The following is a 57,671-nucleotide window of genomic DNA, read 5'->3' on the forward strand; positions in this document are numbered from 1 at the left end:
GAAGCTTCTTATTTTGATCGCTCAAAAGGGCAGCAATGCCAAGTCAAACATCAGACAGGGTTTAGCGGTCCCGTGCGGCGTCTTCGCAGTTGTTATCCATGTCAAGAGGAAGCTTTATCTGCCGCTGCTTCCGAGTCGGATCGCTTATGTCGTGCTGTAGGCAGTGGTTCTTTGACCCTTGAGGGGCGTCCCGAAATCATGGCGGATCAACCTCTTTTATTGCAAGGGTTTCGTGGGCAAATCAATGGTCCATGGAAAGCTTCCACTGTCACCCACTGCTATGAAAAACAAAGTGGATACACCACAGAAATTACACTTGAAGCACCAAACAAGGGAAAAGAAAGCAATGAGAACACTGAACATGCTAAAAACAGAAAATCCAAGAGATAACTTTGCTTCTTCTTTTCGTCAACTTCCCCATAATATTGAAGCGGAGCAGGCATTACTTGGAGCAATCCTGATTAATAATAATGCACTCGATCGCGTTTCAGACTTTCTCAAAGCAGAACATTTTTTTGAAAGGCTACATCAAAAGATCTTTGAGATTGTCTTACAAATTATTCAAAATGGTCATCTTGCCAACCCCATTACAATCAAGCCCTATATCCAAATGGAAGAAAAAGTTGGAGATATTACTGTATACCAGTATGTTGTTCGCTTAACCACAGAGGCAGTCACTATTATTAACACTGAAGATTATGGACGCGTCATTTACGATCTTTTTATCCGCCGGTCTTTGATTAATCTTGGCAATGAAGTTGCCAATACAGCCTTTGATGCGCCTGTAGAACTCACGCCTACCCAACAAATTGAAACGATTGAAAATCAGTTATTTGAGCTCGCCGAAAAAGGAAAATATGGAGGTGGGTTTGAAAACTTTGATACAGCCATTGCAAAAGCACTTAACATGGCAAGCGCTGCAAAAAAGCGTTCTTCAAAGCTCTCAGGGATCGCTACCCATATCAAAACCCTTGATGAGAAAATGGGGGGGCTACAGCCATCCGATTTGATTATCATAGCTGGACGCCCTGGAATGGGGAAAACCTCTCTGGCGACCAATATTGCTTTTAATATTGCCAATGCTTGTAAGCGTGATAACAGCCAAGAAAATGAAGGGGGCGTTGTAGGCTTCTTCTCACTTGAGATGTCATCCGAACAGCTTGCAACTCGTATTATCTCAGAACAAATAAAGGTTTCTTCTTCTGATATGCGTCGTGGTAATATCTCAGAGGAGCAATTTACCAACATCATTTACGCAATGCGTTCCTTACAAACAATCCCTCTTTATATTGATCAAACGGGTGGTGTATTCCNGTCCTGAATAATGTACTTAGGATACAGAAAAATCATCAGTCAATTTATGCTAAAAGAAGTCATACCATTTTATGCACACTGCTTCTCAAATAATACGATTCCAACTCAATGATTGATCATCAAAAATTGCGATTTTGAGCAGAAAAAAAAAGAGGCTTTAAATACCCTTTAGATAAGGTCTTTGAAGACCCTTTGAGAACACCTTTAAAACTCTTTGAAAAAAAATAAATTGGTACAAAACCTAGTGGCAAAATATACAAAACCCGCTGGCAAGCTACATCAGTAAAAACAATAGGTTACATATAACAAAGAAGAGTATGGTGCCCAGACGCGGATTCGAACCACGGACACGCGGATTTTCAGTCCGCTGCTCTACCAACTGAGCTATCTGGGCATGCTTCATAAAAAATATAAAGCGTTTGCGGTTATAACATTAAAATTTTCTCTGTCCAGTCATCAAAAGAAAAATAATTGATTTTTTAATAAGTTTATCTCCCTATTCTAGAGCGTTATCAATGAATCTTTATCATAAAATAAATTTGATAGGTATATTGGATAGTTTAGTGTATTGTTATTAGAATGCTGTCTTATTGTGGTGATGATACGAAAAAAAATTAAAAGAATCAATCGAGAGGCATGATTAAGAAAGATTTTTTATAAAGTTTCCGTGAATTTTAAGCATACGCAATAATAGACAATATTTTTGACTTTTTTCTAAAAAGATTATTGATTATTCTTTATAATAATTTGTTTTTCTTTATAAAGAAAGAAAAACATCTAAAAGGGGAGAAATAATGATAATGTTACAAAAACCAAGTAATCGTCCCAATAATACTAATTTTTCTTCAGGTCCTTGTAGCAAACGGCCTGGTTGGACTCTTGATGTTCTTAAAAATGCATTAGTTGGGCGTTCACATAGATCTAGAGAAGCAGAATTAAAACTTGCTGAAGTTGTTAATTTAACCCGTGAGATTCTTGAGGTTCCTTCTGATCATCGTATAGGAATTATGCCAGGATCAGATACCGGTGCTGTTGAGGCTGCTCTATGGTCTCTATTAGGTGAGCGTGGCATTGATATGGCAGCGTGGGAAAGTTTTGGGTTTGGGTGGAATAAAGATGTTGTCGAGCAATTAAAGCTTTCTGATGTGCGTCGTTTTGAAGCTCCTTATGGTGAAATACCAGATTTAACACAACTTGACTTTGATCGGGATGTTGTTTTTACATGGAATGGGACAACTTCTGGTGTGCGTATTCCTAATGCAGATTTCATTCCGCATAAGCGGGCTGGATTGACCATTTGTGATGCAACATCGGCAGCTTTTGCGCAATATCTTGATTTTTCAAAATTAGATGTTGTTACTTTTTCATGGCAGAAAGTTTTGGGAGGCGAGGCTGCACATGGTATGGTGATTTTAAGTCCTCGTGCTGTTGAGAGGCTTGAGAATCATGTTCCAGCTTGGCCTATGCCCCAACTTTTCTATATGACAAAAAATGGAAAATTGAACGAAGATATTTTTAAAGGAAAGATCATCAATACACCTTCTATGCTTTGTGTTGAGGATTTCCTTGATGGGTTGAAGTGGGCAAAATCTCTAGGAGGTGCAGCGGCATTAAGAGCACGGGTTGAGAAAAATTTTTCTGTACTTGATGCTTTTGTTCGCAAAACGCCATGGTTAGAATATTTGGCAAAAGATCCTGAAGTGCGTTCTAACACCGCTATTTGTTTAGATATTGTGGATCCAGTGATTACTGCTTTGGATACGGAAAAGCGAGTATCTTTTATAAAAGCGGTTGTGAAGCGTCTTGATGAGGAAGGGGTTGCTTATGATATCGGTTCGTATCGCGATGCTCCTCCTGGTCTTCGAATTTGGGCGGGTATAACAATTGAGGCTTCCGATCTTGAAATTTTAACACAATGGCTTGAGTGGGCGTTCCAAGTTGAAAAAGCACAGCTTTAAATAATTACTGGTGATTTTCACAGGGTGTTTTTAAACAGAAAAAGGATACGAGAGATTATGATGATCTTTCGTATTCTTGTATCAGACAAACAGCCTCTAAATATTACATGAATTGTAAAAGATTAAGAGGAGGAATAAATGCTCTGTCAGGTGTTGGATACGCACAAATTGAAATCTCTATTTTTTTACTTTTTGTAGCAAAAATGACAGATTTAAAATATTTTGGTATTTGCTTATCTTTATTATCATAAATTTGAAAATTTAATCACTTGAAGATTGAGAAAAATCTGAAATGAAGAGTCGCACTTGCTCTAAGGTTTCGTTATAAAGAAGTGTTTGTTTTTGAATGCTGGTTTTTTTGACTAAACACGACGGAGAAAGTTATGGCCAATGTAGTTGTTGTCGGTACACAATGGGGTGATGAAGGCAAAGGTAAAATTGTAGATTGGTTGTCTGAGCGAGCAGATATCGTGGTGAGATATCAGGGGGGGCATAATGCTGGCCACACATTGGTTGTTGATGGAGTCAGTTATAAATTATCACTTTTACCGTCTGGTTTAGTGCGTGGCAAGTTATCAATTATTGGTAATGGTGTTGTTGTTGACCCTCATCATTTTGTTGCAGAAGTAAAAAAACTATGTAATCAGGGTGTAAAAATCACACCAGAAATTTTGCGTATTGCTGAAAATGCTCCTTTGATTCTTTCGTTGCATCGTGATCTTGATGCAATTCGAGAAAGCGGTTTATCTGGTTTAAAGATTGGTACAACAAAGCGCGGTATTGGACCGGCTTATGAAGATAAGGTGGGACGTCGTGCTATCCGAGTGATGGATTTAGCAGAAAAAGATACACTTATGGCTAAGATTGAGCGGCTTTTGAGGCATCATAATGCTTTGCGTCGTGGGATGGGTGTTGCAGAGATTGATTCTCAAGCGCTTTATGATGAATTGATGCAAGTTGCGGATAAAATTTTGCCCTTTATGGATTGTACGTGGCGTCTTTTAGATGAAGGTTATCGAGGAGGTAAACACATTCTTTTTGAAGGTGCGCAAGGTGCTTTATTAGATAATGATTTTGGAACTTATCCTTATGTAACGTCATCTAATACAGTTGCTGGGCAAGCATGTACAGGTTCGGGGATGGGACCTGATGCAATCCATTATGTTTTGGGTATTGCAAAAGCTTATACTACACGCGTTGGAGAAGGGCCGTTCCCGACAGAGCAGATAAATGATATTGGTGAATTTCTGGGAGTGCGTGGACATGAATTTGGTGTTGTAACGGGTCGAAAGCGTCGATGTGGTTGGTTTGATGCTGTCTTAGTACGTCAGATGGTAACAATTTGCGGTGTTCAAGGTATAGCATTGACAAAACTTGATGTTTTAGATGGTTTGGATGAAATAAAAATTTGTATTGGTTATGAGCTTGATGGTAAAAGGATTGATTATTTACCTTCTTCCATGGGAGCTCAGGATCGGGTGAAGCCTATTTATGCAACATTAGAAGGTTGGAAGAAAGAAACAGCACATGCATTGAGGTGGGAAGATTTACCAGTGCAGGCTATTAAATATATACGCTATATTGAAGAACTGATTAATACAAAAGTGGCTTTATTATCCACAAGTCCAGAGCGTGAAGATACTATTCTTATTACGGATCCCTTTGTTAATTGATTATTGTTTTTAGATTTCTATATATGTTCTCTGTTCATTTTTGTATCTTTTTACAAAAAAAGTTTTTAAGAGCACGTAAGAGAAAGGTGCAAAATAGCATTGTTTATTTTTCATATTCATTTTACATTATGTTGTACCAATATTAAATGGCAACCAATTTAGAAGGCTAAAATAAAGTTTTTTGGCTTTACTATTGATTTTTTCTCAGTTTAAGAGAGATTATAGAGGAAATGGTAGATTTCGTTGGAATCTTAAAAAAGACAATTAATGCACAAAATAATATTACACCACAAGTGCGTAAGCGGATTTATAAGCGGGCTACCGAAACACTAGAACATCAATTTGTAACAGCAAAAATACCACAAGCAATAGCGGATGAACAAAGAAAGATTCTTCAAAGTTCTATTGCAACTGTTGAAGGAGAATATTTAGCAGTTGAAAAGAAACGGCTTTCTTCAGTTATTGGGTGGAATCCCACAAATATAAATGAAGATAAGAAAGTTACAAAAAAAACTATATTACCAAAGAATAATGAATTGTCAGAGGTAAACATAAAAAGAAAGCAGGATTTTGTTACACGTTCAAAGGATAACAAGGTATTTGTTGAGCTTTGTGTATCAGATATACCAGATGCAGAGCCTGTTAATATGGAGGCTGATGTGCCTTCTCAGCATGTTAATAGCAGTGTGTTAAAGATTTCTCCTTCGCAGGAAGATAATCCGCATATTGTTTCGCACATTTTTTCTCAGGCTTTACGTCGTGCTAATAAATCGTTAGTGCAAAGGCGTATTGTGATAAGTGCTGTTTTTGTTGTTAGTTTTGTTGTTTTAATTGTTGGTATTTTTTTTGTTGGTGAGCGTGTATTTGTATCAAATGATTATCAGTTTTTAGAAGAAAATCTTCAAGCTTCTCACAGAGTACCAAAGGCATTTCCAATTAAGAGAAAGTTAACACAACGCTTATTAGAGGATGGAAGTGAAATTGATGTTGGTTTAAAACAAGCGATAGATTCTTCGGATGAAGAAGTACTCTCAACAGTTGTTGATAGCAATTTGCAATCGCTTGAAAAATCAGGTGAAGCTGTTTTCTATCAAGCACGTACAAATTATGATGCAGAAAAGATAGCAACGGGAAGTGCTCGCTGGACGCTTATAAAAGAGTCTCAAGTGAAGGGGTCTCCAGAAGAAACAACTATACAAGGTGATATAACAATTCCTGATGAAGGGATATCATTGCGGTTAATTTTACGTCGTAATACCGATCAGTCATTTCCTGCTTCATATATTATGGACCTTATTTTTATTCTTTCGGATAAATTTTCAGGTAAAGCTATAAGCAATGTTCAAGCATTAACCTTTAAAGCAAGTGAACAATCCATTGGACAGGCTTTAACAAGAACCATTGCTGCAAAGATTAACGATGACTTTTTTCTTGTCGCATTGAGTGGTAATCATCCATTTCTTGATCGAAATTTACAATTGATGCGAGAATTAGATTGGATGCGTTTGGTGTTAACGGATAAAAATGGGCGTATAAGTGAATTAACCTTTGCAAAAGGACCAACAGGTAAGTCTATTTTTAATGAAGTTATTGGACAATGGCTTGCACAACAAGATAAGTTAACAGTTCTTGGTCAAAAAAATAAAACATAGATGCAAAAAAATAAACGGCTGTGAAGAATTTTCCACGACCGTCTTTATCAATTATATACCAAATACACTCACTAAATCTTTACATATCAATAACGTAAAGAATTCGATAGACTAATTTACAAGTATAAAGCCAAGGCATGCTTTTTTTCATTTTCACATTTAAAGAATGTGCAAACCATTGGCTTTATACTTAACTCTAGGTTTTACACTTGACTTTGAGATAAAGTAGAATCTTTGATAGAGTTTTGTACTTTTTCAAATGCACGCATTTCAATTTGTCTTACTCGTTCTCGACTAATATTAAATTCACCAGAGAGTTCTTCTAGGGTTAGTGGTACATCATTTAAACGACGCGCTTTGAATATACGTTTTTCGCGTTCATTGAGATTGTCCATGGCATTTATGAGCATGGAACGGCGATTTTCTAATTCACTTTTTTCAATTAAAATTTGTTCTTGATCGTTAGATTCATCCACCAACCAATCTTGTAACTCGCTGTTTTCTCCTTCTTTTGTCCGAATTGGTGCGTTGAGTGAAGTGTCACCACCAAGCCTACGATTCATTGATACAACTTCATCTTCTGTGACATTCAACTGGGTTGCAATTTCTTTCACTTGTTCTGCATTGAGATCGCCACTATCAAGTGCTTGAAGTTTACTTTTTAACTTACGAAGGTTGAAAAACAAGCGCTTTTGATTAGCTGTTGTCCCCATTTTCACCAAACTCCAAGAGCGCAATACATATTCTTGGATTGACGCTTTAATCCACCATATTGCATAGGTTGCAAGACGAAAACCCCGCTCTGGTTCGAAACGTTTAACAGCTTGCATGAGTCCAACATTGCCTTCTGAAATGACTTCCCCAATGGGAAGTCCGTAGCCCCGATATCCCATCGCGATTTTAGCTACGAGACGCAAATGGCTGGTTACTAGCCTATGCGCAGCTTTTAGATCATTATGCTCACGGTAACGCTGAGCTAACATATATTCTTCTTTTGGCTCAAGCATTGGAAAACGACGCACTTCTTCCAAGTAACGGTTTAAACCACCATCACCTGTCATTACTGATAATAAATTCATATGGGCCATATAGCACCCTCCTTTCATCTGAATTCCCTGATAAGGCAAATTCTATGTTTTAGATAGCTAACTATCCTCATAACCTCACTCTAGCATATTTTTCAATTTTGTTCAAAAAAAGATATTTTATTGTGAAATCTTGAGAAGGGGAAAAGTTTCAATTCATTTTTTTAAAAAGCTTAATAAGTTTAGCCATATCTTGAGGCAGTGGTGCGGAAAACGACATAACTTTACCGGTAGAAGGATGTTCAAAAGTAAGACTTGAAGCATGGAGTGCATGTCGGTTGAATTGATCGATTGCATTTCTAATAGTGGGGTTGAATGTGTTTGATTTTGTTTTAAAAGCGTTTCCATAAACTGTATCGCCTATGAGTGGATGCCCCATATGAGTCATATGAACACGGATTTGATGGGTGCGTCCAGTTTCTAAGCGACATTCCAGAAGGCTAGCAAAAGATGTTGAGTCTGCATGAGAGCCATATTTTTCAAGCAGAGAAACATGTGTAACAGCATGACGAGCATAAGGGTTTTGGTTATGGATGACAGCTTGCTTTGTCCGGTTATGGGGCGAACGGCCAAGTGATGCATCAATTGTCCAGACATTGCGCTGAGGTGTTCCCCAAATCAAGGCATGGTAGCGTCGATCTAATGCGCAGGTACGTCCATGATCAGAAAATTGAGCACTGAGACTTTTATGAGCTAGATCATTTTTTGCAACAACCATAATACCGCTTGTATTTTTATCAAGACGATGGACAATGCCAGGGCGTTTAACACCACCTATACCAGATAAACTATTCCCACAGTGGTAAATAAGGGCATTAACCAATGTACCGGTCCAATTTCCATTCCCAGGATGAACAACAAGACCAGCTGGTTTGTTAATAACAATGATATGATCATCTTCAAAAAGAATGTCCAATGCAATGGCTTCAGCGCTAGGTTCTGCATCACGAAGGTCCGGCATTTCCAATTCAATTATTTGGTTAGGTTTTAATTTTGTTTTTGGTTCCTTTATGAATTGACCATCAATTTTAAGACAGCCTTCACGGATGAGGGTTTGCAAACGCGAACGTGAGAGCACGTCATGATATTGTTTTGCGAGCCACTGATCAAGACGTTGCCCAAGAGCACCTTCATCCGTTATTTTCTGTATTACCATACGATTCCTATTAAGTTTTTAATAAGATTTTACCAGTACGAAATTGCTTTACTATCGAGAAATTCTTTAATTCCCCAATGTCCTCCTTCACGAGCGCGCCCAGAAAATTTTACACCTCCAAAGTAGCTTCCACTGGGTAATCCATGTCCATTAACTTCTACCATACCAGAGCGTACTTGTGCCGCAATACGACGACATTTGTTGCGATCTTGCGATTGAATATAGTTTGTAAGACCATACTCAGTCTCATTCGCTAAAGCGACGGCTTCTTCTTCTGTACTAAAAGAAAGAATCGAGAGAACTGGACCAAAGATTTCTTCTTTAAAAATACGCATATGAGGTTTTACATCAGCAAAGACTGTTGGACGGACATAATAACCGCGTTCCATTCCGTTTGGTAAACCAGTCCCGCCTGCAACAAGAGTTGCACCTTCATCAATTCCCGATTGGATAAGATCTTGAATTTTATCATATTGTTTTTTTGAAACAATGGGCCCAATATGATTTCCTTCTTGGCAGTTTGGTCCTACTTTTGTTGTTTCTGCAATATCTTTGGCTATTTTCACGGCTTTGTCATAGATGCTCTGTTCCACAAGCATACGAGTTGGTGCATTACAACTTTGTCCACTATTATAAAAGCAATGTCGTGCACCACGTTGAACAGCATCTGAGTCGGCATCAGCAAAGATAATATTCGCTCCTTTTCCCCCAAGTTCCAGACAGACTCTTTTTAAAGTAGCGCTGGCATTTTTAGAAATATCTTTTCCTGCTCTAGTTGAACCAGTAAAGCTGATCATTTCTAAATCTGGATGTGCAGAGAGGTAAGAGCCGACAGTTGCACCATCACCATTGATTAAATTAAAAACACCGGCTGGAAGTGCGGCTTCATCTAAAAATTCAGCAAAAAGCATAGCAGAAAGAGGCGCAATTTCAGAGGGCTTTAACACCATGGTACAGCCAGCCAAGAGAGCAGGAATAACTTTAAGAGTTACTTGATTCATGGGCCAATTCCATGGCGTAATTAATCCTACGACGCCGATAGGATCGTAGTGAAGGATTGCTTGCTCATTTCCCTTTATTAAAGTTTTTTGGAACGAAAACTCTTTATAAGCTTCGATAAAATTGCGAATATGGGAACTGCCAGTTGCAGTTTGCGCATTAAGCGCCATATCAATTGGTGCCCCCATTTCCATTGAAATGGTTTTTGCCATGTCTTTGGAACGTTTTTCGTAGATCTCTAGAATTTTCTCAACAAATCCAAGACGCTCATTTGGTGATGTTGTTTTCCATTTTTGAAAGGCTTCTTTAGCCGCATTAATTGCTTTATCGGCATCTTTTGTACTTCCAAGGCTAATGACAGCACAAGTCTCCTCTGTTGATGGATTAATGACGTCAAAATCGTGAGGAGTGCTTGGCTCATCCCATAGACCATTGATATAAAATTTCCGTTTATTAAACATAATTCACTCCCTTTTTTCTATTTGTATTTATGTAATTATGATTGTCTTAGTCTAAGCCTTTTTAAACGAGGATAACAAGGGTAATCTTATAAAAACGCGAGAAATTAGATTATATTGTGATAATTGATCATGGAGAATTCAATAGAGCAATGCTTATTGTATTATTGAAACTAGTTTCTTTTATGAAAAGGGAGAGAAAGAGAGGCATAGACAATTTTCTTGAAGCTTTTTTATCATGAAGTTTTCTTCAAAACAAATGAAATACGAGCTCTATGACACCATAAACTAGGCAATTTATATCGTAAATATGCAAAAGGCAGATTATGAATATGCATTATGGCACTATTTTTTTCATTTAAAAGTAACCATCAGCAAAAGGTTATTAACCTTCGTATGATAGTTTCTACGAATTCTTTTTGAAAAGGTTATTTTTCTCATTGCTATAAATTTGTTGGGTGCCATGCATAATTCGAAAACAAAATCTATTTCTACGTCTTCTTTTTCTGATGATGGTACAAAAGGTGCATCAAGAGAAGATTTATCTGTTAAGATTACTGAGATATTTCCTTATCCGGAAGTGTGGAAAAAGGCATTTGCCCTCGGAAAAAACGTCCGTTTCACGAGAACCCCAGAAGTTGAGATTTTGCGTCGTCGTATAGAAACAGATCCAGTTTTTGCAAAACAGTTTAAAATTTTTACGAAGCAAGATCAAAAAAAAATTACAGATACAGGTATTGTACGTTGTAACAAGAAAACAACAAATATTCTTTCGACAAAAAAAGTCATTAATCCTCAATCAATAGAGAATAAAACATCAGTTTGTCATTCAACGGTTTTGAAGCAGTTATCACGACAAGCTATTCATATGCCGTCAGAAAATATTCCACTTGAGGAGGATAAACAAGAACATAAATTACAAGTGGAAAATGTGCTACAAAAAATAAAACCTGCGTTGCATCTTTCCGATGATGCTTTTTTTGAGTGTGAATCTTTGATATTTGAACATGTGGAGACTCAAACTTCAAAAGAGGATGGAACATCAATTGATACGACAAATGAACTCATACCTGATATCCCCACAGCCTTTGATGAGTCAATAACTGCTCTTTACCGTGTTCTTGAATACCGCTTTCCACAACTCTATGATTCAATTACATCAGAATCTCCAGCGGAAAGAATGCGAGGTGTTGAGAAAATTTCTGATTTAATGCATACAAATAAAGAGTGTCATTCTAAGCTTTCTGTTGAAGATTCTGCTCATACGTTAAGTAATACAGGGGCGTTAAGTGATGCAGGGGTTAGTATAGAGACTGAAAATACCAATAATATTGTCGCCAATAATACTGTTGATTGTATAAACAAAGCCGTCACAAAGAATTCAAAAGATTTTTCTGTGATGCAAGCAAACAGTAAAACTAAAACATTGCAATCTACTCGTATGCCATTAGGTAATTATGATTCTGCTTTTATGCAAAATATTCAATCTATTGACTGTGATGTTTATGAATTTCCTCCGATCAACTTATTACAGGAACCTGTTTTTCACGAAGGTACGATGATTCCTCAAGAAACATTGGAACGTGGTGCTGGACTTTTGGAAAGTGTTTTGGAAGATTTTGGCATTAAGGGTGAAGTTATCCATGTTCATCCAGGGCCAGTGGTAACAATGTATGAATTTGAACCCGCTGCGGGTGTAAAGTCATCGCGCGTTATTAATCTTTCTGATGATATTGCGCGTTCTATGTCTGCTATTTCTACACGCGTTGCTGTAATTCCTGGACGTAATGTTATCGGGATTGAGTTACCCAATGCGGTTCGTGAAACTGTTTATTTACGGGAATTAATCCAAACACGTTCTTTTCGTGAAAGTGAATTTAAACTTGCTCTTGCTTTGGGGAAAGGGATTAATGGTGAACCTGTCATTGCAGAATTAGCAAAAATGCCTCATTTATTGGTTGCAGGAACAACAGGATCAGGCAAGTCTGTTGCAATTAATACAATGATTTTGTCGATTCTTTATCGTATGACACCAAAGCAGTGTCGTTTGATCATGGTTGATCCTAAAATGTTAGAGCTCTCTGTTTATGATGGCATTCCACATCTTTTAACACCCGTTGTCACAGATCCCAAAAAAGCAGTAACAGCTTTAAAATGGGCGGTTCGTGAAATGGAAGAGCGTTATCGCAAAATGGCTAAGTTGGGTGTGCGTAATATTGATGGTTTTAATGCACGCGTTGCACTTGCAGCTCAAAAAGGCGAAACGATCATGTGTACTGTTCAGTCGGGTTTTGATAAGGAAACAGGGGAAATGCTTTATCATGAAGAAGCCATGGATCTCACGCAGCTTCCTTATATTGTTGTGATTGTTGATGAGATGGCTGATCTTATGATGGTGGCAGGGAAAGAGATAGAGAATGCCATTCAGCGCTTAGCGCAAATGGCGCGTGCGGCAGGTATTCATCTTATTATGGCAACGCAACGTCCTTCTGTTGATGTTATCACAGGTACAATTAAAGCGAACTTTCCTACCCGCATTTCTTTTCAAGTAACATCAAAAATTGATAGTCGTACGATCTTGGGTGAACAAGGTGCTGAAACACTTTTAGGTCAGGGGGATATGCTTCATATGGCAGGTGGTGGACGCATTGTGCGCGTTCATGGACCTTTTGTTTCTGATGAAGAAGTTGAATCCATCGTTGCACATCTAAAAATGCAAGGTAAACCTGATTATTTAGCAACGGTAACAGATAATGAAGACGATAACAAAGAGGATAATTCTGCTGATTCAGCTGCTGGAATTTCTGAGGAAGAAAATTTTGATGAAGAGGGTGAGGAACTTTATAACCAAGCTGTAAAAATTGTTATGCGTGATAAAAAATGTTCAACATCTTATATTCAGCGCCGACTTTCAATCGGCTATAATAAAGCAGCTTCTCTCGTCGAGCGGATGGAAGAAAAAGGCATTGTTGGAGCCGCTAATCATGTTGGAAAACGTGAAATTTTACTCAATGAAGTAAAATAAACAAACACATTTAAAAATATGCAATTTTTTAAATATTTGACAGTCATTATTTAAATGTGCTTGTTTTATTTTTTTATATAATATTAAAAATTTAAATGGAGAGTAATAAAGAAAAAGCGATCTTTTGTATTAAGACTTCTGACGAGGTAAACAAGCTGATATCAAAGGAGATTATGAGATATTTTTAACATTTCTAAATGATATGGAATATAAAGAAATTAAACAAATCTTTATATGAGGACATATGATTTGTGTTCTCTTTTCTACAGAGAATTTTTTAATAAAATAGTGCGGTGGCATATTTTTTTTCTTTTGTAGCGATTCTAATGAAAGAAAGATCTTTGGAAGATTATTGAGAGCATCATAAAAAAATGCCCAATATGCAAGTTCTGTTGCATGGGGTACTTTAAAGCGCTACGCTGAATTTATTATCATTTGATATTATTGGCTCAAGAAAGGTGTTCTTACGAGAAGCTTTATTTGAAAAAGAGATTTTTATAATGCAGTATATTGATTGATAGTAATTTATCATTATTCACAGTGAATAAAAGTCTCAAACATTGTAAGATTTTCTCATTTCAAATCTGTTTCTGTTGAAACAATTAAAACCATTTCCTTGCGTATCATAATAATGTAGGAGTAAAAAAGTTAAAAATGCTGCTTATGAATGCCTTCAAATGCTAAGAACTATTGGTGACATTAGGGGCTGAAATTAGTATAATGATGGTGCTAACCAGCTCTTTTATAAGCATAAAAATGGTAATGCACAATGCCTTGATATCCTCTATAGGGACCTTTACATTACACCATTTACGGATGCTGTCGTAAAATAAGCTTGGGGATCTTGGGAGTTATTTTTTCAAAACAGGCGCATGAATGCGTAAAATAAGTGTATTCTTTTTGAGTACTATTTATGCGAGGGAGATGTTATCATTATTGTAACAAGATTTATTACAATAATGGGTGAATGAGCAACCAGAGCTGGAAGCTTCTTTTTATTCTTGTTTTGTTGATGAAACAGTCAAAATTTTGCTACAGACAATTGATATGAGATATCAAGTTATTATAACCAGAACAGATAATTGTAAACAAATTAGCATTATTCATTTGAGAGTAAATCCAACACTTTTTAGTTTTAGTTATGCCATTAAAAGCAGATGAGTTAAAGTTAAATACAAATGAATTAAAATGTCAGCAAGAAGCTTTTCGTTTTACACCAGAGCTTTTGCCACGGCCTTTTACGTGGGAAATCGATCACAATGGTTTGTTTTGTGAAGTCTCAAAAGAGCTAGCTGAAGTTGTTGGTCCTCTCTCTTCTTCTATTTTAGGGTGTAGTTTTCATGAGCTTGCTCATCAATTTAATGATGATCGATATCTGGTTCTCAGTCATTTTATTGAAGCGGCTATGCCTTGGAGTAAAGAGATTGTTCAATGGCCTGTTGATGGTTGCTTACAATGGCTTGATGTTGAATTGTCGGCTTTGCCAATTTTTGATGTTACAAAGCAGCTTAAGGGGTTTCGTGGCTTTGGTGTTTTAAAAATACAAAAAAAAGTCCAAGAAAAAAGAAATGAAAAGCTAGAAACAGAAATGCTATGTCTTACGGAGATAGAACGCTCAGCTTTTCGTGAAATTGCAGAGCAATTGCGTGATGAATTGAATTCATCGGTAAAAGAAGAAAATTTAGTTGAAGAAACAGCTATTCAGTTACCATATGCACAAACATTGTCGGTAAATGCTATAGAACAAGCTCTCGTAAAAGAGCCCGCTGCAGTTTTATCATTGTTGGATACAGCAACAGATGGTGTTTTATGGTTGGATGAAGAGGGCTTTATTCAATCAGCGAGTAGGGCAGCCTTAGCATTAATGGGTTATGAAATAAATGAACTACGAGGACAGCTATTCTCTTCATTATTTACTTTGCAAAGCCGACTTTTGGTTGAAAAATATTTTAAATCAATCCGTATGGAGGGAAAAAATCAGGTTTTAAATCGCAGTGAAACCGCTGATTTAATGACAAAAAATCATAAAAATATAACCGTTTTGATAACGATTGTATTTTTGGCAAAGCAAGGCAATTATGCTGTTATGTTGCGTGATAGGACACAAACAGTTCCATCAGGAGAAAAAAAAGCAGAAGAGGATAAAATCGTTGGAGTTGTTCATGAAATACGAACACCTTTGAATGCTCTTATTGGTTTTGCAGAAATTATGAGAGAAGGCCGTTTTGGTTCGATAGAAAATGAGCGCTATCATGGATATTTACGCGATATTATTTCCTCTGGAAAACATATATTATTGCTGATTAATCAATTACTAGAGTGCTCGAAGATAAATTATTCTGGTTCCGATAATCAGATTGATTCTTCCCTTACTTATGAAACATTTGATGTAATATCTTGTTTACGTGCAACGATAGCTTTTCTTGAAACTCAAGCCAATCAGAACGGCATTATCATGCGTATTGTTGCTCCACCTCACGTTCCATTTATTCCTGTATCACAACAAGTGTTTCGCCAGATTATATGGAATCTTCTTTCCAATGCTATTCGTTTTACACCTTTGGGTGGACAGATTATTGTTCACGTTTCTTATAGAAAAGAACGTGTAAAAATTTCAGTGAGTGATAATGGTATAGGGATGAACGAAGAAGAAATTATACAGGCACTGCAACCGTATGGTCAAGTAGAGCGCAAAGATGGCCGATCTGGTGATAGCGCTTTTATGGGAACAGGTTTAGGCCTTCCAATGTGTAAAGCAATGGTGGAAGAAAGAGGGGGACAATTTTTACTGTTCTCAAAACCCAATCATGGAACAACTGTGGAAATGTTTTTTCCTCGTGTTCCATGATGTAAATCTTGCATAAAATTATTTTTTCTTAGCCAAAAGATCTCTAATTTCTGTTAAAAGTTGTTCTTCTGAAGACGTTTTTTTGGGGCTTTCTTCTTCTTTTCTACGAATTTTATTCATAGCTTTAACGAATAAAAAAAGAACCCAAGAAATAATGAGAAAATTGATAAGTAAAGTAATAAAGTGTCCATAGCTAATGGTTGCTCCAGCTGCTTTGGCGGCACTCAATGTTGCTTGTTTTTCGCCAGCAAGTTGAATAAACATATTAGAAAAATCAATTCCACCCGTAATCAGCCCAATGATTGGCATAAAAATATCATTGACAATTGAGTTGACCAAGCTACCAAAAGCACCCCCTATAATCACACCGATAGCAAGATCAATCATATTACCTTTTAGGGCAAATTCTTTGAATTCTTTAAGCATTGCGTTTTCCCCTTTATATAAGCGATATACGGTAATTTACTTACCGCTTTTGATGAAAAAGGAAAGGGCAGATTTTATTTTTAGGATTATATTACGATATTAATATTATTTTCAAAGAACTTTATAAGGTTTAATAAAGAGCTTTAGGGCTCTATTTGAATGTACATAGAATATTTCCTAGAAAAAAGCTTTTTTGATAAAAACTATATCTGCTTTTTCAACAGAAAGTAGAAAACTGTAGCTTAATTTATATAATTGCCTCAAGATTTTTATTTTAACATTAAAAAGAGAGATTTTTACACAATACCACAAAATGGGCAGTGTTGAAAGCTGAGCTATCAGAAAGCTTCTCAAATGAAGTGCATATATTGGCATAACATTTTATTATAAAAAGAAAATTTAGGAATAAAAAATATATTTCAGCGCTGATAGAAGAAATAGATAAATGAGACAGAAGTAAAACTTATAATTTAATTCCTCTTAATTCAGTAAGCGATAATAGCAATTAGGAGGGCATTATGGCTTATCTAAAAGCTATTTGTATTGGGTTGCATGAGCTAAAATGGCGATAATTCCGATGGAAGAAACACATTTCATCTGCTGGAAGATTGTATCAGTTTATAAATAGCAGAGCTATAGGGTTTGCAAGATCATTTTGGTTTGAAGTCGTTGGTATGATGTGTGAGTTCAATGATCAACTGTCATTACTTGAAACATATGTTAGACAGAGCACTTAATAGATGCAGAATTGTATTTAACGCATCAGAAATGGCAAAGGAAACAACGCAGATTCCTCAAAATTTTATCAATAGAGTACAAATTGATTGAACATTCTGTTACTAATAAATGGTGCAACAATAGTATGAATTTAGATGACTTTATGAACCATGTATTCTATAAATGCTAGGAAAAAATAGCTTTATAAAGCAAACTCTGTTTCTATTGGAAACGATATTACACAAAGGAACTTTGGGAATAGAGATAATTTGCCTGCATTTTTAAGAGAATTATGAGCTTGCTTTCATGAGACGTTACAAAACCATGACTATGGTGAAGAGCCTTTGATGTTTCAATTCATGCTGCATTTTATAATATTAGGATTCATATTTTAATCTTTAAAAAATGTCGAAAAAGAGAAACATTTTTTAAGAATAAAAAATTCTTTACATAGTATAACCAATATAAACATGTATGGCTATTATGTGATGAGTTTTCTTCTAGAAGGGGAATATTATTTGGATAATATGCTCTCTTTGATTGGTAATCTTTTATGTTAAAAGGTAGAGGTGAGGTGCGATGGATCATTTTTATGTTGTGGAGAAGAATTGATGAGTTTTTTTCGTTGTATTGGCCGTTCTGCCTTATTTATGTTGGATCCAGAGCAAGCACACGGTTTAGCGATTCTCGGGCTGAAAAGTGGATTAAATGGTTGTCAAAAGGTTGTCGATAAACGATTGTGTGTAACTATTGCAGGACTTGAGTTTGAAAATTTTATTGGTCTCGCAGCGGGGTTTGATAAAAATGCAGAGGTTGTAGATGGTATTTTTCGGTTAGGATTTGGTTTTACTGAAATTGGGACAGTGACACCAAAGCCTCAGATTGGAAATCCTAAACCACGGCTTTTTCGTTTAAAAGAAGATGAAGCGATTATTAATAGAATGGGTTTTAATAATGATGGACATCAAGTTGTTTACAACAGATTGCGTGCGCGTAAAAAAACTGGTGTTGTAGGAGTCAACATTGGAGCCAATAAGGATACGGTCGATAAGATTGATGATTATACTGTTGGTATTGCTCATTTTTATGATGTTGCTGATTATTTTACGGTTAATATTTCTTCTCCTAATACACCAGGTTTACGTGATTTACAGGTCCGTGACAGTTTGCATCTTTTGTTGAGTGCAGTTTCGCAAGCGCGAAATGAGCAAGAGAAAAAGCATGGATTTTCCATTCCCATTTTTTTAAAGATTGCTTCCGATTTATCAGAGAAAGAATTGGATGATATTGCTGAAGAAATAAAACTTTCTGATTTTGATGGACTCATTGTTTCCAATACGACTCTTTCACGCCAAGGTCTTAACAATAGTCACCTCAGCAATGAAAAGGGAGGGCTTTCTGGACGTCCACTTTTTGAACGTTCTACTATTGTGCTTGCAAAAATGCGTCAAAAGTTAGGGAAGGAGATTGCAATTATCGGCGTTGGCGGTGTAAAGGATGCTGAAACCGCTTTGGAAAAAGTAAAAGCTGGTGCAGATTTGATTCAATTATACAGTGGGATGATTTATGAAGGTCCAAATCTTGCCATAACTATTCTGAAAGAGATTTTGCAAATGATGCACCAAGATGGTGTTGATAACATAAAAAACTATCGTGATCATAGTCTTGAGCATTGGGCAAAATTTCCTTTGTAAAAAACACTTTTTTCTTCACAAAAAATTGCGAGTTTTGTTTAAAGGGGCTTGCAAACTTTGTTGATCTTCCTTATGTCACATAAGCAAAGGATAAATGTTTACGAAATCGTGAGCAGTTATAATGCGTTTGTTTTTTGTGCGGTTGTAGCTCAGTTGGTTAGAGCGCTGGTTTGTGGCACCAGAGGTCGTAGGTTCAAATCCCACCAACCGTACCATTTGTCTTGTTACAACTTTTCTAATTCTTATTTTTGGCGTTTTGTGAGGCGGTTAAAAGCCGCGCTTGGCGAGCTTTTTTGCGTGTGAGCCGTCACGGAGCAGAGACCTTGCACGGATGATTTTTTTCAAATTTTGCCCAAAACGGAATGATACGATCAATAATCGCTTGAAATATAAATGGGTCAACTGAATCTATGATTCTGATTGCAATTGCAACAATAAATATCTCTATCAGTATATTTATATATTTTTAGTATATTTTGTAAACCAAGAGCATCTTATTTGACTTTCATTATTATTGCTCATAATATAAACCATTAAGTTTAAACACATAAAATAAGTAAGCATAAATTTACTAAAATATGCCATATTTTTGACACAATACTCTTGGTTTTGTCAACTATATATTATAAACATGAACTTGCATGAAAGTGCATTCATATCTCTAGGGGGTGTTTCGGTGGTTGATTATGGGTAAGCCATTCTGGCGCGGGAACATAAGTAACCTTGGGGGATTTATTTATACACTAAATTGGAGAAAATAAATGGGAAGTTCAAGTAGTTCGCACGATTATTGCAGTGCCGATAATTTTAGTAGCAAATATAACTCTGGTAGTGCGTTTGGTGACAAGTATGGTGGTCACGTTGGCATTGCGAGTGGTGTTGTCGTAGGATTGGCAGCGCGTAATCCTATGGTTGGCATGACCGTAGGAAGCTTTGCGCAAGGTGTAGGCGATAAGTTCGGAGGCATCATAGGCGGTTATACTGGTTATGCTGTGGCTGCTGCTCAGTGTGGCACACAGTTGTTGGGTCAATCTATTGCTAATTCAGGTCGTGGGATGTTGATGCGCTTTTGATGTAGTTCTTTGGGTTATCCTAAAGCCTAGAACGGTGGTACTGTAAAAGGTGCCACCTTTATGTTTGGAATATTGCACAGGAGGAGCTATGGGCGCGTTTGGTTTAGTGCTCGTTTATTTTTGTCTGTGGTTTGGCATATTGTATCTATTCCTCAAAACTATTGCTATTAATGGAAAAAGCATGTTAGGCAGGGAAAACATGGTTGCATTCATAGTGGCGGCATTGGTTGTTCCTCCTCTCATGTATGCCTTTGAGTATATAGTCGGTGTGCCGATAACATCTCCTCATGTTATTATAATTATGTTCTTTCTTTCTTTTTGCATTGAATTTATACCCAATATAGTAAACAATATAAAGTGCTTTAGTTTGGCCATTATCGCAAGTTGCCCCATTTTTTTCATCGCAGCTGGTTTTATGGTTATGAGTGATGACCTTCTGTTAGATTTTTTTGATCTGCAGCTTTCGAGCTATATTTATCTGCTTTTCATTATTCCGTTGATGATAGAGGGGGCTCGCTATGTCCTAATTGCTAAAGCTTTGAAGGAAAAATCTATGTCCGTGCTAGATTTAAGCATTTGCATTGGTTGTGGGTTTGCCATAGGCATCTTTTTTGTGTCATCACTGCTTTTATCAGACCTTCGAGAAATCTATCAACAGATAGGTTTTGCAAACAGGGAGACAGTGAAAAAAATGTTTGATTATGCGGTGCTTGGTTTTGCTATTCTAATGGGCCAGGTTTTTTTGACATTTTTGATGGTTCTCTTTGTTACTACAAAGAAATATTATTGGTTGGTCCTTGATGTTCTTGCAGAGCTGTTTTTTAGCCTCTTTGTTTCTTATTCTATAGCGTTTGTTCATACAGACGATAACTATGTAATGGTTATAAAGTGGCTTTGTTTGCTGTCTGCTGTTTATTATATGTACGTGCGTTACATTAAATCAAAGAGTGTCAAGCTTAGCGTGATTAACCCGTTTAAAAAGAAAACTGAGTGAGAAGACAGAAGGCTATAGTTCTTTGGGTTATCCTAAAGCCTAGAGCAGCCAACCCAGGAGGGGCAGTTTCTGGAGCAATAGTAGGCAGGGTCCCGTGGCGCAGCCGCGGGTATTGCTAAAGCTGGTTGGGATTGTGCTCGCTCTAAGTGGTGAAATTATTGTTTGACCTGGCTTTTTTAACAAGGTAAAGGCCTTGCTAAGGGGTACACTATCAGCCTCTTAGCAGGGAGTTTTTCTCCCGCAATAATATCTTGGTATGCTTGGGAGGGCAAGGCGCTTTAAGGAAATTATATGTCTGACTTAATTTTTGGAATGCTGCTTAGTTTTGGGATAAGTTTCAGCCCTCGTCTCCTTAAAAACAATGGCTTGTTGGGCGAGCGCATCATTTTGGGGGGGCTAGCTGGCCTTTCCTGCGCTATCATCTTCGCTTATCCACATAGTGAAAGTGGGCTTACAGACTTATCTTTGCTTTTGGTATGTTATCTTGGCATGCTTTTAATTCTGTACGAGCACTACTTATATAAATATTTAGTTCTTGGATTCTGTGGTGCAGTTGCTGCCTTGTGTATTGGGGCAGGTTTTGTATATTTGAGCTCTTTGTTGCCATTGCCTGCTTTGTCTGCTGCTAATAATAGCCAGCAGCAGGTGGTGCATTACATGAGTGGGGTTGCTGCAAACTATCCCTTTTTTATCCTTTTGATATCAGTTTTAACTGCGGAGCTTTTGCGTTTGTGGTTGCTTCGCGTATATAAGCCAGAATTAGCTGCGCGTGAGGTCCTTTATTTCGGGCTGGGCTGGGGTGTTCTAGACTTATGCTATAAGACCCTCCCAGCTCTTTTTCTTTACTTGAATTACCGTGTTGATAGGGCGCCACAAATGGCGGGCTATGTCGCATTTGAATCTTGTCCACAAGCGATCAGCTATCTTATTGCCGCGGGCATGATTGTATTGATGCATGTTGTAAATACGCGCTTTATGTATCTTGGTTTCCAAGATAAGCGCAAGGTCTATTCCTATCTGCCTTTTGTAATTCATTTTGCGGTTGGTCTTTTGTTTATGTTTGACATTTCTTCAGACTACGCAATATTAATAAATTCTATTTCTGAGGCTTGCAATAATGCTTGACAAATTGACATTATCTGTTATCGGCGCTGTTTTTTGTCTGGTGCTGATTATTTTTCCTTTGATGAAGAAAAAAACATTGGTTGAACATTTGGTTTTCTTGCTCGTTGTTTTGTGTCTTGTTTTTCTTTATGTTTATGGCGCTGTGAGTTATTTTCCTTATTATGTTTTGGTGCTTTCGCTTATATTGGGGTACCGCTGGTTACTCTCTTTGGTTAAAGCGTTTAAAGGCACGAAGGCGATTATTGGGGCAAGCGCTGGTTGTTATGTGCTTTTGATTTTTTTTCTATACGGCTTTATGCGTATGATAGGTAGTTTAATTTTTGATTTTTCTGCTTATAGTACGCCTAATATTGTTTTTGCTGTTGGTCTATTCCCTATAGGCATGGCGATTATGCAGTTTTTTTTGCTCTCTCATTGGGTGGCAGAAGATAATGGCAATGGTGTAGAGGCAGCACTGGGCGTGGGAATGGGGATTTGGGGGGCTGCTATAGGGCTTGCACTGCTTACATCTCTACCAGAAACTGTGAAAATCCTAAAAGGAGCCTTTAGTCTTGATAGGGACGCCTTACTTTCTTTACTTGAGACGGTAATATATTATACGTTTATTATAGGTCTGAATCTTTTATCAACTTTTTTAATGCTTGTGGTTTGCCTTGACAAGAAATGGCGTTTTTTTGTTCTTATCCTGCTTTTACAATGCTTGGCGGCTTGGGCGCGCTTTTCATGGCGGGCCGCTGAGCCAGAACTTCTTGCAATTGGGCATTATACAATCGCTACTATTCTTATGTTTGCTCTTATGCGGCAAATTTATGATTTTGTGCAAGACAGATTATCCATGAAGAAAAATAGCAGTTACGCTGTAGTAAATGAGGGGGCATAATAATGTTGGTTTTATTTATTACTTCGCTTCTCGCGGGACTTATTTATGGCGCTGTCATTTATAATTTTTTTCGCTCTACATTTAGTTGGATAAATGTTCTGTTGAGCGGCATAGTTTTTGGGGTGATTGTTCTGTTAGTATGGCGTTACTCGGAAACAGAACATAAACTTGATGCCTTACGTTTGCTGCAAGTGCTTGGCGTTGTTTTTCTTCTATGTGTGTTTCATCATTTTCTGAAGTTCAAATTGGTTGTCGCTGGTGCTGTGGGATGGTTTGTTGCTAGCTGCATTGCTTTCGGGTTTATTGCTTTTTGGGAGCAATCTGTAATAAAAACGCTTTATATGATGAGTATTGTTGAAACCAAGAGTCGTGCAGAGCAGGGGCTGGCGCTTGTTTTTTTATTTTTAACATTTTCGGTTTTTTTTGTTGTAGCAGAAGAAGCTATGCGTCGTTGGTTAGTTACTAAGTTTTATCGGTGCTCGCCTAGTTTGTTGTGGCGTTTGCCGCTGAATATTGGCATAGGCTGGGGTTTATGCGAATTAGCTTATAAGGCGCTAGGGCCTTTCCTTGTTTATAATGGCTGGCCTATTCGATCTAGGTTATTAGCCAGTGAATATGTAATTTTTTATTCCTGGACGCAAGCGAGTATTTTTTTGTGTGCTTTAATGAGCGTCATACTCATGCATATTTTCAATACATGCTTGGCGTATCGTGGGGTTGTTACGCGCTCTAAATTTTATGCGTGTGCGCCTTTTTTTGTCCACGCTATTGTTAACTGTTTCGGTGGAACAGCGCTGGTTACAGACAAGGTTTGGTTTAATGTTGGAGGCAGCTTGTTTATTCTACTTTGTGTGATGTTGTTCGTATATTTTGAAAGCAAAAATCCTTTAATACAAAACATAAAATTGCGCGCTTAAGGTGTTGTAGAGTGATGAATAATTTTGCGTACTCTAAGTATGGCTAGAGAGCCTGATACGCGCTTTCTGTTCTGCAAAAAAATAGAGAAGGTTAGCACCGACGTAACGCGTCCAGTACCAAGAGCGACGTCATTTCTGCACTAATTGAGGGGAGGGTGTGCCACTGTCCACGTGCATATGGGAGTTTGCAAATATGCTATCATGTAACTTTCTAGTGTTTTCCTTTCTATTATCCTCCATGAGATTGAAGATGGGAATCTTGAGGCGGCGATATGAGACTTAAATTTAAACAACAAGAATTTCAAAATGATGCGGTTAAAAGCGTCATTGATTTGTTTAAAGGCCAGCCACAACGGAATTCTTCTTTTTCTTTGCATTCAGAACAAGGACAATTAGCGTTAAATGAATTTGGTTATGGTAATCAATTATTGATCAGTGATGAAAGCATATTAGCAAATTTACGAGAGGTGCAACAGAACAATAAACTCTTGGCGAGTTAGACGCTAGAGCAAAAGCAGTTTTCTATTGAGATGGAAACGGGAACAGGCAAAATTTATGTCTATAGCAAGACGATTTTTGAGTTAAATCAACGCTATGGCTTTACCAAATTTATTATTGTCGTACCAAGTGTTGCTATTCGCGAAGGGGTATATAAATCACTTCAGGTAACAAGGGAGCATTTTCAAGCAGAGTTTGATAATCTGCCCTATCGTTATTTTATTTATAATTCAAAAGATCTTTCGCAAATTCGCCAATTTGCAAGCTCTAGCAATATTGAAATTATGATTATCAATATTGATGCATTTAAAAAGCAGAAAATATTATCAACCTTCCGCAAGATAGACTGAATGGCGAAAGCGCTATGCGCTATATCCAAGACACAAAACCGATTGTGATCATAGATGAACCGCAATCGGTGGATAATACAGCAAAAGCGAAGGAGGCTATTGCGAGCCTTAACCCGCTTTGTGTTTTCCGCTATAGTGCCACGCATAAAGATGAGATTAATCTTTTATATCGTTTAACACCTGTTGATGCTTATCAAAAAGGACTGGTAAAGCAAATTTGTGTTTCTTCTAATCAGATAGAGCAAGATTTTAACCGTTCCTATATTGCCTTGAAATCCGTATCACACAAACATGGCTTTAAGGCGCGCTTAGAGTTGGATATTGCGGGAAAGAATGGCACGGTGAGCCGCAAAACAGTTACAGTGAGACGGAGATGATCTGTATCGCGTTACGGGCGGACGTGAGCTTTATAAGGGCTATATTGTTTCGGGTATCAATTGCATGGCGGGGGATGAAGCTGTTGAGTTTTCTGATACTGAAATTGTCAAATTTGGCCACGCACTTGGTGATGTGAATACAATAGAGCTTAAACGCGCACAAATTTATCGCACTATAGAAACACATTTAGATAAGGAATTGCGGCTTGTGCCTTTAGGGATTAAAGTTTTATCACTTTTTTTTATTGATGAGGTGGCTAAATATCGTAGCTCTGATGAAGAGCCAGCACTTTATGAGCGTATGTTTGAAGAATGTTATGAAGAGCTGTTGGCGAAAAAGAAATATGCCTCCTTGCGAACTAAGTTTGCGCAAAATATTCGAAACGTGCACGGCGGTTATTTCTCGCAAGACAAGAAAGGCGTGTATAAGGATACAAAGGGCGACAGCCAAGCTGATGATGACACTTATAACACGATTATGCGCGATAAGGAGTGGTTATTATCTTTTGCATGCCCCTTGCGTTTTATCTTTTCGCATTCGTCCTTGAGAGAAGGCTGGGATAATCCGAATGTGTTTCAAGTGTGTATGTTGATTGAACAAAAATCGAATTTTACCGCACGGCAAAAGATTGGTCGCGGTTTGCGCTTATGCGTAAACCAACAAGGTGAACCGGTAGAAAATAAAGATATAAATGTGCTGCATGTCATGGTGAATGAAAGCTTTGCTGAGTTTGTGAGTACATTGCAAAAAGAATTAGAGGCGGATATTGGTTATAAACTTGGTACATTGCAGATGGAGCATTTGGTTGTCCGTATTTATGAAGATGTAAAATATGTGGCTGCTAAAGTGGAAGTATCGCAAGCACAAAAAATTGTTAAAATACTTGTTGCAAAAGATTTTATTGATGAGGCGGGTGTCGTTAAAGTAGATCAAAATTTAGTAGCGAGCGAATTTGATGCTATAGGCGCGGAGGAAATGCCACGCGAATTGCGTCAAGAAATTGTGAAAAAAACTGATGCGGGCGCGCTTATTAATGTTGAGATACTGCAAGATCTGATTTATATGACAGCTGTGACGGAAGCAAAGATTCTGTCTTCGCAAGAGGCTGCTGATATATTGGTTGAGTTGCGTGAAAAAGCCTTGCTTACATCAGCAGGAAAAATCACAGATACATTAAAAGCGCAATGGGCGACTGGGACGTTAGATTTAAGTGAACGTTTTAGTAAAGGGCAAAAGCAGGCTGTGCTGCAGGCGCTAGAAGCGAGCCAAGCCATGCCGATTATTCGTAATGCTACGCGCGAAGTGCGGGTTAAGCTTAAAAAGCAAACAGTGGATTCGTCAGAGTTTTTGTCCTTGTGGGAGAAGATCAATAAAAAGACCACTTATCGTGCAAAGCTTGATCGCACAGAGTTTGTTGCCAAAGCAGTGGATGCAGTGGAAAAAATGGCACCAGTTGCGCCCGCGCATTTGGTTTATCAGACAGCAGAGATAGAACTGGATAGTGCTGGTGTGACCTATGAAGAGCAGTTATTAAAGCAGAGTGCGCTTGATTATAGTTTTTGTGCACTGCCGAACATTGTACATTATTTGACCTTAAAGCTGAAATTAACCGCAAAGACAATTATTGGTATTTTGACAAAGAGTGGTCGTGAGCATGAGTTTGTGAAAAATCCACAAGCTTTTTTAGAGTGCATAGAAGAAATACTCAATAAAACCTATGTTAATCTTACAATTGATGGCATTAAATATTTAAAGCTGGTCGGGCAAGAATATAGTGTGCAAGAGCTTTTTACCAGTGAAGAGCTTGTGGCAAATTTAGAGCGTACAGCTGTTGTGAGTGAGAAGAGTGTGTATGATCATGTGGTTTATGAAAGCAGTGTGGAGAAAGAGTTTGCGCAAAATCTCGATAATGACTCTGATGTAAGATTGTTTTTTAAACTGCCAAGAAATTTAAAAATAGCCACTCCCATTGGTTCTTATACGCCTGATTGGGCGGTTTTTTAGAGTGAGATGGCGCGCAAAAGCTTTATTTTGTACTGGAAACAAAAGGAACGAATAGCGAGTTTGATTTGCGCCTTAAAGAATTACTGAAGATTAAATGCGGTAAAGCGCATTTTGCTGCACTGCAAACGAGCGTTGCGTTTAACGACCAGCCGGTGATAAATTGGCGTGAATATAAGCGTACTTTGCCCGAAGGGGCGCATGAGTTTCCAAGTGCTGCGGTGGTTGTTGCAGAATGATTGGTGCATGAAATACTTAACGTGGGTGAGGGGGAGAGCAAAGCTTTTTATATCAAGATAATAAATTGACAAAAGGTAGCTATAATGTACACTTCATGTTAAATTTAATTGTTTTCATTTAATACGGGGGGTAAAGTTATGAAAACTAAAAATATGTATAATCCACTGAAAAAAATTAAAATTAAGCGTGTTGATGTTGCTACGCTCAAAGCCCGAGTAAGTGAGCAGAAAATGGCTGCTCGATGTGCCCTTCTGAATTGAGATTTTAAAATATATAAAGCTGGCGGCAGAAAAAACGCCAGCTTTATAGCTTTTGGATATATTAATGACGATAGATTATGAAGTTAAAAAGTTGCTCTATGGCTGTGCGGCAATGAGTGGGGGTCGGCTGATTACAGATTCTTTCCATGCTTTTTTTCTTGTCTATGGGCGTTAGTATAACACAGTTAGCTTTATTACAAATTGTGTTTAGCGCAGCTATTTGTATTTTTGAAGTGCCTTGTGGGATTTTAGGAGATAAAATTGGCGTTAAAAAAAATGTTATCTTATCATGTTTCTTTTTTTCGCTCTTTTTCTTTTTATGTATCTACGCGCCTAATTTTTTTGTCTTAATTCTGGCAGAAATTATTTATGCTTTAGGCTTTGCTTTATGTTCTGGCGCTGATAGCACATGGATTAAAGGCTTAATCGACGGCGGTGGTTACAAGGGTAATTTGATCTACCACCAAGTAAACGCCTATAAACGGGAACTAGCGGCATTCATGAATATGGTTGCTGGTGCGCTAGGTGTTCTTATTGTTTTGTGTATGGATAATTATCAGTCAGCATATTATTTTTGTTCTTTCGGGTTTCTCGTGCTTGTATTCTTGTTTAGTCGGGTGACGGGGATAGCTATTGCATCCGTTTCGGATAGTCAGCCAATAGACTCAGGTTCTTTGTTGCATGCAACAGAAGCTTTTGCTTATTTAGTTACCTCAAAGATCGGGTTATATTATATATTGATATGTGGTTTTATTGTTGCTGCATTGCAGCCAGTATTTCATTTTTGGCAACCTTTTATTTTTGGACAAACAGGAGTATTAGACAATGCAACAGGAAAGACTAAAATTCTTATTCTTGGCCTGTGCTTTGTGTCTTATACTCTCGTAAAATACTTATTTAATCGCTTTGTAATTAAATATTTTATGCAAAAATACGCTCCTATGGCGATAACTTTGTATTCACTAGTCCTGAGTGCTGTTGTTATGCTTGCTCTGCTTCTCGTTGCAAACAGTTGGGGCCCCATTATTTTATTCACCGTATTTCACAGTTTTTTTCTGTCCCCGTAACGCAGTTTGAAGCAGAATTTTTTAAACATATTCAACAAAAGAATGCAAATACGGTTTTATCCATTGTTAGTTTTCTTGCTCGTATTTTTGGTATTTTAGCGCTTGTGCTGATTGGTTGGTTGGCAAACAATGTTTGTATAGAAGCAGCTTTTTGTTTCGCCTTGGTTTGTATATGTTTAATTATCCCGCTTAATTTGGCTTGGCTTTATACTGATAAAAAGTTAATAAAGACGAGGAGGTTTGAGAGTGAAGATACAGTTGAATAGGGACTTGCCTATGACTTACATAAAGACACAGGAAAAAATAGTGTGTGGGTCATCTTATATGGATTTAGTCGAAATTAATAGCTGTTTTAATCGGTGTATAGGCACAATGGATTGTAAAAATGCTAATGCCTGTGTTTTTTGACAACTTGGTCGGCTTTGTTTTTTACGTATGTAAGCAGCGAATAAGCAAAGGTTAGCACAGGTGTATTACTTGCAGTACCAAAAAGTTTGATTAAAAATACTAAAAATGGATATACAAGACGAACAAACGGCTCGCTGAGGATCTTTTATCAATGACTGTAGTTGCTTGGGGGCATAATATTGTACAAAAAAAACGCATGGCATAAAGTCCAAAAAACCAATAAAGGCGCATTGCGCTTCTCTTTTAAGAACTGGGCATCTCCTCTTACCGTAATGCGTTCTCATTATGCATCCTTTAGGCAAGACTTGCGATGGAAAGGCTTTACGGAAAAAATCAATGTGTTTTGTTTAAAAGATCCGATCTTAATACACCTTTCAATATGGAAGGGTATTTCACAATGTTTGTTGTGATGAAGCAATTGCTATCTCTTGGCATGCCACTGGCTATAGGGTTTATCTCTCAGATGATGATTTCCTTCACAGATGCAGCGCTTGTAGCGCATTTAGGCGTGCAAGCCTTGAGTGGTACAATGTTAGCTCTGAGTATATTTAGTTTTGTTATGTTGCTTGGGCTAGGTATTATTACCGCGGTTGCACCAAAACTTGCGGAAAGTTTTCGCAGACAAGATAGATATGCATTAAAGGCATGGTTTGATCAAGGAATATGGCTTTCCCTTTTGATTGGAATGATGAGTGCGATCATTTTACTCAACACGAGGAATATTTTGTGTCTTCTCGGACAAGATGAGGCAATTGCTACTATAGCGCAAGAATATAATCGTGGCGCTGCTATAGGGGTGGTGTTTTTTTATCTTTATGTAAATAGCCGGGGATTACTGTCAGCAATTGGTAATCCAAAGCCCTTAACCTGGGTTATGCTTGCGGCTATCCTTGTGAATTTTCTTATCTCTTGGCTGCTTATTTTTGGTATAGGTTCTGCAAGCGGATTAGGTGTCTTTGGTGCAGGAATTGCGAGCAGTTTGATCCGTATTTTAATTGTTATTGCAGCAGCAATAATTTTGTCCCGCAATTCTGCTTTTCATTCTTTTCGCTTTAATTATTTGAGACCAAAGTTAGAGATTTCACGAATAATAAAATTGCTGCGAGTAGGGCTACCCATTGGTATACGTATTCTTATTGCGGAGGGCTTTCCTTCGGTCATTGCATTTATGATTACGGCTTATGGGGTTGAATCTTTGGCCGCGCATACGATAGGGATGCGTCTCGATATGCTTATTTCTGTGGTGGCTTTGGGGATTTCCAGCGCAGCCGCGACAATAGCAGCGTGGTATAGAGCAGATAGGAATAATATGGCTCTAAAACAATTGCGTATGAGTGTCACAGTTTTTGCTGTAGCTTATGTCTTGTTTTTATCAGGGATTGTTTATCTCTCTTATGGATTCATCCTTACAACCATCTTTAATATTTCTTCAGAACGCGTTGTTGTTTTCTCTTGGGAGTTGCTTCCGTTCATCTTATTGTCTTTTGCTTTTGGCACTTTAGGAGCTATGCTCAATGGCATACTTGTGGGTTTGTTTGATACGTTTTGGTCAACAATTGTTGTAGCAATAAGTTATTGGGGGTTAGGCCTATTGGGGGGAGCGCTAATGGCGCATTTTTTTGAATATGACTTTATTGGCTATTGGCTTGGCATGATTGGTGCAAGCTTAATCGTTTCTATCTTTAATTATATGCGCGTGGGTTATTTAATAAAATGCAATCCTATGTTTGGGGCAGAGTGAGTGTTATAAAAGCGCTTGTAAAGCACTAGCTGTGAAGGCATAGCTATTCACCGTCCATAGAGGCTGTTTTGCTTCTATAGAGATAACAATATAGCTTACAAAACTTGCTTAATATTGAAAAGAAGTGCCTTTGATTGTAGTCTTAATATTCTTTATTGAATTTTAAAATAATATGGATTTATTAAAATCATTCGGCTTCAATTTAAGAGTAAGCTCGGTAGATTGGAAGAGTTTAATACCTTAAAAAATGACGAGAAAAAACGTGCTTATATTCATACGCCGTTGAGGAGGCATTTAAAAAAGTTGTTGTTTTTATAAGTTATTACCATTGCGATGCTAAAGTGTATACATTTGTCAAAACAATCGCAGACGCTGATGATGTTATTCTTGCAAGCCCTGTTTATCACGGGTCTTATTCAGGGGGATTGAAAAATGCTCTTGATAATTTAGATTATGATGCTTTTTAGATAAAGCTTTTGGTCTTTTCTCTCATGACAATACAACCAAAAATGCGCACTGCCATGTGTATATTTGGTACTAATTGTGCATATGCTTTATGGACAGGCACTGCAATATCAAGTTGCTTCAGCTAAAGATGATTTTGTGTCTGAGAATGCAGTCCGTACATGGAGACTTAGCAGCGCAAATGTACGGGTTTGCTGCGCACATCTTGCTGATAAAATGTACAAATTTTAAAATAATAAGGGTGGAGGATATGATCAAAATTGATAGGAAATACCGTTATTTAGTCGTTGGTGGTACAGGAATATTGGCTCCCTTGTGCCGGTTATTAGGGCTGAACAACGTGATTATCGCAGCGCGTTTTCGTTCTCATCAATCCAAAATTGAGTTATTTCAGACAAGGGCTAAATGTATATTTTGAAGATTATTATAAGCCATAGGCACAATTTTAAAAAGGGATACCACTATAGACGGGCTTGAAATATTGCATATTATGGGGGGCATTCGCCTGCACATGCATTTTCGTGTAGGTTGAGATTGAACGGTTGGTCTTCTTACCGAAGCTGCTTGCGTATTGTTCATGTTTTTGGTTCTAATGCAGAGGATAAAATAATCTCTGGATGTGCGCATCATAATAAGATTGATCCCACATCTGTAAATTAGGTCGGAAAAGGCGATCATATGGCCGGCGGTGGTCAATGAGAAAAGTGTTTATGATCATGTGATTTGTGAGAGCCGTATTGAGAAAGAGTTTGCGCAAAATCTTGATAATGACTCTGATGTAAGATTGTTTTTTAAACTGCCAAGAAATTTAAAAATAGCCACTCCCATTGGTTCTTATACGCCTGATTGGGCGGTTTTTTTAGAGTGAGATGGCGCGCAAAAGCTTTATTTTGTACTGGAAACAAAAGGAACGAATAGCGAGTTTGATTTGCGCCTTAAAGAAATGCTGAAGATTAAATGCGGCAAGGCGCATTTTACCGCCCTTGAGACTGGTGTGGTGTTTAACGAGGCACTGGTGATGAGTTGGCGCGATTCTAAGCGGGGGGTGGTGGTAGAGAGAGTGGGGGGCTGTGGTAGGAGTGGGCGGCACGAATGACGCTGTCTTTAGTTGCGTACCACCAAGCTAATTTTGTGCTTTGCGAAATTCGCCAAGGCTTTTGGACGTACCGCGTTTATCGCGTAATAAAATCTTATGAATATCATGCAGAAGGCGCGCAGAAACGGGTGATTGCGTGACTAGCTTCCCAATGCCGTAATAATGCCGTAATTAAGTACAGCCACATAATGAGATAGCTCTTCAATATCATCAGTCGCACTGATACTTTTTTTTATTTTCAAACAATAATAGGTCAGATGGTAACGATTATGTCCTTTCTATCTAAGAAAAGAGTAGCACCGCTTGCGTATATGCACGAGTAAAAGTCAATCAACATTGGTCTGAGGTAAAAACCGCCAATTATTTCTAATACACCTAAGGATTTCATAGCTTGCTCTAACGGTTTATATAAAACTGCCCTTTTAAAAGATGGATTGGGCGGCAAATTTATTGGGATATAGGCTTTATGAATCTCTCGAACTAAGCTTTCTACTATGCAGGTCCTAAGGCGTGAATGCATATATGGTCGCATCTGTTGCTGCATTGTGTAGGCAGGGATCCTAAACTAGGAAAGGAGGGCTGCTCTTTTAATTACAAAGGAAGAATACGGCGCGTAAGTGCAGCAAAATGTATTTTGAGGAGCAGTAAAGGGGTGAGGCATTTGATGTCCAGCGGGTAACGGATTAACTGGAGTATAAGTAGGCATTGCTAGGGCGGAGTTTTTAGTTAAGAATTGCACTTCGTACGCTATAAGCTCTCTGCATCCTTCATATAGGCGTTGGATCATCGCCCAATGCAACGTAAAGGGGCTGTTTTGTCTTTAGCGTTTGTTTGGCTGCTTCTATAGTGCCGCTGGCTCTATCAGCCATTATGGTGATAATTTTCTCATCCAAAGAACAGATCAATCGATTGCGTAATAGGGTATGTGTGCCTTTTTTGACCGTGTCTTTTTTTAAAGCAGCTGTTACCTCGTGGCAGGATTGGGTGTGTTTATATGATCAGCCTGCCAAAGAAATGGAAGCGTTATCGCGATAGCCACCAATAGGAGCCCAGCGATAAAGGTGGCAGCAAACTGCAATGATATAAAAGAACCAAGGACGCCGACCAAAAAGCTTCCGACCGGCGTTCCAGCATAGCCTATCACTCGAAAAGCAGAATTAGCTCGCCCGAGAAGTTGCTTTGGTGTGAGGCGCTGCCTGAAGGCGGTAACACCAATAAACCATAAGCTTGCTCCAATGCCAGCGATAAAGGTGACGCCCCATACGACGACAGCACTTTTTGAAAAGGCTGGAATCAACAGCAAGACAACCGTTCCTAAACCGTCAGTGAGAACAGCTAGGCGCACCGGTGCATAACGTATATGCGGTGCAAATAAGGCACCTGCCATTGTACCAAGCGCGTAGGCTGCAAACATCACGCCATATTGGCTGCTATGTAGGCCCAGATACCGACTGTCGGTAACGAAGAAGATGAATGAGGTTAGGAATGCTCCAAATACCACCGATAGAAAGAATGTGAGTAATGTAAGGGAGGTAAGATGCCGATTTGAAAAAATGAAATGAAAGCCGGCAATGATATAACGGAAAGTGATGTTTTCTTTATCAGGTGTTGGCGATGTCGGAACAGCATGGCGAGCGGTAAAAATCAATGTGATAAAAAGCACGATTAACAGGCCGAGAAATAGCAGTGTGCTATGCGCTAAAATGCTGCTTGTTATGACAGGGGCAAGAAAATAGGAGACCCCGAAATCTAAAAACAAGACAATAGAGTAGAAGGTCATCAATCGCTCTCCCTCCATGATAAGTGGTGGAATCGTCATTATATAAGCTTCGGCAGAAATGACGATGAATCCAGCAATGGTTGCATAGAAGAAAATTTGTTCGGTTGGAGTAATCTGTATCATGAGCAGTACGAACAGGACAATATGCAGTAGCATGAAGATGAAGAGAGCCGAGGTGGCAAGTTTTATTTTGTCGCAGCGATCAAGTAAAGCGCCTGCAAGGATGCCGAAAATTGGCCACGCTAATGAAAAGAGACCTTGCGCCCAACTTACTCCGATTATGCCATATCCAGATTGTCTTGCTAATAGCGGGATGGCAGTGCGCAAAGCACCGCTGAGTAAGGCGAGCAGACTAACGGTTAGGCAAAAATAGCGTATGTTCTTGTTGGCAAAAAGCGTGAACATTCTGTTCTCCTTAAGATGCCACACAGGTTTCCGCTGTTCCATCAAGTACGGCGGTTGTATTCAGCATGTTTGCGACATAGTCGTCCAAGATATTCCTGTCTTCCTGAGGTAGAAGAAAATACATAAGGTTGGAATACCATTGCCAACCACGCTGAGTCAGCTGGAGATTGTTATCACTTTCTGCGATGAGACCTGCACCTATGAGCTGTTGTAGGTTATTGTATACGAAAGAGGGAAGTGCGGTCCAGTCAATTCTTTCTTTTTTGGCATAGCCGTTATAAGGTAGCCGCATACACAAAGCTTTGGAGGCTTGTTGCTCCGCTGATACCCAATTGTAGTATACTTTGGATTTTCCTTTAAGTTGTATGTCGGTAATGTATCCGCTTCGACTGGGATTGGCTCGTGTGACGAGTGAGCCGAGAATCGACAGTGCTGACGCCCCAAAGCCAACCACATAATTGTCATGATAACCATGCAAATATTTGTGATAGCGGAAATAATTAGCTGAACTCGTTTTAGCGAGCGTTAGAGGAGTGTTATTGGCAATTTTGATATAGGAATGCCCATTACACGGCGCATAGCCGCAGCTGCGCATAACGATATCGCTAAATAATCGAAGCATCTGTCGATGCTGTAGGCTGGACGGTTTTAGCCCTTTTTGTGCGTAAGACTTATGCAGTTGCGACGTGATAGCCAGATTGTTGATTGCATAGAGGTTGATGGTTTCAGGGTGAAGCTCGCTGGCTTGCTTCAAATCGTATAATAGTTCTTCAGCTTGCTGGCTGTGCATGCCATATAGTAGGTTGAAACCGACATGTCCAATTATGTCTTGTGATCAAGCCACGGTATTGTTGATTTGTTCACGTGTTGAGGTGAGGTTAAACAATGATCGGAAACGCTCAATGAAACTCTGTATGCCGAAGCTGATTCAGTTAACGCCGATCTCACGGGCAGCATAAAGTTTATCACGTATGACGCTCTTCGGTTCGCTTTCCAGTGTAAATTCGGTTAAGGAAGAGAGCTCAAATTCGGCATGCAATACTTTTCCGATGTGTCGGATATTATCTGCGGACAAAAGCGACGGTGTGCCGCCCCCCTATATAGATGCTGCGGATGGGCCCTCTAAGCGAGCGAATGAAATTTCCTTTGGTTCTGATCTCTGTGGTAAGCGCTGACATATAAGATTCGATTTGCTTAACGTGCTTGTAGGCCCCTTTCTGAAAGGGACAGAAGGAACAGATGGTTTCGCAAAAGGGAATATGCAAATAAAGAGAAATGGTACGCGCTTGTGGAATCTGCTTACTTTGCGCTAGTTTATTAAAGTCTAGGTAATCGTAAAATTCATTTGAAATAGTGCGAAATAACGGATATGTGAAGTTGTAAATCGGCTTGAGTTGATCGAACTTCACAAAAGGATGATCCACGAGTTGCATAGCTTACCTCCCCCAATTTCTTAACTCGCACTATATTATTGACGGGCGACAGGTGATCCAATCATCCGAGTGTATTACCAAAGATTTTTACGGAACATAATGAATCCTCCTTTTGTAGAAGTTATATGTATTATACATATAACTCATTATATGAACAGATGAGCTTGTTTAAGAGGCAATGTAAAGATAAAAATATAAAAGAACTTTCTCTTGCAGCCTTATGGTCTGATATTGTAATTGGTATCCTGTTTTACGCGGTCGGGCTATGAATGCCTAGGGCGAGAAAAAGCAGGGTATTTTAATGGACGTGCGGGGTATCTTTGTTATGTTGCTGGGATTTGGAATTTGCGTCTGGTTATGAAATATCATTAGCGCAAAAAGATGGTTTTAAAGGTAGAGATACATTTTTTAATATCCCTGTAAAACTTCGAGAAGAGATAGAATTATCTATTAGAAAACATATAAATATCCAGTGTGATAATATTATCGAATTACATGACATCATCACTCTTGCACGCCATTTTGACATATTACCTAAAATCTCATTGAGATTGTGCCATGTACTGGCAAACGGGGATAGATCGTGTTTTGGTATGACTGCGGCGAAGTTACGTGCCGCATTATCTTTGCTAGAATCCAATAGGATTAGGCTTAATGGGGTGCCTTTGCATGTGGGCTCTAATTTGAATTCGACTGAGTTAATAGTATCCACCTTAACTAAGGCTGGAAAGGATATTTACGCATTGAAGGATCAAAAAAGTTTTATCAGTCTAGGCGGAGGATATCCGACTTCCACAGCATTTTGCGATGCCGTGACGGTCAATGACGAATACCCTCGTAAAATTTATGAGGCATTATCACAATTGGGTTGTGATTTACATAAGCTTACGGTAATTATTAAACCTAGGCGTATTATATCTAAAGATTATGGTTATTTATTCTCAAATATTAGCTCTATAAAAGAACAGAATGGTACGAACTTAATTATAATCTGGGCTCTGGGGATGTGTGCTCAATCTGCACAGTATCACTAGATCATAAGTCAAAGTATGTGAAAGTAACTGATACAAAAAAGATTTTACGATAGTGAAAGATCGACGTAAAGGACGTTAGTTCAAAGGAAATTGATATTATTGTGTTCTCATATCCTGATTTTTTGGCTTTTTAGATATAAATAACACACCTCCTAGTGGGCTGGAAACTATCAAATGTTGGATCACGCATGGCGCAATTAGCAAAAAATCCTATCTATTGGATTTGGTATGCTCTACTAGATTCTCAGCTCTAAATATTGTGTGCGAAGTGCAATGTCAAGCGGTGGGAATTGATATAAGTGCAGAGTCTGTACCATCCGCTCAGAACAAGGTTGATAGCTCTGTTATGCAGACGATGGTTAAGTTTCATGTCGGAAATGCTGAGCGTATGACTTATCCTGAAAATACATTTACGCATATTATGGCGGGGTGAGTGTTTGTAAGCACTAGCTGTAAAGGCTACTCACCATCCTAGGGTGTTTACTTCTATGTGGATAACAATAGAGTTACAAAACTTGCTTCATATTAAAAGAAAAGTTTCTTTTCTTTTAATATGAAGCATTGCTACAACCAAAAGGAAATTAAATATCTCGCCTTTATTATTCTCGTCAATGTTTGCTTATATATGATTATTTGAATCGGAATTAGGTTACGTACAATATGGTATTTCTCGCTATTTTATATAAGGAGAAGGTTCGCACCAATGTATCGGGTGCAATATCAATTTTTTCACTATGGTGATAGGATAGCTTTTTGAGCGTAAAGTTCTTTTACCTTGATAGATCTTATAGTATTCTTCAAAAATATCAGTTGATAAATTTTTTTCGTGTCGTTTATGCATGGGCTGATGCAATAAGAATAGGACTTGATTGTTTTTAAAGTTGGTATGTTATGGCTGTAAAAAATGGTAAACAAACGAAAAGTAAGAATTTTAAACCTGTCTCTCGTTTTCTCAAAAGTTTACGTGGTGTGCGCAATTGGGAACAAGTTTCACAATGGCTTGCTTTTCGTAAGGTAGAGGATATTGAATGTATTACGCCTGATCAAGCAGGGGTACCACGGGGCAAGATGATGCTTTCTAAAAAATTTACATCGGAAACATCATTGGCATTGCCTTCAGCAGTTTTTATGGCAACAATTTCAGGGGATTATCCGGAAGATGGTCATGGTTTTGAATATCCTAAAGAAGATGGTGATTTACGCCTTGAGCCTGATCTTTCTACGTTAAGCATTGTTCCATGGGAAGATGCTCCTACGGCACAGGTGATTTGTGATCTTGTGTATCAAAATGGTCAGGTTGTGGATTACACACCACGCAATGTTTTACGAACAGTGGTTCATTTTTACACAAAAATGGGTTTAAGCCCTGTTGTGGCACCAGAAATTGAGTTTTATTTGGTACAAAAAAATCCCGATCCTGATTATCCGTTAGTTCCACCGGTTGGTCGTTCTGGGCGTTCAATTGGTGGTGGACAGGGGTATTCCATTGCTGGTGTTAATGAATTCGATGATTTGATTGATGATATTTATCAATTTTCAGAGGCACAAGGATTGGAAATTGATACCCTCATTCATGAAGAAGGAGCAGGACAGTTTGAAATCAATTTACGTCATGGTGATCCTATTGAATTAGCGGATCAAGTTTTTATGTTTAAACGAACAATTCGTGAAGCAGCACTAAAACATAATATGTATGCAACTTTTATGGCAAAACCCATTCAAGGGCAGCCGGGTTCTGCTATGCATATTCACCAATCGGTTGTTGATAAGAAAACCGGTATGAATATTTTTACACAGGAAAATGGTGAAGAAAGTATCTGTTTTCGCCATTTTATTGGTGGATTGCAAAAACATATGCCAGGCGTACTTGTGATGCTTGCGCCTTATGTGAATTCTTATCGACGTCTTGTCCCTGATAATTCGGCTCCTGTTAATTTGCGGTGGGGATATGATAATCGTACTACAGCTTTTCGAGTTCCCCGTTCTGCTCCTCAAGCGCGACGTGTTGAGAATAGGCTTCCTTCATCAGATGCGAATCCTTATTTAGCCCTTGCGGCTTCTTTAGCGTGTGGTCTTATTGGTTTGCAACAAAAAATTGAGCCGGATGAGCCAGCGATAAATAATGTAAACGCTGATAATATTGAGTTACCGCGTGGGCTCATTGAGGCAGTCAATTTGTTTGAACAAGATACAGTGATACGTGCTATTTTAGGGGATGTGTTTGTCAGTACTTATGCTGCAATCAAACGACAAGAGTTTGAAACTTTTATGGAAGTAATCAGTCCGTGGGAGCGTGAATATCTCCTGCTGAATGTTTAAATTTTATGACGATGATTGATTATAATTCAATTTCTCCAGGAATTTCTTGGTATGAAGATGCTTTAAGAGAACGTCCCTCTTATCCTTCTTTTTGTGAAAACAGACAGTGTGATGTGGTCATTATTGGAGGCGGATTTACGGGTCTTTCGGCTGCTTATCATTTAGCCAAGGCTGGAGTAGATGTTGTTTTATTTGAAGCATCACGTTTTGGTGATGGTGCTTCAGGGCGCAATGGTGGACAGCTGGGAACAGGGCAACGGCAATGGGTAGAAACATTAGAAAAAAAGTATGGTTTTGAGCGAAGTAAAGCTCTATTTGATTTAGCAGAAGAAGCTAAAAGAGATATTTTAGCTTTATGCGCAATGCCTAATTGTCCTTGTGATTTGATAGGAGGACAGCTTTCTGTAACTCATAAAAGGCGTGAGCTTCTCTCTTATCAACAGCATATTGAGGCGATGCAGCGTTATGGCTATCACGCGCTTACTTTTATGGATAAGGCTGAAACATTTGAGCGACTTGGATCAACTTTTTATTGTGGTGGTATTTATGATGCGGATACCGGTCATATAAATCCCTTAAAATTGATTATTGGGTTGGCAAAAAGAGCACAAGATGCTGGTGCTAAGCTTTATGAGAAGTCACAAGTAACGACCGTAAGGCGCAAGGGAGCACATTGGAAAGTAATAACAGAAAAAGGTAGTGTAACAGCAGAGCATGTTTTACTTGCAACAAATGGGTATAAACTTGGTCTGGAGCGTTTTATTGAAAAAAATATTGTTTCTATTCGCTCTTATATTGGAGCAACGGACCCATTACCAAAGCATAGTTCAATTCTTATAGGGGGGGAATCGGTTGATGATTCCCGTTTTATGGTTCGCTATTTTCGCAAAAGCATTGATAATCGTCTCTTATTTGGTGGTGTAGAAAGTTATGATAATAAGCATCCTCTAAATTTAGATGAACGTATAAAACGGCAAATTGTTGAAATTTATCCTCAATTACATTCTATCAATTTAAGCCATCGGTGGGGAGCAACGGTTGCCATCACAGTTGAACGCATGCCCTATGTTCGCCAAATTTTTTCAAGGATGACTTATTGTGGTGGTTATTCAGGGCATGGCGTTATGCTGGCTCCTTTCGTGGGAAAATTATACGCAGAATGGTTAACTGGAAAATATGAACGTTTTTCCTATTTCCAAGACTTAAAGATTTCATCTTTTCCGGGAGGAAGAGTTTTGCGTTATCCGCTTATATTTTTAGCAATGCGTTGGTTTTCTTTATTGGATCGCCTTTAATGGAAACATTGCTTGAAATGAAGAAAATTAATGGCTTATTTAGTATCTGTCTGCTTTAATGATGAAAGCTTTTATAAGTGATATGGGATTTCATAATCGAATAGAAAAATAAACAAGTTCATGGTGCGTAAAATTATTCCAGTTTCTTCCTTTGATTGTATTGTTTTTGGTGGCAATGGTGATCTGGCGTTGCGCAAGCTTTTGCCGGCTTTGTATCATTGTCAGTGTGCTGGGCAATTCAGTGAGCCAACACGTATTATTGGGGTTTCGCGCACTTCCTTAAGTCGTGAAGAATATCAAAATTTTGTCCGCATTTCTTTAGAAAAACATATCCATCCAAAAGATCTCAATTCAACAGAACTCAATCGTTTTCTTGCACGTTTAAGCTATGTTTCTGTTGATGTTTCCTCAAATCGAGGGTGGGAGGATTTAGCCCTTCTTCTGTCACAAGATTCAGCGGATATTCGAGCTTTTTATTTGGCTGTTGGTTCGTTACTTTTTGCTGATATTGCGATGAAGTTGGAAAAAAATGATTTGGTGACAGCACAAACACGGATTATCATTGAAAAGCCAATTGGTTGTGATGTAAAAACAGCTGTTTCACTTAATGATGTATTTGCAAGCGCCTTTAATGAAGAGCAGATCTTTCGTATTGATCATTATCTTGGGAAGGAAACTGTTCAAAATTTAATGGCATTGCGGTTTGTTAATACACTTTATGAACCGCTATGGAACTCCAATTATATTGATCATGTTCAAATAACCGTTGCTGAATCTTTGGGGTTAGAGGGGCGTACAGAATATTATGAAAGCACTGGTGCTCTACGCGATATGGTTCAAAACCATATGCTACAATTACTTTGTTTGGTTGCGATGGAAATACCATTTACTAACAGTGCTAATGCTGTGCGCGATGAAAAACTTAAAGTTTTACATTCTTTAACACCGCTTGATGTCCATAATGTAGGGCAGCATACTGTACGTGGGCAGTATCTTTCTGGTCTATCAAATGGTATATCGGTAGAGTCCTATTTTGATGATCTGGGAAGAGTGAGTAAGAGTGAAACATTTGTAGCACTTAAGGTTAAGATTGATAACTGGCGTTGGGCTAATACGCCTTTTTATTTACGAACAGGTAAGCGCATGTTCACGCGAATGTCTGAAATTGTTGTGGTTTTTAAACCTATTCCTCATAATATTTTTAATGTGGATTTAGATGAAATTTTTTCTAATCGGCTTGTAATTCGTCTCCAACCTGATGAAGGTGTAAAACAATGGTTGATGATTAAGGATCCAAGTTATGGCGGTATGCGGTTTCGTCACATTCCATTAGACATGAGTTTTGCTTCCGCATTTTCTGAACGTAATCCTGATGCTTATGAACGTTTATTAATGGATGTTATTCGTGGAGATCAAACACTGTTTATGCGTCGTGATGAAGTTGAGGCTGCTTGGCGTTGGATTGATCCAATCATTGAGGGATGGGAAGCAATAAAACAGCCTGTTCACAGTTATAACGCTGGTTCGTGGGGGCCGTCTGCTTCGATGAGCCTCATGGAACGTGATGGGCGTATATGGAACAATTTAGTTTAGAGCAATAAGTATGTATAGAATGAATATTGACCGTTTAGATTTTGAAACCCCTCAGACTTTAGCCTTGGCATTAGCAGATCGAGTAGCCGCAGAGCTTAGTGTATCTGTTCTTGAGCGCAAGAGAGCAGTTTTAGCGGTGTCTGGTGGTAAAACACCAGAATTGTTTTTTCATTATTTGTCAAAAGCGGATATTGATTGGCAAAAGATCATTATCACTTTGGTCGATGAACGTTTTGTCCCTACACACGATGAACGTTCAAATGAATATATGGTACGGTGTCATTTGTTACAAAATTTTGCCGAAAAAGCACGTTTTGTAGGGCTTTATCATAAAGCAATTACTGCTGAACTTGCTGCTTTTTCAGCGGCGAGTCGTGTTAATACTTTGCCTAAACCCTTTGATGTTGTTGTTTTAGGAATGGGGGAGGATGGACATACGGCATCTTTTTTTCCTGATGCTGATCGTTTAAAGCAAGCGCTTGATTTACGAACACAAGCACTTGTTTTACCCCTTCATGCTAAGAGTGCTGTTGAGCCAAGACTCTCACTAACTTTGCCAGTTATTATGCAATCTCGTTGTATTATTCTCCATTTCGAAGGTTTTCAGAAACGCGATTGTTTTGAAGAAGCTTGTCAAGACGGGTTTGAAATAGAAATGCCTATTCGGGCAATTTTGCGTAATTCCCCTCATCTCGTTCAGGTTTATTGGTCGCCTGCAGAAAATGAAATAAGTGAATCAAAGTATGCGACACAAGGTGAATAAAACGTAATCTCTCTCAATGAATGAGGGGAAGAAACAATGAAGGGGGAGAGAAATATGGCACTTTCCAAGACAATTGCCACAGTTACACGAAGGATTTATGAACGTTCTCGATCAACACGAGAAATTTACTTAGATCGTATTGCAAAAGCACAAGTTCATCGCCCCAAACGGAGTTTTTTAGGATGTGCCAATCAGGCTCATGGCTTTGCTGCTTGTAGTGCAATAGATAAAGAGCGTTTGAAGGGAAATATCGTTGGGAATATTGGCATTATCACGGCATATAACGATATACTTTCAGCGCATCAACCTTTTGAAAAGTTTCCTCACTTAATTAAAGAGTCGGCCCGTATGGTTGGTGGTGTTGCACAGGTTGCAGGTGGTGTTCCCGCGATGTGCGATGGTGTTACACAGGGAAATGCGGGGATGGAGCTTTCCCTTTTTTCGCGTGAAGTAATTGCAATGGCGACAGCTATAAGCTTATCACACGATGTCTTTGATGCAGCATTGTATCTTGGGGTGTGTGATAAAATTGTACCAGGTTTATTGATTGGTGCACTAACATTTGGTCATTTACCAGGAATTTTTATAGCAGCTGGTCCCATGACAAGTGGTCAAGGTAATGATGAAAAAGCGAAGATACGTCAACTTTACGCGGAAAATAAAATAGATCGCCAAACACTTTTAGCATCAGAAGCACGTTCTTATCATGGGCCAGGAACATGTACATTTTATGGAACAGCTAACTCTAATCAGGTGATACTGGAGATGATGGGGCTTCATATGCCGGGAGCTTCTTTTATTAATGCGAATACACCATTGCGTGATGCTTTAACAAAAGAAGCTACGAAACGTGTACTTGAAATGACAGATCTTGGTGATCATTATAGTCCACTTGGTATGATCATTGATGAGCGTTCTTTTGTGAATGCCATTGTAGGATTAAATGCAACAGGAGGTTCTACCAATCATACGATTCATTTGATTGCTATGGCTGCTGTTTGCGGTATTAAATTGACATGGCATGATATTGCAGAAATTTCATCCGTTGTGCCTCTTTTAGCGCGCATTTATCCTAACGGTTTAGCAGATATTAATCATTTTTATGCTGCGGGGGGAATGGGATTTATTATTCGCGAGCTTATCGAGGCAGGTTTGGTACATGAAGATGTCTCTACGGTTTTTGGTAAAGATCTCAATGCTTATGCAATTGAAGCAAAGCTTTCTGCTGATGGTCATGTGGTACGTGAAGCGGCTCTTAAGGAAAGTGGTGATCATAAGGTGTTAGCGGGGTGGAGAAAGCCATTTCAGCTTGATGGTGGTCTTCGTGTTTTATCAGGAGATTTGGGAACAGCTATTATAAAAGTTTCCTCTGTTAAACCAGAGTATTGGCAGATTAAAGCACCAGTCTTTGTTTTTAATGATCAAGAGGAACTACAAAAATCTTTTAAATCTGGAGTGTTGCATAATAAAGACTTTATCGCTGTCATTCGCTATCAAGGACCAAAAGCCAATGGTATGCCAGAGCTTCATAAATTAACGACCATTTTAGGCGTTTTACAAGATCGCGGTCAAAAGGTAGCATTGATAACCGATGGGCGTATGTCAGGAGCGTCAGGAAAAATTCCTGCTGCTCTCCATGTGACACCAGAAGCAGTGGATAATGGCCCCATTGCACGTTTGCAGGATGGTGATATTGTTTTTCTTGATGCTCATGAGGGTAAATTAACTCTTTTGGAGGATTTAGCAAAATTTAACGCGCGAAAAATCATACCTCCGGATCTTTCAAAAAACGAACATGGTGTTGGACGCGAACTTTTTCATGTTTTTCGTCAATCCGTTAATCGTGCAGATCAAGGGGCATCTGTTTTTATGACATGAAAAATGCAAAAATAAATAAGCTGAACCATATACAATGAAACCATATACAAGGAATTGTTACAATTTTTAGAATTTTGGTATAGGCAGATTGTGTGATCGCGCAGCTGCTTTGAGTGTATTAACCATAAGCATGGCAATTGTCATTGGTCCAACGCCTCCTGGAACAGGGGTGATCGCAGCAGCTTTTTCTTTTACGTTTTCAAAATCGACATCACCAACAAGACGTGTTTTCCCTATACCTTTTTCTGGTGCAGCAACGCGGTTAATACCGACATCAATAACAATTGCACCATCTTTTATCCAGTCTTTTTTAATCATTTGTGGGCGGCCTACAGCTGCTACTAGAATATCAGCGCTTCGACACACATCATCAAGGTCACGGGTACGACTATGGGCAATTGTCACAGTGGCATTGGCTGCTGTTAAAAGGGCAGCCATAGGTTTTCCAACAATATTAGAGCGTCCAACAACGACAGCATCAAGTCCAGATAAATCTTGCCCACAGTGTTGTTCAATCATCATCATGGCTCCAGCTGGAGTGCAGGGAATCATCGCATCTTCAAGTGCGTTTGCTGCGAGTTTTCCTACATTAATATAATGAAAACCATCAACATCTTTTTGGAAAGCAACGGCTTGTGTTATGCGATTTGTATTCATATGAGCAGGGAGAGGCAGCTGTACCAAAATACCATGAATTTTGGGATCAGAATTTAATGTTGCAATAAGTTGAAGGAGTTCTTTTTCTTGCGTTTCTTTAGAAACGACATGTTTGATTGAAAGAAACCCACATTCTTCGGCTTTTTTATTTTTTGAGGTGACATATACTTGACTTGCAGGATCATCTCCAACGATAATAACAGCGATACTAGGTTGTATATTATAGTGATGGCGGAGCTTTGCTGTTTTGGTCTTAACTTTCACAATAATCTCTTCAGCAAGTTTTTTTCCGTCGATAATATTATTCATTCAGAGATCCTTTCGGTAAGGCTGTTTGTTTTTTTTGTAAAGCATTTTCTAATAATACGATAGAGTTTTATAGCAATATTCATATGAGAACAGTAAAAATGGTTTTATAATGCTGTGGATTTATAGTTTTGAAGACTTTTAAATAATTGCTTTATAAAGAAGCAGCAACATTGCTGTTTGAATAAATTTTGGATAAAGAACAAAAATAATGAAGATACAAAGTGGGTATAGTGAATTATAGGATTATAAAAACTTTTTATGATCATTTAAGTTTGTTTTTAATCTGTTATAGGGGGATAAGTATAGAGGGATAATGTGCGCATCAGAATAATAAAATTTTTGAGCGGAGTTTTTATTACAATTATCTTTTTATTTGGAGTGGGGATTCTCGTTTTACCTTATCTTATTTCTACAGATGCGATTCGTATTCGTTTAGCGCAGGATTTAAGTGCATGGACGGGTTACAATGTGCAATTGCGTGATCCACCGCGGTTACATCTTTTTCCTTATCCTAAAGTATTTCTTTCTGGCGTTACTTTAACATCAAAAATGGATGATGTTGCGCCATTAATGGAAGCTGAATCAATAGAAGTTGATCTTTCTGTCGTCGATCTTCTTTGGGGACATATTTCTTTTTCAGAGACGCGGATTATGCGTCCTCAATTTGTTATGGAAAAGCCTGTTAAAACAATAGCAGATTTTTTTGATCGCTTTTCTCGCTCACAAGGTGCATTAGGGGTGGCAATACGTAATACGCGTGAAATATTAAAACATAATCCTGAGCATCCAGAGATAGAGCACCTTTTAAAACAACCTTTTGGACGGATTATCATTAAAAATGGTGTTCTTGTGTATCACGATAGTTTTTCAGGAGTAGCAGAAAAAATAACAGGATTAAATGCAACTTTAGATTGTCCGGAATCAACTCAGGAAGTGCGGTTACGTGCAGATGCGCGTTGGCGTGGAGAATTTACAAAATTATCACTTGATGCTTCTCAAGCATTGCTGCTTCTTGCAGGAGGCAAAAGTCATATTAGGGCAAGTCTCAATTCTGTACGTGGGGGAATAACTTTTACAGGAAAGGCTCGATTATCTGAATATTATATTTTTGACGGAAAAGTGTCGATGCGTTCTCCTGGATGGAATCAGACATTGTCTTGGGTTGGTGGAAATCAGTTTTGGGGACATAAATTAAAAATACCCATTGTATGGGAATCTCATTTTTTAGCGCAGCCAATGCATATCCAAATGAACAATGTTACATTTACGATGGGGAAAGCCAATGCGCGAGGAGCTTTAAAACTCGATTTTCAAGATTATGTACCAAATCTCATGGGCTCTTTAGCTTTTGATAACCTAGACCTTAGCCTCTTGGGTTCAATATTTTTTTCAGGAAAAAAGAAAAATGCCTGCTTTGATATGAGAACTTTTGATCGTATTGGCGTGGATATACGACTTTCTGCGCCACAAGCTAAAATAGGAAATATTTCACTCACAAATTTAGCTGCTGCAATACAAATAAGAGATAGGCATGGTATTTTTGATCTTGGACATGCGAATATTTGGGGTGGGGCCATTCAAAGTAATATTGAAGTTACCTCAGCTGGACAGAGAGTGCGTATTGGAGGAAATATTTCAGGCGCTTCTATTAATATGCAGGAGACTTTAGAAACCTTGGGATTTATTCCATTTATACAAAGCAAAACGAATTTTACTGCAACGGTACGAACACTTGCTGATTCTTGGCGAGAAATTTTTACGAAAATGCAGGGTGAGTTAACACTGAAGATGTCTTCTGGTCGGCTATTAGGGTATGATCTGAATGAATTACAAACAAGACTTTCAAATAAACAACAATTTCTTTTAATGAATAATGATACTTTTTCAACAACATTTGATCACTGGGATATTCAGACAAGCTTTTCAGAAGGTATGATGAAGGTAACAGAGTCATTAATGCGTACAGCAGATTTGAGCTTATCCATTCAAGGAACCATTGCAACTGCTATTGCGCAAGGGAAGGAAAATGAACTGATATTACAGGCACAACTACGCAAAAACTATAGATCAGAAACTTTATGTAAAGACGTCCAATGTCTTGCTAATAGCCTTGCATGGCCTTTTACATTTTCTCTAAGCTCTAAAGGACAAAATCATGGTGATCTTTGGGTTACAAAAGATATTGACGCAGATTGAGTATCGTTTTTCATCTGTATAATATTCTATCCTATAATGGTAATTCGTTTTTTTGCAACTTAAAATTGTCTTTTAAATTTAAATCAGAGCTCCCATTATCGGAAGATTCTCTCATTTTAAATCCGTTCGTCGTGAAGCAGTAAAAACCATCCTCACCGTCATAATAAGTGAGGTTGGTATAGATAAATGACTGAAGAGAGGAATAAAAACCCTTCTTATGGAATCTTTCAAATACAAGAGATTCATAATATTGGTGCTAATCTTATAAAAGTTGCTAAAAAACATTAAAATTTTAAGGAGGATGTTGGCCAGTGATTATTGAGTCGCAGAAGAAATACCATAGCCATCTTTGGTAATTGTATGCTTCCCGTCGGCTCCAACAGAACCAATTCCCACTGTAATCAAAATAAAGGCTAAGAGGGTTGTAATCGTAATAATTGTAGCTTTTTTAGCAGACATATTTTTCCTCCACGGATGCATCAATGACTGAATGCAAAGATGAATGGTGCATTATTTAAACTTTTATGAAAGCAGAATCACTTAAGGATCTATAAGTTCCTATTATTATCTCATAAAGCTAAAAAAACTCTATAATTCTTTAATATATTATAGTTCTATAGATATAATTTTTTCTTTTTGCTATATATTTTTCTTCATTTTTTCGATGATGATAGTGAGCATTGGCAAAATTTTTATGCGCATAAATTATAAACTTAAAAGATTATTTATCCGACAGACATTGGCTTTGAATGAAGAAATAAAGATAGAGGGGGCACAAGCTTCTTATCTTATGCATGTTTTGCGTATGAAAGAAGGAGCAGAAATTTTACTTTTTAATGGACAGGATGGTGAGTGGCTTGCTAAACTCATCACTGTTAAGAAAAAATTTGTTGTGGTTCAGCTTATCCATCAAGAAAGATTACAAACGACGCATTCCAATCTTATTTATTGCTTTGCTCCACTCAAAAATGTGCGGTTGGATTATATGGTGCAGAAAGCTGTTGAAATGGGGGTATCGATTTTGCAGCCTGTTATAACGCATCATACGCAGGTTACGCGTATCAATATGGCGCGTATGGAAGCCAATGTTATTGAAGCTTCTGAACAGTGTGGAATTTTATCTCTTCCTGAATGCGTATCGGCTCTATCATTAGCAGAACTTTTAGCACAGTGGGATGAGACACAGCCTTTATTCTTTTGTGATGAAGAGCATAAATCGCATAATCCATTACCTTCTTTTAAAAAGCGTGGCGTTACAACACCTGGTATTCTTATTGGACCGGAAGGTGGCTTTAGTGAAGAAGAGCGGAGCTTTTTAAAAAAACATCCTTTTGTGGTTCCAATATCACTAGGTCCGCGTATTTTACGCGCTGACACTGCCGCTGTTGCTGCTTTGGCTCTTCTTAATGCTACCGTGGGGGATTGGGCAATGGATTGAGAAATCTGTAAAATCATTCTAAACAATTTATTTAAGATGATGATACCAATTATAGGATACGGTAAGTTATGGCGCTTGATATAACTGATGAAAGTGAAATTTATGACTTAGATTCTTTGGTTAGCTATTTCCAAGGGGGGTATAAAGCAGAAGATGATTGGCGCATTGGTACAGAACATGAAAAATTTCCGTTTTATAGAGATGGTTTTCACCCTGTTCCTTATGAAGGAGAGAGGGGAATTCGAGCGCTTTTAGAGAGAATGCAAAGCGCTTTAGGATGGAAACCTATTTTAGATGAAGAGAATATTATTGGGCTCGTAGGATCAGTTGATCAGGGAGCCATTTCTTTGGAACCTGGGGGACAATTTGAATTATCTGGTGCACCATTAAAATCAGTAAGCCATACATATCACGAGTTGATGGAGCATTTAACTCTTCTCAAAAAAATTGCAGAACCATTAGGTATAGGTTTTCTAGGTCTTGGAGCTAGTCCAAAGTGGACTTTAGCTGAAACGCCGCGAATGCCTAAATCACGTTATCAGATTATGACTGACTATATGCCTAAAGTGGGGTATAATGGTCTTAATATGATGTATCGCACATCAACAGTTCAGGTTAATCTTGATTTTTCATCCGAAAGTGATATGCGGCGAAAAATGCAAGTATCCATGAAGTTACAGTCCATTGCAACGGCATTATTTGCAAGTTCGCCCTTTACAGAAGGGCGCCCAAATGGCTTTTTATCGTGGCGTTCTGAAATTTGGCGTAATACTGATAATCAGAGGACAGGTGTTCTTCCCTTTATATTTTCTGAGCGTTTTGGTTTTGTTGATTATGTTGAATGGGCCCTTGATATTCCAATGTATTTTGTTGTGCGTGATGGTCGTTACCATGATTGTACACACATAACGTTTCGTCAGTTTATGAATGGAGCATTAAAAGGACAAGTTGCAAATTCAATTCCAAACATGGGAGATTGGATTAATCATTTATCAACGTTATTTCCTGAAGTCCGCTTAAAAAGATTTTTAGAAATGAGGGGAGCTGATTGCGGTTCTTGGAAGCGCATTTGTGCGTTGTCGGCTTTTTGGGTTGGGCTTCTTTATGATAGGGAAGCACTTAATGAGGCAGAGGCTTTGACAAAAGATTGGTGTTTTGAAGAAGTTTTAGAGTTGCGCCAACGCGTTCCTAAAGAAGGGTTAAGAACTCCTTTTCGTCAAACTATTCTTTTAGAGTTAGCACGTCAAGCTCTCGCTATTGCTCGCAAAGGCTTAAAAAATCGCAAACAGTATGATACGAATGGTTTTGATGAAACAAATTTTCTTAATCCTTTAGAAGAGGTTGTTGCAATGGGACAAACAGATGCTGAAAAATTTTTGTCCCATTACTATTCTATTTGGAATGAGTCTGTAGAACCTTTATTTTTAGAATGTGCCTATTAAATTTGAAGCAAAGATACTTCCTATTTTTTAAAAAATGCATATCAGTGTGGTAGTTTATTCACTCATTTGCTCTAGAGAGCATATCCTACCTTGCTTTTAACATTTTTCATAACGGAAAGGATACAATACAAAAATTTCTTGGGGAGTGTGATTTTTATACCCAATAATATCACGATATTTCCGTAATCATAATGTTGTCCCTTTGTACAAAAGATAGTTCATAAGAGATAAAGCTTATTATCAAACATTTTTTATTCACTTGGCTAAGCCTACTTATGAATAGGTCTGAAAATAATATTTTTCACTTTTAAAAGGGATAAAAAAATATAATTTGCGGTTAATAGTCAATTATTATAATTCAATATAGGATGCTTATATGAAAGAGCATTTTATTATACAAAAATTATGATATCAATCTTTCAGTGTGCTAAAAAGACAGTAGAAAAAATACCGATAGATCTATGTATGTATAACTCAAGTTTATTTTTATAGAAAAAAGAAATATATTATGTAAATAGATAGAAATAAAGATGATAATATATAGAATGAATGTGTTAATTACATCATTAAATATTAATAAATAAAAATATTATCTTCATAGAGTTATATGAAATTATAAGCTATTCATAGATAAGAAATAACTATTTGTATGCAAAGGGGTATTATATTAATATACTATTATTCTTGATAAAGATGCACGAGATAAAGAGATTGAATTTGCAACGAATGAGTGTTTGAATACGCACAAAAATTCAAAAAAGCACAACATTTCTATAGCAGAATAATCTTTATCAGTATGAGCGCAACTTATTATAGGCGATTAATTATCCCCATACATTGTAAATTTACTGTAAGACTGCTTTTAATGCTTTAAACTGTACTATTTATAAAATTTATAATATTTGTAGGCTTAAAGCCTCTCATTTTAATCATATACCCTTAGTCTTTTCCATTGTTTTCATTATCTAGAAATTTGTAATCGTCTTTGTTATGCTCTCACTAGGATAAGCAGCTTTAAAATGTGCTCGTCCCTCATCCGTAATGGCATCACGCTTCTGTAAACCAGATGTTTTTCTTTCCTTTATTGAATTTGCAAATAAATGGGATTGTTTTTCATCATGAACAGTTACAGAGATTCAACGTTTTTATAAAGATACAGTGGAAAGCATTGACCTGTATCTATTGCATCTAGATTAGGCAAATTCTTAGCTATCAATACAGAAAAAACGCTTCGTGCTCCTATGCCTGTAATTTGTATCATCCTATTTTCAACTTTTTGTCCTATCAGGACTATACGAGGCATTTGGTAAATTCCATCGTTGAGATTCCGATTATAATAAAACCACTGTTGCGTAAAAGGATGATATGAACTCTGAGTGAGGCATGCCTCTTCAAATTCAAAACCTTTCTTCTTATTAGTTCTTGCGTAACATTATAACTCCAACTTATCTTTTTTATATCTAAAGTGACAAAATTATCTACAGCACGTGCACGTGTTGTTCGATCAGCATATGAATAGGTATCGTTAAAACGTTTTACTGCGCTATTATAAAAAGCAATCATATTATTTATATTTGCTGCTCAAGCTCCGCTCTCCAATGTTGCGACAGCTCTTGCACTAAGATGTTTCATCAGAGGTATTTCTACTCCTTTCTTATACATTTTTACCCATACGGCCAGCCCTGCTTATGACGTGCAAGCAAATGATTTTGATTGATTCAAGATAAACAGGTTTGAAATGAGAGAATCTTACGTTATTCGGGACTCTTATTTAATATGCAAAACAGTAAATTATCATTATAAATCAACATCTTGTCTTTCAAAGCCTTTTTATGACTATAAAAAGAGTTTTGAAAAATAAAAAAGCTTTCATTGAGAGCAAAGAAAGAATGTATAAAAAGTATTTTCAATAAAATAATTATATTTGAAGTGCTGATCAAAGCTATTGAGAGTGCAGTCCATAAAATGAGCAGAAGTAGCTTGTTGGTGTATTTTCTAGAAAAATCATGAATGTTCGATTGTTAATTCATCCTTGCTTGGAAAGCTCGCTTCAGTTCAAATAGAAAAAGAGAGAGGTAAAGAGATTTATAGGATAAGATATGCTGGAATTATTCAGTATTAAGATGCAATGAATGTTACTTATATTTTTCTTTTTTAACTATTTTATGAGAGTGAAAATTTAAATAATAAGAAAATAATTTTATTTATTTTCTTTAAACATTTATTAGTAGATAAAAAATTCTCTTTTAATCTATAAATTAAAAAAATAATGATTTTGTAAAAGCCTTGTAAGCTTTATAGGTTAATTTTAAATATCATGCATTGATTTTGAATTATGCAGATTATTTATGTCAACCATAATAATAGTGAGCATAGACAATGACATTTAATTTTTTCGTCAATTTATTTCTATTTGTTATTTTTTTATTGTTGGTTTCTCAAAGTAAGAAAATGCAATGGAGTCTTTCACTACGTGTTATGCTATGGCTTATCCTTGGCTTGATTTTTGGAAGTGTTTTGCAGTTTATTTATGGAGAGGGTGAAAGCACTTTATTGAAATCCGTTGAATGGTTTAACATTGTCGGTGAGGGCTATATTTTATTGTTGCAAATGATTGTTATGCCACTGGTTTTTATCTCTATCGTTTCAGCAGTTGCTCATTTACATTCTGTTTATGCTGTTGGAAAGATGAGTATAATAACAATTTCAATATTGCTTTTTACAACGGCTCTTTCAGCATTGGTTGGTGTGCTTGTGGTTAATTTTTTTGGATTAACAACCGATGGTTTGGTGCATGAAGGGCAAAATGTTTCTGCTCTTCTTGAAGGTCATATTTCTAAACTTGGAGATATGAATATACCAAAGATGATTTTGTCTATGATTCCTAAAAATCCATTTGCTGAGTTGAGTGGAGCTAAACGTACGTCAATTATTAGTGTTGTGATTTTTGCGTCATTTTTAGGTGCATCGGTTCTTCTTTTAAAGAAAGATGAGCCAGAAAAAGGAGAAAAAGCGCTTTTATTTATTCAAGTGGCACAAGCTTGGATTATGCGGTTAGTCCGTATTGTGATTGCTTTGACGCCTTATGGTATTTTTGCACTTATGACGAAAGTAGGAGCAATATCGCGTATTACAGATATTTTAAATTTACTGGTTTTTATCATTGCCTCTTATGTCGGTATTATTTTAATTTTTGGAATTCATGGTGTATTGCTTGGTATTTCTGGGATTAATCCCTTTCGTTTTTTCAAAAAGGTTTTACCGGTTTTAACATTTGCTTTTAGCAGTCGTTCAAGTGCTGCAAGTATTCCTTTGAATATTGAAGCGCAAACACAGTGGATAGGTGTACCACAATCCATTGCGAGTTTTGCAGCTTCTTTTGGGGCAACAATTGGACAAAATGGTTGTGCTGGTCTTTATCCAGCGATGCTTGCGACCATGATTGCACCCTCTATGGGGATTAATCCTCTTGATCCTACTTGGATTGCTACGCTTATTGGTGTTGTAACGTTGAGTTCTATTGGTGTTGCTGGTGTGGGGGGAGGTGCTATTTTCGCTGCATTGATTGTGTTACCAATTATGGGGCTTCCTGTTACTTTGGTTGCTGTACTTATCTCTATTGAACCGCTAATTGATATGGGACGTACTGCTCTAAACGTGAGCGATTCAATGATAGCTGGAACGGTCACCAGTCAAATATTACGGACAACAGATAAAAGTATTTTTAAAAAATAATTTTAGATTATATTTTTTGGGGCTGTAAAACATCTGTAAGAGATATTTGCGCTGAACCAGGCTGGAGCGGTTTTTGTTGATTGGGATGAGGAGCCCAACCAGAGAGCCAGATGAAAGAAAAATGTGCACGAATACGTCCATCAGGATCACTAAATCGTTGTGCATAGATTTCAGCTGCGCGGAGAAAAAAACGTTTGGATACAGGGCGTCGTGAACGATTTATGAGTGCATTTTGCATTCCCATAGCTTTAAGATCGTGCATAAGGTCGAACATTGTATTATAACGTATTGTGATATCTTCAACGTCTGCTACAGGAAGGGCAAAGCCAATACGCTGTAAAAGAGCGCCTGCATCACGAATGTCGGCAAAAGGGTAGACCCTAGGGCTTGCTCCATCATAAATTTCACTTTCAGCTTGCAGCAGGCTTTCGCGCAATTCTCTTAATGTGCCAGCTCCTGCCATAACAGCAAGAAATAAGCCATCTGGTTTAAGGGTATTTTTTATCTGGCTTAGAACACCAGGGGTATCATTGGTCAATTGTAATGAAAGAAGTGAAACAATAAGGTCACAGTAACTTTGAGGTAAATCAAGAAATTCTCGATGACGTAAATGAAATTTTTTATCATGGCTTTGATAAAGCGGATCGGTCTCAATGCGTTCTATAGAACAAACTTTTCCAGATTTCATTAAAGCTTGCGCAGAAAGGTCTGTATGGCTGTGTAAATCGAGAGCTAATGTAAAGAGGCGATCAACAGTGCTAAGGCGTTTATAGAGATCTTCTGCTATGTGAGAGAGTAAAAAGTCACATCCTTTTTTTGCTTTTTGAAAGGCTCGTTTTCGGAATTGTTCAATGCGGTTATGATCAAAAATTAAAGGATGCGACATATTGTAGAACACTTTCGATCTATGAAAGAATATATTTTGAAAAGGTTCATTATTTGTGCAAGCTCTGTCAAGTTTATAATATGAAAGAAATAAATTTATAGAAGGTAAGAGTTTTTAAAGGAATTAAAATTATAAATTGAGGAAATACAAAGGAACTTTTGTTCTAAGGGAAACTTGTAAAAGCCTAAATTTATAATGTTGTATTTTCGAGAAGCGGCGTTAAATAGCGAAGATATACTAAGTAAGTTCGTTGAACGCTTGAAAACGATGCTTTATCCACCAATTTGTCCTGGATGTAAGCAAAATGTTTCTACTTATGGTACGATTTGCTCCGAATGTTGGAAAGAACTTCAATTTATCACGAAACCTTATTGTCCTGTTATGGGGACTCCTTTTGTTTGTGATATGGGGGAAGGTTTTCTTAGTGGTGAAGCACTCCGTAATACTCATCCTTTTTCACGTGTTCGCTCAGTCATTGTTCATAAAGGGCTTGCACGAACTTTAGTAACGCGCTTAAAATATGGTGATCATATAGAATTGGCATCATTTATGGCCAATTGGATGATGTTTGCTGGACGCGAGGTTATTGATGATTGTGATGTTATTATTCCCATTCCATTGCATTTTCGTCGTTTTTGGGAGAGGCGTTATAATCAATCTGCTGAGCTTGCACGTTATATTGCAGCATCACAAAAAAAGCTTTTAAAACCGAGTTGGCTTGTTCGTTGTCGGCATACCCGTCCGCAGGTTAGTCTTTCTTCGAGAGAGAGAAAACTTAACGTAAAAAATGCTTTTAAGGTTTCGCATAAAGTTAAAAAATATCTCAAAGGATGTTCTGTTTTGCTGATTGATGATGTATTTACAACGGGTGCAACAGTTACAGCAGCAGCTGCTGCATTAAAAGATGCAGGTGCACGACAGGTTGATGTGCTAACATTTTCGCGTGTTCTCAAAGAAGATTCTATTTTTCCCTCTTCTTAAGAGGAATTTAAAATGAATATTATTAAAAAATATTGGAGGATAATACTATGAAAGAGATAATAATTTATACACGTCCTGGTTGTCCTTATTGTACAAAAGCACGTGATTTGCTTAATAAAAAAGGCGTAAAGTATACAGATATTGATGCTTCCACATCCCTTCGCCAAGAAATGGTACAGCGTGCAAATGGACGTAATACATTTCCACAAATTTTCATAGGTGATTATCACGTTGGCGGTTGTGATGATCTTTATGCTTTAGAGGCTGAGGGAAAGCTGAATTCTCTATTACAAGGCATATAATATTTGTAAATTACATATTCTTAAGACCGTTTTGCAAGAAGGAGATAGTTAACGCCCATGTCTTTTGAGCGATTCCAGCTGTCGTTTAATGGGTTATAAGTAATACCTATCTCATCAATGACAGTCAGAGCGTTTTTTGATAAGAAATTTTTAAGTTCTAGAGGTTTTAGGAATTTTTTATAATCATGGGTTCCTTTAGGAAGCCAACGTAGAATATATTCAGCGCCTACAATAGCAAGCCCCCATGCTTTCCATGTGCGGTTGAGTGTTGAGACAAACATCAACCCTTGTGGTTTCAACATTTTTGCTGTAGCTGCTATGAAGAGATTAACGTCAGCGACATGTTCAACAACTTCCATATTAAGGATGATATCAAATTTTTCTCCTTCATTGGCAAGTACTTCTGCTGTCGTCGTGCGGTAATCAATGGAAAGGTCATTTTGAGCTGCATGGGTTTTTGCGACTTCAATATTTGTTTGTGCAGCATCAACGCCTACAACCATAGCACCAAGACGTGCCATTGGTTCACATAACAAGCCTCCTCCACAGCCAATATCAAGAATTTTCAAATTGTCAAAGGGCGTAAGTGAAGAAGGGTCACGATTAAACTCTAAACAGATTTTTTCTCTGATGTAAGCAAGGCGTGTTGGGTTAAATTGGTGAAGAGGTCGAAATTTTCCTTGTGGATTCCACCATTCTGTAGCAATACGTGAAAAATGATCAATTT

General features: G+C 37.8%; 46 protein-coding genes, 2 tRNA genes and 4 pseudogenes (1 of these 52 running past the window's edge). 40 read left to right on the forward strand and 12 right to left on the reverse strand.

Going from position 1 to position 57,671, the window contains the following annotated elements; genetic code table 11:
• Both ACFIJW_RS04980 and ACFIJW_RS04985 read left to right on the forward strand, forming a co-directional pair.
• A pseudogene (locus ACFIJW_RS04980) lies at positions 1-390 on the forward strand (late control protein); the annotation flags it as partial.
• Positions 347-1,309 (forward strand): annotated as a pseudogene (locus tag ACFIJW_RS04985) (DnaB-like helicase C-terminal domain-containing protein); the annotation flags it as partial. The pseudogenes ACFIJW_RS04980 and ACFIJW_RS04985, both read left to right, overlap by 44 nt.
• 323 nt (positions 1,310-1,632) lie before the next feature.
• Here ACFIJW_RS04985 and ACFIJW_RS04990 read toward each other — a convergent pair.
• Positions 1,633-1,708: transfer RNA gene (locus ACFIJW_RS04990), tRNA-Phe, on the reverse strand.
• A gap of 400 nt (positions 1,709-2,108) precedes the next feature.
• On the opposite strand from ACFIJW_RS04990, the gene ACFIJW_RS04995 reads away from it, so the two are divergent.
• The 3 genes from ACFIJW_RS04995 to ACFIJW_RS05005 all read left to right on the forward strand — a co-directional run bounded on the left by ACFIJW_RS04995 (position 2,109) and on the right by ACFIJW_RS05005 (position 6,597).
• On the forward strand, positions 2,109-3,272 hold the full coding sequence (locus tag ACFIJW_RS04995) for a phosphoserine transaminase (protein WP_375613717.1): 1,164 nt from the start codon (positions 2,109-2,111) through the stop codon (positions 3,270-3,272).
• A gap of 383 nt (positions 3,273-3,655) precedes the next feature.
• Complete coding sequence (locus ACFIJW_RS05000; protein ID WP_375633506.1) at positions 3,656-4,945, forward strand: adenylosuccinate synthase; 1,290 nt, start codon at positions 3,656-3,658, stop codon at positions 4,943-4,945.
• Between the two features lie 230 nt (positions 4,946-5,175).
• The gene (locus ACFIJW_RS05005; protein WP_375633507.1) at positions 5,176-6,597 is read left to right on the forward strand and encodes a hypothetical protein; all 1,422 of its coding nucleotides are present in this window, start codon (positions 5,176-5,178) and stop codon (positions 6,595-6,597) included.
• 203 nt (positions 6,598-6,800) lie between these two features.
• Here the strand turns inward: ACFIJW_RS05005 and rpoH are convergent, their stop codons facing one another.
• The 3 genes from rpoH to ACFIJW_RS05020 form a co-directional block, all read right to left on the reverse strand.
• On the reverse strand, positions 6,801-7,685 hold the full coding sequence (gene rpoH, locus ACFIJW_RS05010) for an RNA polymerase sigma factor RpoH (RefSeq protein WP_375618560.1): 885 nt from the start codon (positions 7,683-7,685) through the stop codon (positions 6,801-6,803).
• A gap of 148 nt (positions 7,686-7,833) precedes the next feature.
• Positions 7,834-8,838 carry an RluA family pseudouridine synthase gene (locus tag ACFIJW_RS05015; protein ID WP_375633508.1) on the reverse strand — a complete coding sequence of 335 codons (1,005 nt, stop codon included), beginning with the start codon at positions 8,836-8,838 and terminating at the stop codon, positions 7,834-7,836.
• A 29-nt stretch (positions 8,839-8,867) separates the two neighbouring features.
• A complete protein-coding gene (locus ACFIJW_RS05020) occupies positions 8,868-10,298 on the reverse strand; it encodes an aldehyde dehydrogenase family protein (RefSeq protein ID WP_375633509.1) in 1,431 nt (476 codons plus the stop codon).
• Between the two features lie 460 nt (positions 10,299-10,758).
• Between ACFIJW_RS05020 and ACFIJW_RS05025 the strand changes: the two genes are divergently transcribed.
• Positions 10,759-13,320, forward strand: a complete 2,562-nt coding sequence (locus ACFIJW_RS05025; RefSeq protein ID WP_375633510.1) for a DNA translocase FtsK — start codon at positions 10,759-10,761, stop codon at positions 13,318-13,320.
• Between the two features lie 1,141 nt (positions 13,321-14,461).
• Entirely contained in the window at positions 14,462-16,168 is a 1,707-nt protein-coding gene (locus ACFIJW_RS05030) for an ATP-binding protein (RefSeq protein ID WP_375633511.1), read from the forward strand.
• Between the two features lie 18 nt (positions 16,169-16,186).
• Here the strand turns inward: ACFIJW_RS05030 and mscL are convergent, their stop codons facing one another.
• Complete coding sequence (gene mscL / locus ACFIJW_RS05035; RefSeq protein WP_375633512.1) at positions 16,187-16,594, reverse strand: large conductance mechanosensitive channel protein MscL; 408 nt, start codon at positions 16,592-16,594, stop codon at positions 16,187-16,189.
• 1,328 nt (positions 16,595-17,922) lie between these two features.
• Here mscL and ACFIJW_RS05040 point away from each other — a divergent pair.
• From ACFIJW_RS05040 to ACFIJW_RS05130, 19 genes and pseudogenes are all read left to right on the forward strand, one after another.
• On the forward strand, positions 17,923-19,005 hold the full coding sequence (locus ACFIJW_RS05040) for a quinone-dependent dihydroorotate dehydrogenase (protein ID WP_375633513.1): 1,083 nt from the start codon (positions 17,923-17,925) through the stop codon (positions 19,003-19,005).
• 138 nt (positions 19,006-19,143) lie between these two features.
• Positions 19,144-19,220 (forward strand) — tRNA-His (locus ACFIJW_RS05045).
• Positions 19,221-19,766: 546 nt separating this feature from the next.
• Positions 19,767-20,078: a hypothetical protein gene (locus ACFIJW_RS05050; protein ID WP_375633514.1), complete on the forward strand. Its 312-nt coding sequence runs from the start codon at positions 19,767-19,769 to the stop codon at positions 20,076-20,078.
• Between the two features lie 88 nt (positions 20,079-20,166).
• The gene (locus ACFIJW_RS05055; protein WP_375633515.1) at positions 20,167-21,072 is read left to right on the forward strand and encodes a hypothetical protein; all 906 of its coding nucleotides are present in this window, start codon (positions 20,167-20,169) and stop codon (positions 21,070-21,072) included.
• Between the two features lie 291 nt (positions 21,073-21,363).
• Positions 21,364-22,197, forward strand: coding sequence for a hypothetical protein (locus ACFIJW_RS05060; protein WP_375633516.1), 834 nt, complete (start codon positions 21,364-21,366; stop codon positions 22,195-22,197).
• Positions 22,190-23,077: a hypothetical protein gene (locus tag ACFIJW_RS05065; RefSeq protein WP_375633517.1), complete on the forward strand. Its 888-nt coding sequence runs from the start codon at positions 22,190-22,192 to the stop codon at positions 23,075-23,077. The genes ACFIJW_RS05060 and ACFIJW_RS05065 overlap by 8 nt, the downstream gene beginning before the upstream one ends.
• 2 nt (positions 23,078-23,079) lie before the next feature.
• Positions 23,080-23,994 carry a hypothetical protein gene (locus ACFIJW_RS05070; protein WP_375633518.1) on the forward strand — a complete coding sequence of 305 codons (915 nt, stop codon included), beginning with the start codon at positions 23,080-23,082 and terminating at the stop codon, positions 23,992-23,994.
• Between the two features lie 272 nt (positions 23,995-24,266).
• Complete coding sequence (locus tag ACFIJW_RS05075) at positions 24,267-24,494, forward strand: hypothetical protein (protein ID WP_375633519.1); 228 nt, start codon at positions 24,267-24,269, stop codon at positions 24,492-24,494.
• Between the two features lie 30 nt (positions 24,495-24,524).
• A complete protein-coding gene (locus tag ACFIJW_RS05080) occupies positions 24,525-24,842 on the forward strand; it encodes a DEAD/DEAH box helicase family protein (RefSeq protein ID WP_375633520.1) in 318 nt (105 codons plus the stop codon).
• 14 nt (positions 24,843-24,856) lie between these two features.
• Positions 24,857-25,219, forward strand: a complete 363-nt coding sequence (locus tag ACFIJW_RS05085; protein ID WP_375633521.1) for a hypothetical protein — start codon at positions 24,857-24,859, stop codon at positions 25,217-25,219.
• Between the two features lie 64 nt (positions 25,220-25,283).
• Positions 25,284-27,224, forward strand: coding sequence for a hypothetical protein (locus ACFIJW_RS05090; protein ID WP_375633522.1), 1,941 nt, complete (start codon positions 25,284-25,286; stop codon positions 27,222-27,224).
• Between the two features lie 65 nt (positions 27,225-27,289).
• Positions 27,290-27,460, forward strand: a complete 171-nt coding sequence (locus tag ACFIJW_RS05095) for a hypothetical protein (RefSeq protein ID WP_375633523.1) — start codon at positions 27,290-27,292, stop codon at positions 27,458-27,460.
• A 138-nt stretch (positions 27,461-27,598) separates the two neighbouring features.
• A complete protein-coding gene (locus ACFIJW_RS05100) occupies positions 27,599-27,721 on the forward strand; it encodes a hypothetical protein (RefSeq protein WP_375633524.1) in 123 nt (40 codons plus the stop codon).
• 158 nt (positions 27,722-27,879) lie between these two features.
• Complete coding sequence (locus tag ACFIJW_RS05105) at positions 27,880-28,788, forward strand: MFS transporter (RefSeq protein ID WP_375633525.1); 909 nt, start codon at positions 27,880-27,882, stop codon at positions 28,786-28,788.
• Between the two features lie 805 nt (positions 28,789-29,593).
• A complete protein-coding gene (locus tag ACFIJW_RS05110; RefSeq protein WP_375633526.1) occupies positions 29,594-30,937 on the forward strand; it encodes an MATE family efflux transporter in 1,344 nt (447 codons plus the stop codon).
• Between the two features lie 341 nt (positions 30,938-31,278).
• Positions 31,279-31,404, forward strand: coding sequence for an NADPH-dependent FMN reductase (locus ACFIJW_RS05115; protein ID WP_375633527.1), 126 nt, complete (start codon positions 31,279-31,281; stop codon positions 31,402-31,404).
• Between the two features lie 248 nt (positions 31,405-31,652).
• Entirely contained in the window at positions 31,653-31,820 is a 168-nt protein-coding gene (locus ACFIJW_RS05120) for a hypothetical protein (protein WP_375633528.1), read from the forward strand.
• Between the two features lie 270 nt (positions 31,821-32,090).
• Positions 32,091-32,498: pseudogene (locus ACFIJW_RS05125) on the forward strand (hypothetical protein).
• Positions 32,495-32,638 carry a hypothetical protein gene (locus ACFIJW_RS05130; RefSeq protein ID WP_375633529.1) on the forward strand — a complete coding sequence of 48 codons (144 nt, stop codon included), beginning with the start codon at positions 32,495-32,497 and terminating at the stop codon, positions 32,636-32,638. Before ACFIJW_RS05125 ends, ACFIJW_RS05130 begins: the two are co-directional and overlap by 4 nt.
• 824 nt (positions 32,639-33,462) lie before the next feature.
• Here the strand turns inward: ACFIJW_RS05130 and ACFIJW_RS05135 are convergent.
• Together ACFIJW_RS05135 and ACFIJW_RS05140 are read right to left on the reverse strand one after the other, a co-directional pair.
• A complete protein-coding gene (locus ACFIJW_RS05135) occupies positions 33,463-34,683 on the reverse strand; it encodes an MFS transporter (RefSeq protein WP_375633530.1) in 1,221 nt (406 codons plus the stop codon).
• Between the two features lie 10 nt (positions 34,684-34,693).
• On the reverse strand, positions 34,694-35,473 hold the full coding sequence (locus ACFIJW_RS05140; protein WP_375633531.1) for a hypothetical protein: 780 nt from the start codon (positions 35,471-35,473) through the stop codon (positions 34,694-34,696).
• A 181-nt stretch (positions 35,474-35,654) separates the two neighbouring features.
• Here ACFIJW_RS05140 and ACFIJW_RS05145 point away from each other — a divergent pair, with 181 nt between their 5' ends.
• From ACFIJW_RS05145 to edd, 8 genes are all read left to right on the forward strand, one after another.
• Positions 35,655-35,858 carry a hypothetical protein gene (locus tag ACFIJW_RS05145; RefSeq protein WP_375633532.1) on the forward strand — a complete coding sequence of 68 codons (204 nt, stop codon included), beginning with the start codon at positions 35,655-35,657 and terminating at the stop codon, positions 35,856-35,858.
• A gap of 596 nt (positions 35,859-36,454) precedes the next feature.
• Positions 36,455-37,150: a hypothetical protein gene (locus ACFIJW_RS05150; RefSeq protein ID WP_375633533.1), complete on the forward strand. Its 696-nt coding sequence runs from the start codon at positions 36,455-36,457 to the stop codon at positions 37,148-37,150.
• A gap of 223 nt (positions 37,151-37,373) precedes the next feature.
• Positions 37,374-37,583, forward strand: a complete 210-nt coding sequence (locus tag ACFIJW_RS05155) for a class I SAM-dependent methyltransferase (protein ID WP_375618461.1) — start codon at positions 37,374-37,376, stop codon at positions 37,581-37,583.
• 458 nt (positions 37,584-38,041) lie between these two features.
• Positions 38,042-39,469 (forward strand): glutamine synthetase family protein, encoded by a 1,428-nt coding sequence (locus ACFIJW_RS05160; protein WP_375633534.1) that lies wholly within the window; start codon positions 38,042-38,044, stop codon positions 39,467-39,469.
• Between the two features lie 11 nt (positions 39,470-39,480).
• Positions 39,481-40,764: an NAD(P)/FAD-dependent oxidoreductase gene (locus tag ACFIJW_RS05165; RefSeq protein ID WP_375629621.1), complete on the forward strand. Its 1,284-nt coding sequence runs from the start codon at positions 39,481-39,483 to the stop codon at positions 40,762-40,764.
• A gap of 120 nt (positions 40,765-40,884) precedes the next feature.
• Positions 40,885-42,357: a glucose-6-phosphate dehydrogenase gene (zwf, locus tag ACFIJW_RS05170; protein ID WP_375633535.1), complete on the forward strand. Its 1,473-nt coding sequence runs from the start codon at positions 40,885-40,887 to the stop codon at positions 42,355-42,357.
• 10 nt (positions 42,358-42,367) lie between these two features.
• Positions 42,368-43,120, forward strand: coding sequence for a 6-phosphogluconolactonase (pgl, locus tag ACFIJW_RS05175; protein ID WP_375618432.1), 753 nt, complete (start codon positions 42,368-42,370; stop codon positions 43,118-43,120).
• A gap of 54 nt (positions 43,121-43,174) precedes the next feature.
• The gene (gene edd, locus ACFIJW_RS05180) at positions 43,175-44,998 is read left to right on the forward strand and encodes a phosphogluconate dehydratase (RefSeq protein WP_375633536.1); all 1,824 of its coding nucleotides are present in this window, start codon (positions 43,175-43,177) and stop codon (positions 44,996-44,998) included.
• Between the two features lie 66 nt (positions 44,999-45,064).
• On the opposite strand, the gene folD is transcribed toward edd, so the two are convergent.
• The gene (folD, locus tag ACFIJW_RS05185) at positions 45,065-45,964 is read right to left on the reverse strand and encodes a bifunctional methylenetetrahydrofolate dehydrogenase/methenyltetrahydrofolate cyclohydrolase FolD (protein WP_375633537.1); all 900 of its coding nucleotides are present in this window, start codon (positions 45,962-45,964) and stop codon (positions 45,065-45,067) included.
• Positions 45,965-46,279: 315 nt separating this feature from the next.
• On the opposite strand from folD, the gene ACFIJW_RS05190 reads away from it, so the two are divergent.
• Positions 46,280-48,160, forward strand: a complete 1,881-nt coding sequence (locus ACFIJW_RS05190; protein WP_375633538.1) for an AsmA family protein — start codon at positions 46,280-46,282, stop codon at positions 48,158-48,160.
• A 315-nt stretch (positions 48,161-48,475) separates the two neighbouring features.
• On the opposite strand, the gene ACFIJW_RS05195 is transcribed toward ACFIJW_RS05190, so the two are convergent.
• Positions 48,476-48,619, reverse strand: a complete 144-nt coding sequence (locus ACFIJW_RS05195) for a hypothetical protein (RefSeq protein ID WP_375618436.1) — start codon at positions 48,617-48,619, stop codon at positions 48,476-48,478.
• Positions 48,620-48,854: 235 nt separating this feature from the next.
• On the opposite strand from ACFIJW_RS05195, the gene ACFIJW_RS05200 reads away from it, so the two are divergent.
• Positions 48,855-49,598: a 16S rRNA (uracil(1498)-N(3))-methyltransferase gene (locus tag ACFIJW_RS05200; protein WP_375633539.1), complete on the forward strand. Its 744-nt coding sequence runs from the start codon at positions 48,855-48,857 to the stop codon at positions 49,596-49,598.
• A gap of 68 nt (positions 49,599-49,666) precedes the next feature.
• The gene (locus tag ACFIJW_RS05205) at positions 49,667-51,040 is read left to right on the forward strand and encodes a glutamate--cysteine ligase (RefSeq protein WP_375633540.1); all 1,374 of its coding nucleotides are present in this window, start codon (positions 49,667-49,669) and stop codon (positions 51,038-51,040) included.
• Between the two features lie 1,126 nt (positions 51,041-52,166).
• On the opposite strand, the pseudogene ACFIJW_RS05210 reads toward ACFIJW_RS05205, so the two are convergent.
• Positions 52,167-52,397 (reverse strand): annotated as a pseudogene (locus ACFIJW_RS05210) (type ISP restriction/modification enzyme); the annotation flags it as partial.
• 1,022 nt (positions 52,398-53,419) lie between these two features.
• Between ACFIJW_RS05210 and ACFIJW_RS05215 the strand changes: the two are divergent.
• Positions 53,420-54,775: an L-cystine transporter gene (locus ACFIJW_RS05215; RefSeq protein ID WP_375612078.1), complete on the forward strand. Its 1,356-nt coding sequence runs from the start codon at positions 53,420-53,422 to the stop codon at positions 54,773-54,775.
• A 7-nt stretch (positions 54,776-54,782) separates the two neighbouring features.
• Here the strand turns inward: ACFIJW_RS05215 and ACFIJW_RS05220 are convergent, their stop codons facing one another.
• Positions 54,783-55,661, reverse strand: coding sequence for a methyltransferase (locus ACFIJW_RS05220; RefSeq protein WP_375633541.1), 879 nt, complete (start codon positions 55,659-55,661; stop codon positions 54,783-54,785).
• Between the two features lie 195 nt (positions 55,662-55,856).
• Between ACFIJW_RS05220 and ACFIJW_RS05225 the strand changes: the two genes are divergently transcribed.
• Positions 55,857-56,642 carry a ComF family protein gene (locus ACFIJW_RS05225; protein ID WP_375633542.1) on the forward strand — a complete coding sequence of 262 codons (786 nt, stop codon included), beginning with the start codon at positions 55,857-55,859 and terminating at the stop codon, positions 56,640-56,642.
• Between the two features lie 47 nt (positions 56,643-56,689).
• Positions 56,690-56,944 carry a glutaredoxin 3 gene (gene grxC, locus ACFIJW_RS05230; protein WP_375618441.1) on the forward strand — a complete coding sequence of 85 codons (255 nt, stop codon included), beginning with the start codon at positions 56,690-56,692 and terminating at the stop codon, positions 56,942-56,944.
• A 20-nt stretch (positions 56,945-56,964) separates the two neighbouring features.
• On the opposite strand, the gene ubiG is transcribed toward grxC, so the two are convergent.
• Positions 56,965-57,671 carry the 3' portion of a bifunctional 2-polyprenyl-6-hydroxyphenol methylase/3-demethylubiquinol 3-O-methyltransferase UbiG gene (gene ubiG / locus ACFIJW_RS05235; RefSeq protein ID WP_375633543.1) on the reverse strand. It continues 37 nt past the right edge of the window, so the window shows 707 of its 744 coding nt (coding positions 38-744); its start codon lies beyond the right edge, outside the window; it ends in the stop codon at positions 56,965-56,967.

Origin of the sequence: Bartonella sp. MM97QHHN, assembly GCF_042194285.1 — a bacterium.
GTDB lineage: Bacteria > Pseudomonadota > Alphaproteobacteria > Rhizobiales > Rhizobiaceae > Bartonella.

Excerpts from the sequence above, each read along its gene's own strand:
- ACFIJW_RS04995 (WP_375613717.1), top strand. The coding sequence starts at position 2,109 with ATGATAATGTTACAAAAACCAAGTAATCGTCCCAATAATACTAATTTT.
- ACFIJW_RS05000 (WP_375633506.1), top strand. The coding sequence starts at position 3,656 with ATGGCCAATGTAGTTGTTGTCGGTACACAATGGGGTGATGAAGGCAAA.
- ACFIJW_RS05005 (WP_375633507.1), top strand. The coding sequence starts at position 5,176 with ATGGTAGATTTCGTTGGAATCTTAAAAAAGACAATTAATGCACAAAAT.
- rpoH (WP_375618560.1), bottom strand. The coding sequence starts at position 7,685 with ATGGCCCATATGAATTTATTATCAGTAATGACAGGTGATGGTGGTTTA.
- ACFIJW_RS05015 (WP_375633508.1), bottom strand. The coding sequence starts at position 8,838 with ATGGTAATACAGAAAATAACGGATGAAGGTGCTCTTGGGCAACGTCTT.
- ACFIJW_RS05020 (WP_375633509.1), bottom strand. The coding sequence starts at position 10,298 with ATGTTTAATAAACGGAAATTTTATATCAATGGTCTATGGGATGAGCCA.
- ACFIJW_RS05025 (WP_375633510.1), top strand. The coding sequence starts at position 10,759 with ATGCATAATTCGAAAACAAAATCTATTTCTACGTCTTCTTTTTCTGAT.
- ACFIJW_RS05030 (WP_375633511.1), top strand. The coding sequence starts at position 14,462 with ATGCCATTAAAAGCAGATGAGTTAAAGTTAAATACAAATGAATTAAAA.
- mscL (WP_375633512.1), bottom strand. The coding sequence starts at position 16,594 with ATGCTTAAAGAATTCAAAGAATTTGCCCTAAAAGGTAATATGATTGAT.
- ACFIJW_RS05040 (WP_375633513.1), top strand. The coding sequence starts at position 17,923 with ATGAGTTTTTTTCGTTGTATTGGCCGTTCTGCCTTATTTATGTTGGAT.
- ACFIJW_RS05050 (WP_375633514.1), top strand. The coding sequence starts at position 19,767 with ATGGGAAGTTCAAGTAGTTCGCACGATTATTGCAGTGCCGATAATTTT.
- ACFIJW_RS05055 (WP_375633515.1), top strand. The coding sequence starts at position 20,167 with ATGGGCGCGTTTGGTTTAGTGCTCGTTTATTTTTGTCTGTGGTTTGGC.
- ACFIJW_RS05060 (WP_375633516.1), top strand. The coding sequence starts at position 21,364 with ATGTCTGACTTAATTTTTGGAATGCTGCTTAGTTTTGGGATAAGTTTC.
- ACFIJW_RS05065 (WP_375633517.1), top strand. The coding sequence starts at position 22,190 with ATGCTTGACAAATTGACATTATCTGTTATCGGCGCTGTTTTTTGTCTG.
- ACFIJW_RS05070 (WP_375633518.1), top strand. The coding sequence starts at position 23,080 with ATGTTGGTTTTATTTATTACTTCGCTTCTCGCGGGACTTATTTATGGC.
- ACFIJW_RS05075 (WP_375633519.1), top strand. The coding sequence starts at position 24,267 with ATGAGACTTAAATTTAAACAACAAGAATTTCAAAATGATGCGGTTAAA.
- ACFIJW_RS05080 (WP_375633520.1), top strand. The coding sequence starts at position 24,525 with ATGGAAACGGGAACAGGCAAAATTTATGTCTATAGCAAGACGATTTTT.
- ACFIJW_RS05085 (WP_375633521.1), top strand. The coding sequence starts at position 24,857 with ATGCGCTATATCCAAGACACAAAACCGATTGTGATCATAGATGAACCG.
- ACFIJW_RS05090 (WP_375633522.1), top strand. The coding sequence starts at position 25,284 with ATGGCGGGGGATGAAGCTGTTGAGTTTTCTGATACTGAAATTGTCAAA.
- ACFIJW_RS05100 (WP_375633524.1), top strand. The coding sequence starts at position 27,599 with ATGAAAACTAAAAATATGTATAATCCACTGAAAAAAATTAAAATTAAG.
- ACFIJW_RS05110 (WP_375633526.1), top strand. The coding sequence starts at position 29,594 with ATGTTTGTTGTGATGAAGCAATTGCTATCTCTTGGCATGCCACTGGCT.
- ACFIJW_RS05120 (WP_375633528.1), top strand. The coding sequence starts at position 31,653 with ATGATCAAAATTGATAGGAAATACCGTTATTTAGTCGTTGGTGGTACA.
- ACFIJW_RS05130 (WP_375633529.1), top strand. The coding sequence starts at position 32,495 with ATGACGCTGTCTTTAGTTGCGTACCACCAAGCTAATTTTGTGCTTTGC.
- ACFIJW_RS05135 (WP_375633530.1), bottom strand. The coding sequence starts at position 34,683 with ATGTTCACGCTTTTTGCCAACAAGAACATACGCTATTTTTGCCTAACC.
- ACFIJW_RS05140 (WP_375633531.1), bottom strand. The coding sequence starts at position 35,473 with ATGCACAGCCAGCAAGCTGAAGAACTATTATACGATTTGAAGCAAGCC.
- ACFIJW_RS05145 (WP_375633532.1), top strand. The coding sequence starts at position 35,655 with ATGACGCTCTTCGGTTCGCTTTCCAGTGTAAATTCGGTTAAGGAAGAG.
- ACFIJW_RS05160 (WP_375633534.1), top strand. The coding sequence starts at position 38,042 with ATGGCTGTAAAAAATGGTAAACAAACGAAAAGTAAGAATTTTAAACCT.
- ACFIJW_RS05165 (WP_375629621.1), top strand. The coding sequence starts at position 39,481 with ATGATTGATTATAATTCAATTTCTCCAGGAATTTCTTGGTATGAAGAT.
- zwf (WP_375633535.1), top strand. The coding sequence starts at position 40,885 with ATGGTGCGTAAAATTATTCCAGTTTCTTCCTTTGATTGTATTGTTTTT.
- pgl (WP_375618432.1), top strand. The coding sequence starts at position 42,368 with ATGTATAGAATGAATATTGACCGTTTAGATTTTGAAACCCCTCAGACT.
- edd (WP_375633536.1), top strand. The coding sequence starts at position 43,175 with ATGGCACTTTCCAAGACAATTGCCACAGTTACACGAAGGATTTATGAA.
- folD (WP_375633537.1), bottom strand. The coding sequence starts at position 45,964 with ATGAATAATATTATCGACGGAAAAAAACTTGCTGAAGAGATTATTGTG.
- ACFIJW_RS05195 (WP_375618436.1), bottom strand. The coding sequence starts at position 48,619 with ATGTCTGCTAAAAAAGCTACAATTATTACGATTACAACCCTCTTAGCC.
- ACFIJW_RS05200 (WP_375633539.1), top strand. The coding sequence starts at position 48,855 with ATGCGCATAAATTATAAACTTAAAAGATTATTTATCCGACAGACATTG.
- ACFIJW_RS05205 (WP_375633540.1), top strand. The coding sequence starts at position 49,667 with ATGGCGCTTGATATAACTGATGAAAGTGAAATTTATGACTTAGATTCT.
- ACFIJW_RS05215 (WP_375612078.1), top strand. The coding sequence starts at position 53,420 with ATGACATTTAATTTTTTCGTCAATTTATTTCTATTTGTTATTTTTTTA.
- ACFIJW_RS05220 (WP_375633541.1), bottom strand. The coding sequence starts at position 55,661 with ATGTCGCATCCTTTAATTTTTGATCATAACCGCATTGAACAATTCCGA.
- ACFIJW_RS05225 (WP_375633542.1), top strand. The coding sequence starts at position 55,857 with ATGTTGTATTTTCGAGAAGCGGCGTTAAATAGCGAAGATATACTAAGT.
- grxC (WP_375618441.1), top strand. The coding sequence starts at position 56,690 with ATGAAAGAGATAATAATTTATACACGTCCTGGTTGTCCTTATTGTACA.